The following is a 44,321-nucleotide window of genomic DNA, read 5'->3' on the forward strand; positions in this document are numbered from 1 at the left end:
GGGTGGGGGTGGGGGCGGGGCCTCCACCGGGCGGGCCGGAGGTGCAGCGGGGGACGACGACCGCGGTTGCCCGGGCCTCGGCGTGCGTGCTCCCGGTGCCCGGGATGACCGAACTGCCGACCGTGCCGCGGGACTTCACGGTGACCGCGAACGACGTCGGCCAGGAGTCGGGGGTGCAGGAGGTGAGCGCGGCGCCGTTGCGGCCGGCGTACCAACCGGCGTTGCCGCAGGCCGCGGCGGAGGGGACGCCGCGGCCGTTGAGCAGTTCCACCCAGGCCGCCGGGTCGGCGGTGCCGCCGCGCAGCCCGGCGAGGACGTCCTTGCTCAGGTCGTCGCGGTACCTCTGGGCGGCGGCGAGCGCGGCGGCGTCGGCGGCGGTCTGGGCGCCGTTGCGGACCGCCGCCGCCTGGCCGACGGCGAAGAAGGCCAGCGCGAGGAAGAGCAGGCCCGCGATCGCGACGAGGTAGATCGGCAGGGTCTGCCCGGCGTCACGCCGGCGGGGGCGCGGGGCGGGGAGGGCCGGCACGGGCGGAGCGGCGGGGGCTAGATCCCGACGACGTCGGAGATCTTGTTGGCGATGGCGTTGGCGATCTGGCTGCCGAAGTCGGTGGTCGACAGGACCAGGACGATGGCCACGACCACCGCGATGATGCCGAGGTACTCGATCGAGGTCTGGCCCCGGTCGTTCCGCACGAATCGCTTCGCCATGGTCTTCCCCTCCGTGGGACGCCGTCCCGCTCTGGTCCGGCCGGTGTGCCCCCGTGATGCGCGCGCCGGCGCGCAGGGCACGAGAAAAGTACGCCGGAACGGCCTTCCCGGAACAGGGATTCCGAACCTCGTCCCCCTCCGAAACCACCAACGAGGGAACCGCCGACGGGTTTTGGCCATCGCGCCCCACCTGCTCCACCCCCGCTCCCCCTTCGGCGTCCCCCGGTGTGCCGGCCGCCGCCGCGGCGTCCCCGGGCGGGCGGTCCGGCCGCGGCCCGCACCGGGGTGCGGGGCGGGCGGCCGGCGCCCCCACTGTGGCACAACTCGTTGCGCTTGCGAAGGAGTTGGCCGGAGGCGGATCCGCGGACCGCTGCCATCCGGCCGCCGCGGTGCGGCCGGCGGCCGCACCGGACCGCGCCGCACCGGACCGCGCCGCCGGGGCGGTGGACGGCCACCCGTCCCGGTGGTCCGGGCCGGCGGTCAGTCGCCGGTGAGGGAGCCGAAGTCGGTGCCGGAGCCCAGGAAGAACCCGGCGATGAGCAGGATCATCGTGGCCGGGACCATGAAGGTGGTGACCACCATGGTGGCCTTGGGGACCGCGTGGGCGGCGCGGCGGCGGGCGTTCTGGGCGTCGGTGCGGCGCATGTCGTTGGCGATCTGGATGAGCGTCTCGACGATCGGCGCGCCCAGCTCCTCGCCCTGCTGGAGGGCGGTGACGAACTGCGCGACCTGTTCGGAGTCATTGCGTTTGCGCAGCTCCTCGAAGGCGGCGCGGCGGCTGACGCCCATGTCCATCTGGCGCAGCGTGATGCGGAGTTCGTCCGCCCAGGGGCCCTCGTACTTCTCGGCGACCCGGTCCAGCGCCTGCCGGAAGCCCAGGCCGGCGCTGACCACGACGGCCAGCACGTCGAGAAAGTCCGGAAGAGTGCGTTCGATGGTGTCCTTGCGCTGCCGGATGGCGGCCCAGATGCCGACCTCCGTCCAGAACAGGCCGAACAGCACCATCAGCACCCCGAGCAGCGGCTGCCCCTTGAGGAACATCACCAGCGCGCCGAAGAACCCCAGGCCGCCGTAGACGGCGCGGCGGGCGGCGTAGCGGTCGACGGTGAGCCCGCCGGGGTTGCCGGCCAGGTCGATCCGGCGGCGGACCCGGGCGACCCGCTTCTCGCCCATCAGGCGCAGGACGAGCGGGGCGTAGCGCATCCCGGTGCGGTCCACGGCGGAGCCGACGGCGGTGGTGCGGGTCGCGCCGACCTCCAGGGAGAGGGCGAGGTCGGGCGGGAGCCGGGCCTCGCGGCGGTAGAGCGCGATCCCGCCGCAGATGCCGGCGACCGACAGGGCGAGGGCGAGCGCCAGCAGGATTCCGAGTGCCATCAGGCGGACCTTCTTTCGGGCCGGCGGACGCCTAGACGTCGATCTTGGAGAGCCGGCGGATCAGGAAGAAGCCGAGCGCGTACAGGACGAAGGCCGCCACCACCGCGAGCTGGCCGAGGACCGAGGAGGTCATCCGGTCGATGGCGCCCGGCGCGATGCGGTTCATCAGCAGCAGGGTGCCGACGCCCAGCAGCGGGACGACGTAGGCGGTGACCACGACCTGGGAGAGCTGGGTGCGGACCTCGCGGCGGGTCTCCTTGCGCTCCTCCAGGGTCTTGGTGAGGTTGCGCAGCGAGCCGACGACGGTGCCGCCGGCGCGGTTGGCGAGGACCAGGGTGGTGACCAGGACGACCAGTTCGCGGGAGGGCAGCCGTTCGGCCAGTTCGCCCAGGGCGTCGTCGACGGAGTGGCCGACGGCGAGTTTGTCGGAGACCTTCGCCAGCTCCTCGCCGGCCGGTGCCTCCAGCTCCTCGGCGGCCATCGCGAGCGCGGTGCGCAGGGCGAGGCCGGCCTGGGTCGCGTTGGCCAGGATCCGGGAGAGCTCCGGGAGCTGGTTGATGAACTTCTCGATCCGCTTCTGCCGCTGCCAGGAGAGGAAGGCGAACGCGGCCCACACCGCGACGACCGCGGCGATCGGCCCGAAGAACGGGGCCAGCACCGCCTGCGCCGCCACCCAGAGCACCACGACCGCGGCGACCATGCCGACGAAGAACTCGCCGGGGGTGACGTCCAGGCCGGTGGCGGCCAGCCGCAGCGCGAGCCGGCGGCCGAAGCGGGTGGTGCGTAGGGTGCGGTCGACGGAGGGGAAGCGGCGGCGCCGGCCGCTCACCGGCAGCCCCCGGTCGTCGTCGAGCCGGTCGACGACGGCCTGGCGCTGGGCGCGCCCCGCGGCGTAGGCCCGGGCCCCGGCGACGGCGAGCGCGCCGGCCAGCACGGTCGCGGCGAGGGCGAGCACGGGCAGGGTGGCGTTGCCGCCGGTCATCAGGTGGCCTTCCGGGTGGCGAGTTGGTCGTCGGTGGCCGCCACGCCGAAGGCCGGCGGGGTGGGCTCGCCGGCCATGAAGAGGCGTTCGGCCACCCGGCGGGGCAGCGGGAAGTACCGGAAGGCGCCGTGCACCACCCGGTCGGCGCCCATCGGTTCGGCGGCGAAGCGGCAGACCGTCACGATGCGGTAGTCCTCGTGGCCGCGGGAGTCCAGGAGCGCGATCTCGCTGATCCGGCGGGAGCCGTCGGCGTGCCGGGTGAGCTGGACCAGGCAGTCCACGGCGCTGTTGATCTGGTCCCGCAGCGCCTCGAAGGGGATCGTGACGTCCGCCATGGAGGCGAGCGTCTGGAGGCGCATCAGGGCGTCCTCGGCGCTGTTGGCGTGGACGGTGGCGAGCGAGCCGTCGTGACCGGTGGACATCGCCTGGAGCATGTCGAGGGTCTCGCCGCCGCGGACCTCGCCGACGATGATCCGGTCGGGGCGCATCCGCAGGGAGTTGCGGACCAGGTCGCGGATGGTGATCCGGCCCTTGCCCTCGACGTTGGGCGGGCGGGACTCCAGCCGGATGACGTGGGACTGCTGGAGCTGGAGTTCGGCGGCGTCCTCGACGGTGATGATCCGCTCGCCGTCCGGGATGAGCCCGGACAGGGCGTTCAGCAGCGTGGTCTTGCCGGCGCCGGTGGCGCCGGAGACCACCACGTTGAACTTGGCGCGGACCAGTCCGGCGAGCAGCAGCAGCATCTGCTCGTCGAGGGTGCCGATGCCGATGAGTTCGGCGAGGGTGTAGGCGCGCGGGAAGCGGCGGATGGTCAGCGTGGCGCCGTTCAGGGCCAGCGGCGGGATGATGACGTTGACGCGTTCGCCGGTGGGCAGCCGGGCGTCGACCATCGGGTGGGACTCGTCCACGCGGCGGTTGACGGTCGAGACGATCCGCTCGATGGTCTGCATCAGCTGCTCGTGCGAGGCGAAGCGGACGGGGACCAGTTCGACCCGGCCGTGCCGTTCGACGTAGACCTGGTCGGGGCCGTTGACCATGATCTCGGTGACCGAGGCGTCCTCCAGGAGCGGTTCCAGCACGCCCAGGCCGAGGGCCTCGTCGACCACCCGGCGGATGAGCTGGGCGCGTTCGGCGGTGGACAGGACCGGACCCTCGCGGCTGATGATGTGGCCCAGGACGCGTTCCAGCCGGGAGCGGCGCTCCGCGGCGGTCAGCGCGGACATCTCGGCGAGGTCGATCTCCTCCAGCAGCTTGGCGCGGTAGACGGCGACGAGGTGGCCGTCCTGGCGGCCCTCACCGGCCGGTTCGGGTGCGACGATGCGGGCTTTGAGGCTCATCGCGGGGCTCCGGGGGTTCCTGCGGGGCGGGGCATGGTGGCGCTGCGGCGCGCGGAGCCGAAGTCGGCGCCGGGGACGAGCGAGGGGATCGGCACGGTGGCGGTGGCGGTCGCGGCGGTGCCGGAACCGCCGACGGTGATGACGGCGCGCTCGGCGGCCCAGCCGCTGAGCGCGGCCCGGCCGGCGATGCCCGGGTCGGTCTCCTGGTCGGCGGCGTCCATCGCGGCGGTACGGGCCGCGGCGCGGGCGGCGGTGCCGGCCTGCTGGACGGCGTAGGCGGCCAGGCCCAGCTGGACGGCGGCGAGGGCGACCAGCAGCAGGAGCGGCAGGACTCCGAGGAACTCCAGGGAGGCGGAGCCGCGGTCGCGGGACCGGGGGCGCGGGCGGGCGGCGGGGGTGCGGCGGGTCATCGGTCGGCGGCCTCCTTCGCGGCGCCGGCGCTGCCGGTGACCGTCCACGGGAACGCGCCGGCGCCGGGGAAGAGCACCGGGACCTTGATGCGGACCGTGGCCTTCCACAGGCCGGCCTCGGTGCCGCAGGCGGTGCTGGAGCCGGGGTGCCAGGCGCGCGGGAGCTGGTCCTCGGCGGCGGTGCGGCAGGCGCCGGCGCCGCCGCCGTCGAGGGCGGCCCCGGCCCGCGCGCCCCGGTCGGCGGCGTGCGCGGCCAGCGTGTAGGTGTAGCCGACCAGCACGAACTGCCAGAGCAGCGCGAGCACGCCCAGGATCAGCGGGAGCAGCCCGAGGAACTCGACGGTGACCTGGCCGCGGTCGCGGGGGCGGTGCGGACGGTGGGGGCGGCCGTCCGGTGTCCGGCCGGTCCCGGCGGGTCGCCGCATCGCTCAGCCCTCCTCGTAGCGGCCGGACCCGTCGTACGGGGCGGGGCCGTGGGGGCCGGGCGGAGCGGCGAAGGGGCCGCCGGGGCCCGCGCCGGGCGCCGGACCCGCCGGGCCCTGCCCCTGACCCGGGCCCTGGGCCGGTCCCTGATCCGTCCCGGACCCGGGAGCCGCCCCGGTGGTGAGGGCCTTGCGCCTGCGCCCGGTGAGCATCGGGCGGGCGCGGTGGCCGGCGCGGCCGGGGCGGACGGCCGGGGCGCCGGCCAGGCCCAGTTCGCCGGCGAGCGCCCACAGCGCCTGGCGGACCGTCGAGCGGGCGTCGAGGTCCTGCATCCGGCCCGCGTCGACACAGGGCTGGAGCTCCTTGAAGGCGGCCGGGACCGGGGTCCGGGCGACCTGGGTGCCGGTGGCCCGGGCGACCAGCGCGGGCTGGATCTCGGTGTGCCGGGTGAGGCGGTTGACGACGGTGGTGGTGTCCTCGGCCTTGCGGATCCGCAGCCGGTCCCACAGCCGCACCTGCCGTTTGGCGGCGCGGACGCAGACCACGTCCGGGGTGGTCACCAGCAGGGCCAGGTCGGCGAGTTCGACGGCGGCGGCGTTGGCGGACTGCATCTGCGAGCCGCAGTCGGCGATCACCACGTCGTAGTGGGAGCGCAGCGCGGTGACGATCTGGCGGGCCGCCCGGTCGTCGACCTCCTCGCCGCGTTCGCCCTCCTCGGGCGCGAGCAGCAGCCCCAGGCCGGTGTGGTGGGCGTGCACCGCGTCCTGGAGGACCCGGGGCGAGATGTCCTGGATGCCGGCCAGGTCCACCACCGAGCGGCGGAACTGGACGTCCAGGTACGAGCCGATGTCGCCGGACTGGAGGTCGAGGTCGGCCAGCGCCACCCGGCGGCCCGCGGCCCGGGCGGCGAGCGCCAGCTGGACGGCGGTGACGGTGGTGCCGACTCCGCCCTTGGCGCCGGTGACGGTGACCAGGGTGCCGGTGGCCGCGGGCCGCGCCTCGGGGGTGCCCCCCAGGTGGACCCGCACGCCGGTGGCCCACTGGGCCGCGGCCTGGACCCGGGCGGCCAGTTCGTCGGAGGCCAGGGGGAGGCCGACGATGCCCCGGGCGCCGGCGTCCATCGCGGCGGAGAAGAGCGCGGGCCCGGCGTCGGCGGTGATCAGGACGACGCCGACCGCGGGGAAGCGGAGGGCCACCTCGCGAATCAGCTCCAGGGCCGGGAGCGGGCCGATCCCCTCATGGACCAGGACGACTTCGGGGAGCGCCTGGACGGCGGCGGGCGGTGCGCCGGGGGCGGCCCCGGCGGACGGCGGCGCGGCCCCGGCCGGTCCGGCGGCCCCGGTCAGCGCGGCCAGCAGGGCGGTGGAGTCGGCGGCGGCGGGCGCCGCTTCGGCGTCCGGCAGCCGGTCGAGCAGCGCGGCCAGGGCCCGGGCGGCGTCCGGGTCGCCGACCGCGGGCAGGATGCGGATGGTCACCTGGGCCTCCGGGTCACTTGTCGCCGTCGAGGGTGTAGGTGCGCTCGCCGGGCGGGACGGTGGCCTCGGTGCCGGGGGCGAGCAGGGCGAGCCGCACGTGCGAGGCGAAGGACTCGGCGTAGGCGACGCGCTGGGCGTCCTGGGTCTCCAGCGCGAAGGTGATCGGGACGGCCTGGCCGGGCTGCCGGCTGGTGGCGGTGGTGCTGCCGGGGTCCTTGGCCTCCAGGGGGGTGAGCTTGCCGACGTCGATGACCTGGGCGCCGGCCACGATGACCTTGGAGACCGGCTTGTCCTCGGGGCGGCGGCCGTCGAAGGTGGCGTAGATGTTCACCCGCGCCCCGGGGTTGATCTTGCCGGCCACACCGGTCGCGGCATCGATCATGATGGCGATCTCCTGCTGGCCGGGCTTGAGCGCGGGCCGGTCGACGATCATGTCGTCCTGGAGCAGCGAGCCCTTCTTCAGCGGCGTCACCGCGATCTTGCCGCTGACCTTGTCCAGGTCGGTGACGGCGGTGGGCGGCAGCCACCGCTGCGGAATCCTCACCTCTTCGAACTGCCCGGGATCCAGCGCTTTATAGGCGGTGACATCCGTCTTGAGCCGGTACGCGGTCCGTTCCGGGCCGACCTGCGACTCGACGTTCCTGATCACCGCCAGCACGCCGAGGAACGCGCCGACCGCGCACAGGACGGACAGGAGCAGCAGGATCACTCCGCGGCGCTGGCGTGAGTTCATGTGCGGGGGACCTCGATCGGGACGGGAGCGGGGCGGTCGGGGCGGGCGGCGTCAGCGCACGTGCGCCACCGTCCGCACGCCGCCGGGGACGGTGCACAGGCCGGGGTGGTCGGGGCGGCCGGGCAGCCCGCGCCCGGCGGGCGGCTGCGGACCGGCCGCGCGCGGCACCGCCCCGGTCCGCAACTCCGGGCCGCGGACGTCCGGTTGGCCGGGCAGGCCGCGGACGGGACGGGGGGCGGCCGGCCGGCCCGGTACGCCGGTGAGGCCCGCGGTCCCGGGGACGCCGGCCGGCGCCACCGGGGACAGGCCGCGCTGCCGCAGCGGTGCGCCGGCCGGGCCGGTGGCGGGCGGCGGCGCGGGGGCCGGTGCGGGGGCCGGGGCCGGGGGCAGGAGTCCGGGGGCGGCGGGCGCCGGCACCGCGGCCGACGCCCCGGCTATGGCGGCCGGTTCCCGCCCCGCGCCGCCGCCCGCCCGGTCCCTGGCCAGCGGCGCCGCGCAGAACGCGCAGCGGTCGCCGAGGACGTCCTCGCCGCACCAGCCGCACCGCTCCCGCCGGACGGAGGCCACCAGACGGCTCAGCAGCGCCGGGTCGGGGATGGCGGCGGCGAACTCGATCAGCTTCTGGGTGCCCCACCAGCGGGCGGACTCGCCCGGCAGGCGCGCCTCGTAGACACCCTGCACCTGCCAGGCGGGGGCCAGCGCGGAGGTGACCCAGTCGGCGGTGAGCTGGCCGCGGGCGACCGCGAGCTGAGTGGCGAAGCCGGGCGGGCGGAGGCCGGCGTGCGCGGTGTGCCGGTCGACGTGCAGCAGCTGCGGCTGCGGGGCGGCGAGCACCGCGAAGTGGGCGCCGGGCAGCCAGGACTTCAGGTGCGAGCGCAGGTCCACCTGGACCCGGTCCAGCCCGCTGACGCTGCCCAGCAGCGCACCGGCGTGGACGTAGTGCGCCAGCAGCCGGGCGGCGCAGGCCAGGACGCCGGGGCTGAAGCCGCACAGCGACAACTGCCGCAGCTGGCGGGCGAGTACGGCGACACCGAGCGGCGGCAGCGGGCTCGGCAGGACGGCGATCCGGTCGCTCTCCAGGACGGCGCGCAGGGTGTGCAGCCGCCGGACGTGTTCGGGCGGGCAGGCGGAGGAGTACAGGACGACGAGGTGGCCGTGGTGCTCCAGGACCGCGCTGGTCTCGGCCAGCGCCTCGTCCAGCGGCGCCCGGTGCGGGGCCGCGAGGCAGACCGCGGCGGGAGTGTGCCGGTCGGTCGCGGGCAGCGCGAGGTCCGGGCTGGTGACGGCAATCGCGGTCGGCACGTCGCTCCCCCACTCCTTCCGGCCTCCGGGGCTCCCGGGACCGCGGATCGGCACAGCTCTGCGCCATCGGCGCCATACGCTCAGCACTTTATCCACAGAGATACGTCCCGGAGAACACGTTCTGGGCTACTCGTCTCGACCACCGCCCGAACGGGAAACCCCGCCCGCCGCCCCGGCCGCCCTCCGGTGAACACCCGCTCCCGTTCGGCCCCTTGACACGGGATATTGGTCTGGACCACCTTGTAACGGCTGGCCCAGGGGCCCCTGAGCGCACCCGGCACCACTCCCCCCACTCCCCCACACGGAGGCAGTCGTGGTTCGCGCACATCCGATACGAGGGATCCGGTCCGGTCTGGCCGCCGCCCTGCTGGCGTCGGCCGCCCTGGCCGCCGCGGGTCCGGCCGGCACCGCCGCGGCGGCCGGCCCGGCACACCGCCCGCCGTCGGCGGCGGCCCGCCCCGCGGCCGTCCCCCGCCACGCCCTGACCGGCTACTGGCAGAATTTCAGCAACGGCGCCACGGTGCAGAAGCTCAGGGACGTCGACGACGCCTACGACATCATCGCGGTGGCGTTCGCCGACGCGGCCGGGAAACCGGGCGCGGTCACCTTCACCCTCGACCCGGCCCTCGGCTACGGGTCGGTGGCCGACTTCACGGCCGACATCAAGGCCAAGCAGGCGGCCGGGAAGTCGGTGGTGGTCTCGGTCGGCGGCGAGCGGGGCGCGGTGTCCGTCGGCGACGCCGCCTCCGCGCAGAACTTCGCCGAGTCGGTCGGCGCCCTCATGGACGAGTACGGCTTCGACGGCGTGGACATCGACCTGGAGAACGGCCTCAACTCCACCTACATGATCCAGGCGTTGAAGGCCCTGCACGGCACGCACCCGGACGTGGTGGTGACCATGGCGCCGCAGACCCTCGACATGCAGTCGCCGCAGAGCGAGTACTTCAGGACCGCGCTGGGCATCAAGGACTTCCTGACCGCGGTCAACACGCAGTTCTACAACAGCGGTTCGATGAACGGCTGCGACGGCAAGGTCTACGCCCAGGGCACGGTGGACTTCCTCACCGCGCTCGCCTGCACCCAGCTGGAGGGCGGGCTCGACCCGTCGCAGGTCGGCCTGGGTGTCCCGGCCTCGCCCCGCGCGGCGGGCGGCGGCTACGTCTCCCCGGCCGTGGTCGACGCGGCGCTGGACTGCCTGACCGCGGGCCGCGGCTGCGGTGCGTTCACCCCGCCCCGCACGTATCCGGGGCTGCGGGGCGCGATGACCTGGTCAACGAACTGGGACGCCGCGAACGGCGGGGCGTTCGCCCATGAGGTGGGCGGCCACGTGCACCAGCTGCCGTAGCCGCCGGTCCGGGCCGGGTCCCGCGCGGCGCCTCGCGCGGGACCCGGCCCGGGTGCTCAGCGGCGGACGCCGGACGGCTTGGGCAGGGTGCAGCCCGCGGCGTTCAGGTCGAGCTTGTTGCCGGTGCCGAAGCACTTGGGGATGGTGTAGGTCTCCTCGGCGTAGTTGGTGCCCTGGTGGACGGTGACGTTGCCGCTGTCGTCCACCTCGCAGGGGTTGTTGACGGTGCACCGCTCACCGTCCTCGTTGCCGGTGTTGTTGATCGCGGTGACCTTGCCGGTGGCGTTGTCGACGACCGGCGAGCCGGAGGTGCCGCCGATCGTCTTGCACTCCGGGGTGTAGCGGACCGAGTCCTTCCAGGTCCAGTCGCCCTCCTTGAGGGTGGGCACGAACCCGTCGATGCTGCACGTGTAGGTCTTCTTCCAGTAGCCGGAGACCACGGTGATCCCGGCGCCCTTGGCCGGGTGGTCGGTGGACAGCTCCAGCGGCTTGATGCCGTACTTCTGCTGGATCTGGGCGTAGGTCGAACCGGTCTGGTACAGCGTCACGTCGGTGTCGGTCATCGTGGCGTAGACGACCTTGGTGGCGCGGATCTGCCCGAGGCTGCCGGCGGTCCCGGACAGGACGGTGAAGCTCCGGCTGGAGGGCTGGCCGACTATCACCTCGCCCGGCGACGGCATCCCGCTCTCCAGGCAGTGGCCGTTGGTCATCACCAGCGCCGGGTCGTTCGGCTGCGAGGTGGGCATCTTGACGATCGATCCCGAGCAGTTGCTCAGCGCCACGGTGCCGGCGAAGCCGACGGCCTTGGTCCGCGGCGGCGCGGGCGTGTGCGCGGCGGCTCCGGCCGGTGCGGCGCCCGCCGGGGTGGCGGCGGTCACCAGGGCGGCGGCTCCCAGGACGGCGGTGGCCAGGGTGCCGACGAGAGGTCGGGTCATGTGGGGGGTTCCTCTCCGCTTCGAGTACGGAGCCGACGCGGCGTCAGCCTGCCGCCGTGCTCCGGATCGGTCGTGCGCATTGTTCGCCGGGACCGCGCCCGGAGGCAATGAAGTTGCCGGAAACGATGAGAAGTTGAGGCGGCGGGCGCACGGACGCGGGGCGCGGCCGCATCGGTGATCCCTACCCCGTACCGCCCCGCCGCGCACCTTGACCTGACCTCGCCTTGACCGGCCCATGCCAACGCTCGAAGACTGGCGGGGTCGCTTCGCCTCACACCCCCAGGAGACCGCATGCGACCACGTCCGCGCGGCGTCCGCACCACCGTCCTCGCCGCGGCCCTCACCCTGGCCCTCGCCGCCCCGTTCGCCGCCCGGGCGCAGGACCCGCCGGCCGGGGCCGCGGACACCGGCGAACGCCCGCACCAGTACGAGGTGTCCGGCCTCGCCACCCCCGCCGCCCGCACCGCGCTGGCCGCGACCGGCGCCTCGGTCGACGAGGTGCACGGCCGCACCGCGGTCGTCACCGCGGACCGCCGGCAACTCGCCCTGCTCCGCACGCTCGGCCACCCGGTCACCCGCCTGCCCGACCCGCCGGGGGCCGCTGCCGCCGCCCCCGGCGCCACGGGTTTCCCGGCCGGCTACACCAAGTACCACACCTACGCACAGGCGATGAGCGCCATCGACGCCCTGGTCGCCCGGTACCCGTCCCTGCTGACCAAGACAGTCATCGGGAAGTCGCACGAGGGCCGGGACCTCATCGCCCTCAAGCTCAGCGGCAACGCGGCCCGCGACAAGACCGGGCCGGAAGTCCTCTTCACCGCGCACCAGCACGCCCGGGAGCACCTCACGGTGGAGATGGCGCTCTACCTCCTGACCGAATTCACCGGGAAGTACGGCACCGACCCGCGCATCACCGAACTCCTGGACTCCCGCGAGATCTGGGTCATCCCCGACCTCAACCCGGACGGCGGCGCCTACGACATCGCCTCCGGGGCGTTCCGCAACTGGCGCAAGAACCGCCAGCCCAACGCCGGTTCGACCGCGGTCGGCACCGATCTCAACCGCAACTGGGAATACGAGTGGGGCTGCTGCGGCGGCTCGTCGGGGTCGCCGTCCGGGGAGACCTACCGCGGCCCGGCGGCGGCCTCCTCGCCCGAGGTGCGGGCGGTCGAGAACTTCGTCCGCTCCCGGGTGGTCGGCGGAAAGCAGCAGATCACGGCCGCCATCGACTTCCACACCTACGGTGAACTGGTGCTGTGGCCCTTCGGGTTCACCAACGATCCGACCGGTCCCGGCATGACCCGGGACGACCACGACGCGTTCGCCGCGGTCGGCCGGAAGATGGCCGCGAGCAACGGCTACACGCCCGAGCAGTCCAGCGAGCTGTACCTCACCGACGGGTCGATCGACGACTGGCTGTGGGGCGACCAGAAGATCTTCGCGTACACCTTCGAGATGTATCCGTCGTCGTCCGGCGCGGGCGGCTTCTACCCGAAGGACACGGTGATCCCGCGGGAAACGGCGCGCAACCGCGAGGCGGTGCTCCAGCTGCTGGAGAACGCCGACTGCATGTACCGCTCGATCGGCAAGGAAGGCACGTACTGCACGACCCGGTGAACCCGGCCGCATGCGCGGCCGGGCGGCGGGCCCCGGGGCCGGCGGCGGCCCCGGGGCGGGCCGGGTCCGCGGCGCGGCAGCGTCCTAGACGACCAGGCTGACCGCGCCCGCCACCGCGAACCCGGCGACCGAGAGCACCGATTCCAGCACCGTCCAGGACTTCAGGGTGTCCCGCTCGGAGATCCCGAAGTACTTGGCGACCATCCAGAACCCGCCGTCGTTCACATGCGACGCGAAGATCGAACCGGCCGAGATCGCCATGATGACCAGCGCCAGCTGCGCCTGGGTGAGCCCCTGCGCCTCCACCAGCGGCAGCACGATCCCGGCGGTGGTCACGATCGCCACCGTCGCCGAGCCCTGCGCCACCCGCAGCACCAGCGCGAGCAGGTAGGCCAGCACGATCACCGGCAGCCCGACGTGGTGGAAGGTGTTCGACAGCGCGGTGGCCACCCCGCTGCCCTTGAGGACCGCACCGAAGATCCCGCCCGCGCCGACCACCAGCAGGATGTTGCCGACCGGCTTGAGGGAGGCGGTGGAGACCCGCTCCAGGGACGCCCGGGACCAGCCGCGGCGCACACCCAGCAGGTAGTACGCCAGCAGCAGCGCCACCGTCAGGGCCGTGAAGGGGTGCCCGAGGAACTCGATGACCGAGCGGCCGGTGGACGGCGCCAGCGCGATCGAGGAGAAGGTGGCCAGCAGGATCAGCACCAGCGGCGTGCCGATGACGGCGAGGACGGTGCCCGGCGCGACCGGCTGCTCCGGGGCGCCCGTCCCGCCCACGGTCCGCTCGGCGGCGACCGCGGCCCGGGCCTCCTCCGCGGCCTCGGCCATGTCCTGCGGGACGGGGACGAACAGGCGCTTGCCGATCCAGGCGGCGTACCCCCAGGCGGCCAGCACCGCGGGGATCCCGCACACCGCGCCCATCAGGATGATCCAGCCGAGGTCGACGCCGAACAGCCCGGCCGCGGCCACCGGGCCCGGGTGCGGTGGCAGGAAGGCGTGGGTCATGGAGAGGCCGGCCAGCAGCGGCATGGCGTAGAGCAGCACCGACCGGCCGCTCCTGCGGGCGGCGGCGTAGACGAGCGGCGCCAGGACGAAGATGCCGACGTCGAAGAAGACCGGGATGCCGAAGAGCACGCCGGTCAGCCCCATCGCCAGCGGGGCGCGGCGCTCGCCGAAGAGGGCCAGCAGCCGGGCGCTGAGCACCTCGGCGCCGCCGGAGACCTCCAGGATCGCGCCGAGCATGGTGCCCAGTCCGATGATGATGGCGACATGGCCGAGGATGCCGCCCATCCCGCTCTCGATCAGGGAGACCGCGTCGGACTTCTGGACCGTGCCGAAGAGTTCGGTGACCGACAGGCCGGCGGCCAGCCCGACCGCGAGGGAGACGCCGAGCAGGGCGACGAAGGGCTGGAGCCTGACCTTCATGATCAGGAAGAGCAGCAGGGCGATGCCGAGGGCGGCGACGGTCAGCAGGCCGGGGGTGCCGGGTATCAGGGCGAGCAGTCCGCCGGTGTGCGGCGGCGGTGGCGCGGCGGGGGCCGCGGCGGCGGGGACCATGGGTGACTCCGTTGTCGCAGGGGTCCGGGCAAGGGGGGACCGCGGCACGGCGCCCCGGACGTGCGGGGCGCCGTGCCGTGCGGCGGGCGGTGCGCCGAGCGGCGCACCAACGACAGGTGTGGCAAGGGGAGTTGATGCCTCAGCTCAGGACGGCGAGCGCGTCGATCTCGATGAGCAGGCCCTTGGGCAGGCCGACGTAGACCGTGGTCCGGGCGGCGGGCGGCGCGGTGAGGCCCTGCTCCTCGAAGTACTGGTTGTAGATCTCGTTCATCTCGGCGAAGTGGTCGGTGTCGGTGAGGTAGACGCGCATCATCATCACGTCGTCCCAGGTCGCACCGCCCTCTTCGAGGATGGCCCGGACGTTGGCGAAGGTCTGGAGGGTCTGCTCGCGCAGCGTCGGGCCGGCGGGCGTGGGCGGCTGGCCCTCGACGGCGGGCAGGAAGCCGACCTGGCCGGCGACCTGGAGGATGTTGCCCTTCTTGACGCCGTGCGAGAACTTCGCGGGCGGGGTGGTGTGGGTGGCCGGGGTGAGGGCGGTCTTCTCGCTCATGTCTGTCCTTCGGACGGGTTTCACGGGGCCGGCTCGTGGCCGGGGCTTGCGGTGCCGGACAGCTCCCGGCTGATGGCGTCGGCGGTACGGCGCACCAGCGGAAGCAGGCCGAGGAGTTCCTCGGCGGTGACGACGACGTTGGGCGCGGAGACCGACATCGCGGCCACCACCCGCCCGTCCGCGCCCCGGACGGGGGCGGCGACGCAGTTGATGGACTCCTCGTGGCCGCCGAGGTCGGCGGCCCAGCCCTGTTCGCGCACGGTGGCCAGCTCGGCCAGGAAGGCCGCGGCGTCGGGCGTCGAACGGGAGGTGTAGCGGGGGTAGTCGAGCTTGCCGGCCAGGGCGCGGCGCTCGGGCTCGGGGAGGTCGGCCAGGAGCAGCTTGGCGACCGCGGCGACGGTGATCGCCACCGGCTTGCCGATCCGGGAGTACATCCGGACCGGATAGCGGCTGTCGACCTTGTCGATGTAGAGGACCTCGTTCTCCTCGTGGACGGCGAGGTGGACGGTGTGGCCGCACCGCTCGTTGAGCTCGACGAGGTGGGGGTGGGCGATACCGCGGACGTCGAGGTTCTCGACGGCTTCCTGGGCGAGGGCGAAGAGGCGGGCGCCGAGGCGGTAGCGCTGGTCGGGCTGGCGGTGGACCAGGCCGTGCGCGTGCAGGGTGCGCAGCAGCCGCAGCGCGGTGGACTTGTGCACACCGAGCCGGTCGGCGACCTGCCCGAGGTCGGCCGGTCCCCCGGCGAGCAGCGGCAGGATGCTCAGCGCGCGGTCGACGGTCTGGCTCATGACTGGGGTACCTCCTGGTCCGCGGCCTCCCGGGCGTCCGTCCAGCCGGGGCCGAGGTGCAGTGTCCCCCAGGCGGTGTCGTCGAGCGCGGCCAGGCGGTCGGCCAGTGCCCGGGCGGGCGGGGCGGCGAGGTCGCCGGGGACGGTGAGGGCGGCGGCGGCCCAGAGGTGGCCGTACCGGACCCGGGTGCGCAGCGGCGCGCCGCGCAGGGTGGCGGAGAGGAAGCCGGCGGCGAAGGCGTCGCCGGCACCGACCGCGGCGACCACCTCGACGGCGGGGGCGGGGACGAGCGTGCCGGCGGACTCCTCGTCCCGGCCCGGGCTGCCGGGGGCGTGCCGGAAGACCCGCGCGCCGGCCCGGCCGAGCTTGACGACCAGGGTCTCCGGCTCGGGCAGGGCGGCGCGGACGGCCCGGGGGTCGGGCAGCCCCCAGGCGGCCCGGGCCTCGTCGGCACCGACGAAGACCAGGTCGGCGGTGCGGGCCAGGTCGAGCAGGACCCGCGGGCCGCGGCCGCCGGTCCACAGGTGGGGGCGGTAGTTGACGTCGAAGGAGACCAGCGGGCGGCCGGGGCGCAGCGGGGTGCCGCCGATGGTGCCGGGGCCGGTGCCGGTGCCGGGTGCCGGGCGGGCCATGGCGGCGCGCAGCAGGCCGAGGCAGTCCTCGGAGAGCGCGGCGGTGATGCCGGAGAGGTGCAGGACCCGGCCGGTGCGCAGGGCGGCCAGGTCCACGGTGCCGGGGGCCATCGCGGAGGCGGCGGAACCGGCGCGGTAGTAGGCCACTTCGTGGGCGGCGGTGGCGCGGTCGCCGGCGGTGCGGAAGTAGATGCCGGTGGGGCGGGCGGGGTCGCGGCGGACCGCGCGGGTGTCCACGCCGTGGCCGGCGATCTCCCGGAGGAGGTGGTCGCCGAACCCGTCGGCGCCGACCCGGGAGACCCAGCGGGTGGCGTGGCCGGCCCGGGCGAGGGCGCAGGCGACGTTGGACTCCGCGCCGCCGATGGCCCGTTCGAAGGCGGGGACGTCGGCGAGCGGCCCGGGGACGGTGGGCAGGAAGGTGACCATGGACTCGCCGAGGCAGACGACATCGACGTCCGGGGCGGCGGCCGCCGGGGCGGGGGTGTCACCGGCGTTCGAGGTCGTGGTCACGATCGGGTGCGCTCCTTCGCGGTGCCGCCGGGCGGGGGCCGTACCGGACCGCGGGCGGCCGTGCCCGGCCGTCGCGGTGCCGCCGCACCGGCCGCAGCGGGGGCGTTCCCCTGCGTCGGAGCCGCCGTTTTCCGCCATTGACCGGGCGATGGCCCGGATGTTAGACAGCTCTCGGCGATATGCGCAACGAGTGTTGCAGAGAATGCAACGCGATCTTCGAGGAGGCTCCATGGCCGGCGAGCGGCTCGCGCGGGAACTCAAGAACCTCGCGGACGACACTGTCGATCACCGCTTCAAGGCACTGCCCCCGGACGCGGCCGGACACACCGTCGGCGCACTGGCCGCCGAGCGCCGCAACCTCTTCACCGGCGGCTTCACCACCCCCGTCCTGGCCCTCTCGGCCGAGTCGCTGGAACACAACCTCGCCCTCCTGGAGACCTACGCCGCCCGGCACGGCCTGGCCTTCGCCCCGCACGGCAAGACCTCGATGGCCCCGCAGCTCTTCGCCCGCCAACTGGCGCACGGCGCCTGGGGCATCACCGCGGCCGTCCCCCACCAGGCGCGCGTCTACCGGGACTTCGGCATCCAGCGGATCTTCCTGGCCAACGAGGTGGTGGACGCCGCCGCGCTGCGCTGGCTGGCCGGCGAACTCGCCGCCGACCCGGACTTCCGCTGCATCGTCTACGTCGACTCGCTGCGCGGCATCGAGCTGATGGACGCCGCGCTGCGCGCCGCCGAGGCCACCCGTCCCCTGGACGTCGTCATCGAACTGGCCGCCGGTGACAACGCCCGGACCGGCGCGCGCACCGAGGCCGAGTGCCGGGAACTGGCCGACGCCGTCGCGGGCGCGGACACCCTGCGCCTGGTGGGCGTCGCCGGCTACGAGGGCGAGGTGCCCGACGCCGACCACGGGAAGGTCACCGCGTGGCTGCGCCGGCTGGTCGCGCTCGCCACCGCCCTGGACGCCGCCGGGCGCTTCGCCGACCTGGACGAGATCGTGGTCAGCGCCGGCGGCAGCGCGTGGTTCGACGCGGTCGCCGAGGTCTTCGCGGAGCTGCCCGCGCTCTCCGCGCCGGTGCTGAAACTGCTGCGCTCGGGCGCCTACGTCTCGCACGACGACGGGCACTACCGCCGCCGCACGCCCTTCAACCGCGTCCCGGAGGAGGGGGAGCTGCGGCCCGCCTTCCGGCTGTGGGCGCAGGTCGTCTCCCGGCCCACGCCCACCCAGGCGTTCCTCAACGCCGGCAAGCGGGACGCCGCCTACGACCTCGACCTGCCGCAGGCGCTGACCGTGCGCTCCGGCCGGGACGGCACCTCGCGCCCGGCGGCCGGGATCACCGTCACCGGCCTGTCCGACCAGCACGCCTGGCTGCGCACCGAGCACGCCGGGGACGTCGAGGTCGGCGACTGGGTCGCGCTGGGGCTGTCGCATCCCTGCACCTCCTTCGACAAGTGGCAGCTGATCCCGGTGGCCGAGGAGGACGGGACGGTCGTCGACTTCCTCCGCACGTTCTTCTGATACCCGCGCCGGGGGCCCCGGCCGCCCCGTGCACCCCTGACGCCTCCCTGACCGGCCCCCGGCCCCGACCCCGACCGCCGGCCCCGGCCGGCTCCGGGACATCCCCGACCCGATCCCGTAGGGGAACGGCGGGGCCCGCGCGGCCGGGCCCGTGCCGCGGCGCCGGACCGCGCCCCGCCCGCCCTTTCGCCCCGGCCCCGCCGGGCCGGACCCGGAAAGGCCGCCCATGAGCAAGCACCCGGCCACGGACACCGTGTTCCGCGACGTTCGCGTCGTCGACGGCTCCGGCGGCCCGTCCTACCGCGCCGACGTGGCCCTGTCCGGCGGCCGGATCGCCCGCATCCACCGGCCGTCCGACGGCGGCCCGCGCCCCGGCGCCGCCCGCACCGTGGACGCCGCCGGCCTCGCCCTGGCCCCCGGCTTCATCGACATGCACGCGCACAGCGACCTGGCGCTGCTGCGCGACCCCGAGCACACCGCCAAGGCCGCCCAGGGCGTCACCCTCGAAGTCCTCGGCCAGGACGGCCTGTCCTACGCCCCGGTGGACGACCGCACCCTGGCCGCGGTCCGCACCCAGATCGCCGGCTGGAACGGCGGCGGCCCGGACGACGCCTCCGTCGACTTCACCTGGCGCACCGTCGGCGGCTACCTCGACCGCCTCGACCACGGCTTCGGCGGCGAGGGCATCGCCGTCAACGCCGCCTACCTCGTCCCCCAGGGCACCGTCCGGATGCTGGCCGCCGGCTGGGACGACCGCCCGGCCACCGGCCCCGAACTGGACCGGATGCGGCAGCTGGTCGCCGAGGGCCTCCAGCAGGGCGCGGTCGGTCTGTCCTCCGGCCTCACCTACACCCCCGGCATGTACGCCACCACCGCCGAACTCACCGCACTGTGCCGGGTGGTGGCCCGCTACGAGGGCTACTACTGCCCGCACCACCGCTCCTACGGGGCCGGCGCGCTCGCGGCCTACCAGGAGATGATCGCCGTCGCCCGCGCGGCCGGCTGCGCGCTGCACCTCGCCCACGCCACCATGAACTTCGGCGTCAACGAGGGCCGCGCCCCCGAACTGCTGGCCCTCCTGGACGCGGCCCTGGACGAGGGCGCCGACCTCACCCTGGACACCTATCCGTACACCCCGGGCTGCACCACGCTGGCGGCGATGCTGCCCAGCTGGGCGAGCGAGGGCGGCCCGGAGGCGATCCTCGCCCGGCTGGCCGACGACACCGCGGCCGAGGCGATCCGGTACGCCCTGGAGACCGAGGGCTCCGACGGCTGCCACGGCGTCCCCATCGACTGGGACACCATCGAGATCTCCGGCGTCACCGACCCCGCGCTGGCCGGCCTGGTCGGCAAGACCCTCGCCCGCAGCGCCGCCGAGCGCGGCGAGACCCCCTGGCGGACCGCCCGCGGCCTGCTGCTCGCCGACCGGCTGGGCCCGACGATCCTCCAGCACGTCGGCCACGAGGACAACGTCCGGCGGATCATGCGCCACCGGGCCCACACCGGCGGCAGCGACGGCATCCTCCAGGGCGTCAAACCCCACCCCCGGGCGTACGGGACGTTCCCCGCCTACCTGGGCACCTATGTCCGCGAGCTGGGCGTGCTCTCCCTGGAGGAGTGCGTGGCGCACCTGACCTCGCGGCCCGCGGCCCGGCTGCGGCTGCCCGACCGCGGGCTGGTCCGCGAGGGCTACCGCGCCGACCTGGTCCTCTTCGACCCGGAGACGGTCGCGCCGGGCGCCACCTTCGAGACGCCCCGCACCCTGCCCACCGGCATCCCGCACGTCCTGATCGACGGCCGCTTCGTCATCGAGGACGGCCGCCGCACCGCCGTCCTGGCGGGCGGCGCGGTCCGCCGTACCCCCGGCCGGCACGGCTGAACCCGGCCGACCACCGCGGAATCCGCACCCGCTCCATCCGTCACATACCGTGCCCAAGGCGGCACCGTCCGCCCCCCACGTGGCGAAAACCACCCGGCGGGTAGCCACCCGCGCCCGTAGAGTGGCCGTCATGCAGGTGATCCAGTCAACGAAGCTCGCCAACGTCTGCTACGAAATCCGCGGCCCGGTCCTCGAAGAGGCCATGCGGCTGGAGGCGGCGGGTCACCGTATCCTCAGGCTGAACACCGGCAACCCGGCCGCCTTCGGCTTCGAGTGCCCCCCGGAGATCCTGGAGGACATCCTCCGCTCGGTCGGCACCGCACACGGCTACGGCGATGCCAAGGGCCTGCTGTCGGCCCGCCGCGCGGTGGTGCAGCACTACGAGACCAAGGGCGTCGAGCTCACCGTGGACGACGTCTATCTGGGCAACGGCGTCTCCGAGCTCATCCAGATGTCCATGCAGGCGCTGCTGGACGACGGCGACGAGGTGCTCGTCCCCGCGCCCGACTACCCGCTGTGGACGGCGTCGGTCTCGCTCTCCGGCGGCACCGCGGTGCACTACCGCTGCGACGAGCAGGCGGACTGGATGCCGGACCTCGCCGACATCGAGCGGAAGATCACCGACCGCACCAAGGCCATCGTCGTCATCAACCCCAACAACCCCACCGGCGCGGTCTACGACGACGAGCTGCTGCGCGGTATCGCCGAGCTGGCCCGCCGGCACAACCTCATCGTCTGCGCCGACGAGATCTACGACAAGATCCTCTACGACGGGGTCACCCACACCCCGTTCGCCGCGATCGCCCCGGACCTGCTGACGCTGACCTTCAACGGCCTGTCCAAGGCGTACCGCGTGGCCGGCTACCGCAGCGGCTGGCTCGCGGTCTGCGGCCCCAAGGCGCACGCCGCCTCGTACATCGAGGGCCTGACCATCCTGGCGAACATGCGGCTGTGCGCCAACATGCCGGTGCAGCACGCCGTCGCCACCGCCCTCGGCGGCCGGCAGTCCATCAACGACCTGGTGCTCCCCGGCGGCCGGCTCCTGGAGCAGCGGGACGCCGCCTACGACCTGCTGACCCGGATACCGGGCGTCAGCTGCGTCAAGCCGAAGGGCGCGCTCTACGCCTTCCCCCGGCTGGACCCGAAGGTGTACAAGATCAAGGACGACCGGCAGATGGTGCTGGACCTGCTGCGCGCCGAGAAGATCATGATCGTCCACGGCACCGGTTTCAACTGGCCCGAGCCGGACCACTTCCGCCTGGTCACCCTGCCCAGCAAGGACGACCTCACGGACGCGGTCACCCGCATCGGCGCCTTCCTCGAAGGCTACGGACAGTACTGAACCGACCCCGCCCTATACCGACCACAACTTTAGACACGGTCTAAGCTAGGATGGCCTCCTAGACGTTTTCAGGAGGCCGTCCCATGTACGAACCGATCCGCACCAAGTCGGTCCACACCATGGCCGTCGCCCCGGGGGTTCCGCAGCGCTCCCGCGAGGAGGAGCTGGACATCCGGCTCGCCGGGCAGCTGACCGCCCTGCTCACCGTCACCGACGAGCTGCACGCCCTGACGGAGTGCGGCGCCGGCCGCGCGGCCCTGGCCGGGGCGGCCGACCGCATCGCGGCCGAGGTCGCGCGCCTCGGCGGCCACCACCCGCTCCGCGCCGAGCCCACCGGCGGCGGCGACCCGTCGCGGATACCTGCCCTCCGCCAGCGCGCCCGCACCCTGGCCGGCAACGCCCTGGCCGTCGCCACCACCCGCGACGACGCCTCGGCCATCACCCTCATCGAGGACCAGCTGGCGCTGCACGACGCAGCCGACCTCGCCACCGCCTGACGGGCCCCGGGCCCCGCGGCCCGCGCCCCCGCGCCAACGGCGAACCCCCGCGGCGGGGAGGCCGACCCCGGGGGCCGGCCTCCCCGCCGCGGGGGCACAGGAGGTCAGCCGAGCCGCCGCACCAGCGCCCGGTACTCCTCCCACAGCTCCTCCGGCGTGTGCTCCCCGAAGGTGTTCAGGTGCTCGGGGATGAGCGCCGCCTCCTCCCGCCAGATGTCCTTGTCGACGGTGAGCAGGAATTCCAGGTCGGCGTCGGAGAGTTCCAGCCCCTCCGTGTCCAGCGCCTCCTTGGTGGGCAGCACGCCGATCGGGGTCTCGACGCCCTCGGCGGTGCCGTCCAGCCGCTCGACGATCCACTTCAGGACCCGGCTGTTCTCGCCGAAGCCCGGCCACACGAAGCGGCCCGCGTCGTCCTTGCGGAACCAGTTGACGTAGTAGATCTTGGGCAGCTTGCCCTGGTCCTTGTCGGCCCCGACCTTGATCCAGTGCGCCATGTAGTCGCCCATGTTGTAGCCGCAGAACGGCAGCATGGCGAACGGGTCGCGGCGCAGCTCACCGACCTTGCCCTCGGCCGCGGCGGTCTTCTCGGACGCCACGTTGGCACCGAGGAAGACGCCGTGCTGCCAGCTCAGCGACTCGGTCACCAGCGGCACCGCGCTGGCCCGGCGGCCGCCGAAGAGGATGGCCGAGATCGGCACGCCCTTGGGGTCCTCCCACTCCGGCGCGATGGTCGGGCACTGGGCGGCGGGCACGGTGAAGCGCGCGTTGGGGTGTGCGGCCGGCACACCGGACTGCGGCGTCCAGTCGTTGCCCTTCCAGTCCGTGAGGTGCGCCGGGGTCTCCTCCGTCATGCCCTCCCACCACACGTCGCCGTCGTCGGTGAGCGCGACGTTGGTGAAGACGGAGTTGCCCCAGAGGGTCTTCATGGCGTTGGCGTTGGTGTGCTCGCCGGTGCCGGGCGCGACGCCGAAGAACCCGGCCTCGGGGTTGATCGCGTAGAGCCGGCCGTCCTCGCCGAAGCGCATCCAGGCGATGTCGTCGCCGATGGTCTCGACCGTCCAGCCCGGGATCGTCGGCTCCAGCATGGCCAGGTTGGTCTTGCCGCAGGCGCTCGGGAACGCCGCCGCGACGTACTTGGCCTCGCCCTGCGGCGGGGTCAGCTTGAGCACGAGCATGTGCTCGGCGAGCCAGCCCTCGTCGCGGGCCATGACGGAGGCGATGCGCAGCGCGTAGCACTTCTTGCCGAGCAGGGCGTTGCCGCCGTAGCCGGAGCCGAAGGACCAGATCTCCCGGGACTCGGGGAAGTGCGAGATGTACTTGGTGGAGTTGCACGGCCACGGCACGTCCTGCTCGCCCTCGGCGAGCGGGGCGCCCAGGGTGTGCACGGCCTTGACGAAGAAGCCGTCCTCGCCCAGCTCGTCGAGGACCGCCTGGCCCATCCGCGTCATGGTGCGCATCGACACCGCGACGTAGGCGGAGTCGGTGATCTCCACGCCGATCGCGGAGAGCGGGGAGCCCAGCGGGCCCATGCAGAACGGGACGACGTACATCGTCCGGCCCTTCATCGACCCCCGGAAGATGCCCTGCTCACCGGCGAAGATCTCCCGCATCTCGGCGGGGGCCTTCCAGTGGTTGGTCGGTCCGGCGTCCGCTTCCTTCTCGGAGCAGATGAAGGTGCGGTCCTCCACGCGCGCCACGTCGGAGGGGTCGGACGCGGCGTAGTACGAGTTGGGGCGCTTGATCGGGTCGAGCTTCTTGAAGGTGCCCTTTGCGACGAGCTCTTCGCACAGACGCTCGTACTCCGCCTCCGAACCGTCACACCAGACGACGCGGTCGGGCTGGGTGAGGGCCGCTATGTCGTCGACCCACGTGCGCAGGTCCTGGTGCCGGGTGGGGACGGGAGAGGGAGCCGCGTTGTCGCGCGCCACGATCGCTCCTAGTTGAGGGGTTTGGTCGGCTTTCCGCTCATAAGGCAAGAAAACCGCTTCTTTTGCTTATCTGCCCCTTGGGGGCTGCGACCCGGATGCTTCGTGACCGCTCATCCGGTGCCGACCGCACTCATTTGATCATCCGACCCCGATTCGGTTCTGTCCAGGGGGCACCGTGGTGACCGTCACCACTTCCGGACGAACCTGTAACTTACGGTTGCGTAGGTAGCATTGCGCCATGACTTCCGCGCCTGACGCCGCCGAAAGCCGCCCCCCCTCCGCGCCGTCCAGGACCGATTCCGGCTCGGGGGTGGCCGCCGCGGTCGCCGCCGCTGCCGCGCCGCTCAAACCGAAGCTGCGCGGCTGGCTGCACGCGGGGATGTTCCCCGCCGTGCTGCTCTCCGGCGTCCTGCTGACCGCGCTCGCCGACAGCCCCCGCGGCCGCCTGGCCTGTGCGATCTACACCCTCAGCGCCTGCCTGCTGTTCGGCGTCAGCGCCCTTTACCACCGCGGGAATTGGAGCCCGCGGATCGGTGGCGTGCTGCGCCGGCTCGACCACGCCAACATCTTCCTGATCATCGCGGGCACCTATACGCCGCTGACGCTGCTGCTGGTGCCGGGCACCCGCGGACAGGTGCTGCTGTGGGCGGTGTGGGCGGCCGCGCTGGCGGGCATCGCCTTCCGCGTCTTCTGGGTCGGCGCCCCGCGCTGGCTCTACACCCCGTGCTACATCGCGATGGGCTGGGCCGCCGTCTTCTTCCTGCCCGACTTCCTGCGCACCGGCGGCATCGCCGTCCTCGTCCTCGTCATCGTCGGCGGGCTGCTCTACAGCGCGGGCGCCATCGTCTACGGCATCAAGCGCCCCAATCCGTCACCGCGGTGGTTCGGCTTCCATGAGGTCTTCCACTCCTTCACCCTTGCCGCCTTCGTCGTGCACTACGTCGGCATCTCGCTGGTCGCGTATACGCATCGCTGAGCCGGGCCGGATCGGGGCGGCCGGCCCGTCCGGTCTCCCGGCCGGCCTCTCCTGCGGTCTCCCGGCCGCCGCCCGGCGCCCTGCCGGCCGCGGCCGGGAGGCGGCGGCCACCTGCCAGGCCAGCGCCGCCAGTCCGGCCAGCACCAGGGCCGTCACCAGCGGGCCGCCGCCCACCAGATAGCCGCCGACACACAGCGCGGCGGCGAGCGCGGCGTACACATGCCTCACGGGTCGCATCGCGAGCCTCCCTCCGAGCGTCACTGTCCGTAACGATGCCCGCGTACGAGCGTGACACACCCCACTGACAATCAGAGACCTGTCAAGGCGCCGCACCTCGGCCACCGGCCCCCGGGCGCCCCGCGCGGTGGCCGGGCATCGGCACCGCGGCGGATGGGGACAATGAGCCGCATGGTCTCCGCACGCACCCCCGCCGCGGCGCCGTCCGGAACCCCCCGGCCCGGACGGCGCGAGCGGAAGAAGCTCCAGACCCGGCAGGCGATCCGCCGGGCCGCCTTCCGGCTCTTCGCGGAGCGGGGCTACGAGGCGACCGGCGTCGACCGGATCGCCGAAGCCGCCGAGGTCTCCCCCAGCACGGTCTTCCGCCACTTCCCCGCCAAGGAGGACATCGTCCTCCCCGACGAGTACGACGACCTGCTGGCGGGCGGGATCCGGGCCCGGCCGGCCGGCGAGCCGATCGCCGAGACGCTGCGGCACGTCGCGGTCGGGATCCTGCACGGCACCAGCACGGCCGACCGCGGCGAACTCCTCCAGCGCATCCGGCTGGTCCGCGATGTGCCCGCCGTCCGGGGCCGCACCGCCGAACGCACCGCCCGCCACGTGGACCTCGTCAGCACCGCGCTGGCCGAGCGCACCGGGCGGCCCGCCGACGACCTGGGCCTCCGGGTCGTCAGCGCCGCCGCGCTGGCCGCGCTCCAGGAGGCGCTGCTGCGCTGGGCGGAGGACGCCCGGGCGGCGGGCCCGGAGGCGCTGATCCACCAGGCGATGGACGTCCTGGCCGGCGGCCTCACCCTCTGAGCGCGTCCTTCGCGCACCGGCGCCGCTTCCGGTGGCGCACGGCGCCCGGCGGGCGGCCGCCGCCCCGCCGCCGCCCGTAGGAGCACAGGCCCGCGGTGCCAGTCCGGCACGGCACCCCCGCCTCCCCGGTACGCGACTTTGCGGACACCCCCTAGGCCGACGCGCCCCCGTTCAGTACGCGCTCGATGCCGGCCGCCCCGTGCAGCAGCTCCTCGTCGGCCCCCCAACGGCCCACCAGCTCCAGGCCCAGCGGCAGGCCGGCGGCGGACCGTCCGGCGGGCAGGCTCAGCGACGGCAGCCCGGCGTTGCTCCAGGGCAGGCACATGACGGAATCACCGGTGGTGGCCAGGCCCGCGGGCGCCGGGCCGGTGGCCGCCGGGGCGATCCACAGGTCGATCCCGGCACCCGCCCCGTCCGCGGCGAGCCGCTCCCGGAAGGCGGCACGGCGCTCCCGGGCGGCCTCGTAGGCGGCGTCCCCGATCGTGTGGCCCTGGCGGATCGCGGCCACCGTCTGCTCCCGGTAGCGGTCGGCGTAACGGGCGAACCACCGGGCGTGGGCGCGGGCGAGCTCGTAGCGGTTCATGGTGAAGAGCTGCTCGGTGATCCGCGCGAAGTCGGCCATCACGGGCACCTCGCGGACGTCGTAGCCGGCCGCGGCCAGCACGGCCCGCTGCGCCGCGAAGGCGGACCGCGCCTCGTGGCCGGCCCGCTCCAGGTAGGGCCCGGCGGGGACGCCCAGCACCGGCCGCCGGTCCGGCCCGGCCGCGTCCCCGCCACCGGCCTCCGCCGCGGACCGCCACGCGTCGCAGAGCACCGCCGCGACCAGCGCGATCCCCGCGACGTCCGTGGCGTAGCACCCGAGGGTGTCGAAACTGACCGCGTTCGGCAGCACCCCGTCGCACGGGATCCGCCCATAGGTCGGCTTGAAACCGACCACCCCGCAGTAGGCGGCGGGCCGGATCATCGAGCCGACGGTCTGCGTCCCGAGGGCCAGCGGGACCATCCCGGCGGCGACCGCGGCCGCCGAGCCGCTGCTCGAACCGCCGGGCGTGTGGCCGGTGTGGTGCGGGTTGCGGGTCGGCCCCGGTGCGGTGACCGCGAACTCCGCGGTCACCGTCTTGCCGGCGATCAGCGCCCCGGCGGCGCGCAGCCGGTCCACCACGGCGGCCTGCGGGCCGGCCAGCTCCTTTGGCGGCAGCGCCGAACCGGCCCGCGTGGGCAGCCCGTTGACGTGCACGATGTCCTTGACGCCGACCGTGACGCCGTACAGCGCGGGGCGTCCGGCGGCGCCCGGCGGCCCGGCCGCGGCCAGCTCCCGGGCCGCTTCCCGGAGCCGGGCGCGGCGCCCCGGCTCCGGGACGAAGGCGTGGATCCGGTGGTCCACCGCGTCGATGCGGTCGCAGGTGCGGAGCACCGCGGCGAGCGGGTCGTCCGCACCGGACCGCAGCGCCGCGGCCTCCTGGACGAGGGAACGGGACCCGAGCAAGGTCGTCACCCGGGCAGGCTACCGCCGGGAACCGCAATCCCCCGGACGGATGACCCCATCCGCCACGGCCCACCGGGTACCCCAACGCCCGCCCGTACACCGGCTGTTGGTCAGAGCTCCACGAGGACGGCACCCAGGTGCGTGCCCGCGATCAGCTCCTGGAGGGCCCGCGGGGCCTGCTCGATGCCCTGGAGGCGGGCGTGCGGGAAGGTGAGGGTGCCGTCGCGCAGCCCCCGGCCGAACAGCCGGTTCCACTCCGGGATCAGGTCGAGGTGGTCGTAGAGGGCGACCCCGCGCAGCGTGATGCCGCGGGAGACCAGGGACAGCGTGTCGACGGGGGTCGCGGCCGGCCGGCCGTCCGCGAGTTGCGCGGCGAGCGCCCCGACGAGGGCGAGCCGGGCACCCCTCCTGGCGAGGGCGATCGCGGCCTGGAGCTGCTCCCCGCCGACGTTGTCGAAGAGCGCGTCGATGCCCTCGGGGGCGGCCGCGCGCAGCTGCTCCTCGATGGGCCCGGCGCCGCGCAGGACCACCGCGTCGTAACCGAACTCCGCGCGGAGCCGGTCGGCCTTCGCCGGCGAGCCGGTGCTGCCGATGACCCGGGCGGCACCGCGCAGCCGGGCGAGCTGGCCGGCCAGCGAGCCGACGCCGCCGGCCGCGCCCGTGATGAACACCGTGTCACCGGGGCGCACTTCGGCGCCGCGGTCGATGCCCATCAGGGCGGTGGGGCCCTGCGAGAGGTAGGCGGCCGGGTCGGGCAGCAGATCCGGGTCCAGGCGCTGCACCTGCCCGGCGTCCACCAGGGCGTACTCGCGCCAGCCGAGGCGGTGCGCCACCAGGTCGCCGGGGGCCAGGCCGGTCCCCGGGGCGGCGACCACCTCTCCGACGGCGGGCCCGTGGAGCGCCTCGCCGACCTGGAAGGACGGCATCGGCAGGGAGGTGTTCTCGTCCATCAGGGTGCGCATCACGGCCGCGACGGACATCAGGGTGTTGCGTACGAGGACCTGGCCCTCCACGGGCTCGGGGACGGGGACCTCGGCGATCTCGAAGAGGTCGTCGCCGACCGGACCCGCGGGGCGGGCGGCGAGGCGGACCTCGCGGTGCGTGCGGTTCGTCATGTGCGGAGGCTAGACGGTGCGGCGCCCGTCCCGGCCAACCGGGCCGCCGTGGCGCCCACTTGAGGCGCGGCGGGGCGGGGCCGGGGGGCCGCCCACCGGGGCGGGCCCCCGCCCCGGTGCCCGGACCACCGCCTCCGGCCACCCCGGGCCCGCGGCCACCGCAGCCCCCGCCCCCTCGGACCCGCGGGGCGCGCGGGGCGCGCGGGGCCTCAGCCGCGCAGCCGCCGCGCCAGCTCCTCCGGGTCGGTCGTCGGGCGCTCGCAGGTGAAGTGGCGGCACACGTAGGCGGCCGGCTGCCCGTCGACCAGCGGGCGCGCCATCAGCAGCGGCACCTCGGCGGCGTCGTCCGGCCCCGGGGCGCCCAGGGCGACCACCGTCCCGGGGGCGGTGCCGAGCAGGGCGGCGCGGTGCAGCGCGCGGGTGGCCGGGTCGTCCGGCGGGCCGACCACCGCGACCTCGCGCGGCCCGTCCAGCGCCGCCTCGGCGACCGCGAGGCCCCAGCCGATGAAGCGCGGCGCCCGCCCGCCGAGCGCGGTGACGATCCCCAGGGCGCGCTCCGCGGCGTCCCGGTGCAGCGCGCTGCCGGTCAGCGCCCCGTAGGAGAGCAGCGCCCCGGCCGCGGCGGTCCACCCGGAGGGCGTGGCGTTGTCGGTCGGGTCCTGGGGGCGGCGGATCAGCTTCTCGGCGTCGGCGGCGGTGTCGTAGAGGGTGCCGTCGGCGGCGGTGAACTGGACCAGGACGGTGTCCAGGAGGAAGCCGGCGAACTCCACCCAGACGCCCTCCCCGGTGACCGAGGCCAGCGTCAGGAAGCCCTCGGCGGCGTTGGCGTAGTCCTCCAGGACACCGGTGCTGCCGCCGGCCGTGCCGTCCCTGGAGGTGCGGTGCAGCCGCGTCTGCCCGTCCATGTGGACGCGGACCAGCAGGTCGGCGGCGTCGGTGGCGGCCTGCACGAGGTCGGGCCGGTCGAAGTAGGCGCCGGTCTCGGCGAGCGCGGCGACGGCCAGGCCGTTCCAGGAGGTGACGACCTTGTCGTCGCGCCCCGGGCGCGGCCGCTGCGCGCGCGCCGCCAGCAGCCGCTCCCGTACCGACGCGACCCGTCCGGCGTCCGCCAGCGGGCCGCCGGTGTCGGGGAGTTGCAGGACCGAGGCGCCCTCCTCGAAGGTGCCCTCCTCGGTGACGCCGAAGTACGCGGCGGCGAACGCGGCGTCGTCCTCGCCCAGGACGTCGCGCAGCTGCTCCGGCGTCCAGACGTAGTACGCGCCCTCGGCGTGCCGGCCCGTCCCGTCGTCGCTGTCCGCGTCCAGCGCGGAGGCGAAACCGCCCTGGTCGGTGCGGAGTTCGCGGACCATGAAGTCGGCGGTCTCCAGCGCGACCCGGCGGGCTTGATCCGAGCCGGTGGCCCGCCAGAGGTGGGCGTACAGGCGGCAGAGCAGGGCGTTGTCGTACAGCATCTTCTCGAAGTGCGGAACGATCCATTCCCGGTCGACGGAATAGCGCGCGAAACCGCCGCCGAGCTGGTCGTAGATGCCGCCGCGGGCCATCGCCGCACAGGTCGCCTGGACCATCTCCAGCGCGCCGGCGGAGCCGGTCCGGGCGTGGTGGCGGAGCAGGAACTCCAGCACCATCGGCGGCGGGAACTTCGGCGCGCCGCCGAACCCGCCGTGCACCGCGTCGAACTCGCGGGTCAGCCCCATCAGCGCGGTGTGCAGCTCCTCGGGGCGCGGGGGCCGCCGGCCGTCCTCGGGGAGCGACCCGGCCAGCGAGCGGCCCGCGAGGTCGGCGACGATCCGGCCCGCGACCTCGCCGACCTCCTCCCGGCGGTCCGCCCAGGCGGCTCGGACCCCTTCCAGCACCTGCCCGAAGGAGGGCATGCCGTGGCGGGGCTCGGGCGGGAAGTACGTCCCGAAGTAGAAGGGCTCGGCGGCGGGCGTGAGGAAGACGGTCATCGGCCAGCCGCCCTGACCGGTGGCCGCCTGGACGGCCTCCATGTAGACCGCGTCGACGTCCGGACGCTCCTCGCGGTCGACCTTGACGGCCACGAAGTGGTCATTGATCAGCCCGGCGAGCCCGGGATCCGCAAAGCTCTCGTCGGCCATCACATGGCACCAGTGGCACGAGCTGTACCCGACGCTGAGCAGCACCGGGACGCCGCGTCGGCGGGCCTCCTCGAATGCTTCGGGGGACCACGGCCACCAGTCGACGGGGTTGTCGGCGTGCTGGAGCAGGTACGGGGACGTCTCTTGGGCCAGGCGGTTCGGCATGGGGCCATCCTCTCCCAACGGGGCGGCGGTTGCCGGGTGTGTCGGGAGTTATCCACAGCCCTGCCGGGAAGGGCGTGGAGGCGGAACACTGTGCGTACGGCGGTGATCACGCCGGGGCGGGCCGCGGTGGCGGGTGACCGGTGCGCCGCCGGGGCGGCGGTGATCCGCAGGGGAGTGCTGGACGCGCCACGACCGTGGCGACTGCTGGAGGGGGACGGACATGCCGGGCGAACGGGCCGGACTGCGCGAGGGCCACCGCAAGGAAGCGGAGGCGCTGCTGAAACGGAGCGTCGAGGAGGAGGAGCGCCGCGCGGGCGGCCGGCTGGACGGGGCGGCGCTGCTGGCCAGAGCGTCCGCGGCGCTGGACGAGCTGGCCGCCCCCGCGTCGGAGGAGTACGCCGCGTACGTCCGGGCGCTGGACGAGGCGTCAGCCGGCCGGCGGCCGCTGGCGGCGCGGCTGACGCGCAAGGAGCTGGGCACGGGGGCGGTGGCGGCACTGGCGGCCGCGGTGGCCGCGTGCGGGGCCGGCCTGGCGTACGGCACGGGTGGCGGCCCGGCGCTGGGCGCGGGCGGGGCGGCGCTGGTGGCGGGCGCGGCGGCGGCGGTGGTGAAGCTGGCCGCGGGGCACTTCCCGGCGGCGCACCGCCAGGCCGGGCTGCGCGGCCGGCCCGGCGGCCCCGAGCAGCTGCGGCTGGCGTGGCTGACGGCGCTGGAGGTGCGCGGCGTCCGCCCGTTCCTGGACCAGCAGCGGATGCTGGCGGGGACCCGGAGCGGTGGCGCGCCGCCCGCGGCGTCCGCGGGGAAGGGCTCCCGGGGGCCGCAGCTGCGCGGCGCGGACCGCAGCGCGGCGGCCCGACGGCGATCGGTGCTGGAGCGGTCGTTCGCCCAACTCCCGGAGCCCGGCGGCCCGTTCGCCGGGCGCCGGGCGGAGCTGGGGCAGATCGCCCGGTGGGTGCAGGCCGGCCGGGCGAGCACCGGGACGCAGCCGACGGTGGTGGTGCTGCACGGCGAGCCCGGCTCCGGGCGGACGGCGCTGGCGGTGCGGGCCGCCCACCAGCTGCGCGACCAGTTCCGCGGCGCCTGCGTGGTGGACCTGCGCGGCGACACCCCCGGTGAGGTGCCGCTGCCCGTCCGGGACGCGCTGCTGCACCTGCTCAACCGCCTGGGCGCGCCGCGTGAGCAGCTGCTGTTCCGCGAGCGGCCCTCCCAGGAGCAGCACGTCACCCGGCTCACCGAGATCTACCACCGGCACCTGGCCGGGCTGCCGGTGACGGTCCTGCTGGACGACGCCGCGGACGCCGAGCAGGTGCGCGCCCTGGTGCCGGACGGCTCCGACAGCCTGGTGCTGGTCACCTCCCGTACGCCGCTGCGGTTCCCGGCGGACCTGGCGGCGCGGGTGCACCAGCTGCCGGTGACCGGGCTGGACACGGCGGGCGCCGAGGAGCTGCTGCGCTCGGCGGCCGCCGCCGGGGAGCCGCCGGCGCGCGCCGCGGAAGCGTACGACGCGCCGGCCGCCGAGCGGATCGCGGAGCTGTGCGGCGGTCTGCCGCTGGCCCTGCGGGTGGCCGGCTCCGCCCTGGGCGACCGCTCCCCCGCCGCACTGGCCCGGGAGCTGGCGGCGGCCGACGGGGCGGCCCCGGTGGAGCGGGCGCTGGCGCTGCGGTACGCCGACCAGCCGCCGCAGGCCAGGCAGCTGCTGCGGCGGCTGGCGCTGGTGGGCCGGGCCAGTCTGGGCACGGCCGCCGCGGCCGCGCTGCTCGGCGTGGCCGACGCGGAGGCCGGGCGGCAGCTGACCGCGCTGGCCGGGGCCGGGCTGGTCGAGCACGTCCGCGGGACGCGCTACCGCCTGCACCCCCTGGTGCACCGCTTCGCGCACGCCCGGCTGACGGCCGAGGAGGAGCCGGCCGAGCGCGCCGCGGCCCAGGAGCGGCTGATCCGCGGCTACGCCGAGCTGGCCGACGCGGTGATCCGCCTGGTCGACGGCAACACCTCCACCCGCGCCGACCGCTTCGGCCCGCACGGCTTCCCGTCCCTGGACGCGGCGTTGCAGTGGCTGGACGACGAGACCAGCTTCATCACCGCCGCGCTGCGCCACGCCGACCAGGACATCGACCAGGCCGCGGTGTCCCACCTGCTGGGCGCGCTGTGCGACTACTGCCTGCTGCGCGGCGACCTCTACCGCCTCGGGGAGCTGAGCGAGCTGACCCGGGCGGCCGGCCAGGGGCTGCTGGTGCGCTCGGTGCAGTGGCGGACCGGCGTCGCGGCCCGCCAGCTCGGCGAGCTGGACCGCGCCCGGACGACCCTGTCGTCGGTGGTCGATCTCTACTTCGAGGCGCAGCATCCGGTGGGCGCGGCCCGCGCGCTGCGCGATCTGGGCATCACCCTCCAGCAGCAGGGGCAGCTCTCCGAGGCCGCGGCCCGGCTGCGGGAGGCGCTGGAGGTCCAGTCCGGTCCGGAGATGCGCGGCGACCGGGCCTGGACGCTGCACGCCCTGGCGGCGGTCGAGCGGGACCGGGCGCGGCTCGCCGAGGCCGAGGGGATGCTGCGGGAGTCGCTGGCGCTGCACGAGGAGAGCGAGAGCCTGCACGGCCAGGCGTGGGCACACTTCCAGCTCGGCCAGGTGCACCTGCGGCGGGGCGAGGTAGCGGCCGCCGAGTCCGCCCTGCACGCCGCGCTGGAGCTGTACGGCCGCACCCGCGACGACCGCGGTACGGCCTGGGCGATGACGCAGCTGGCCCGGGCCCGGCTGGTGGCGGGCGACGCCGGCCCGGCCGTGGACGGGCTCCAGCAGGCGCTGCCGCTGCACCGGCAGCACGAGGACGCCCGCGGCGAGGCGTGGACGATGTACTACCTCGGCCAGGCCCTGGAGGAGCGCGGCGAGCGGGACGCCGCGCTGCGCCAGCTGGAGCGCTCGCGGAACATGTTCAGCCGCATGCAGGACGGCTACGGCCTGGCCTGCGCGCGGCACCACGCGGGGCGGGTGACCCGCGATCTGCGGGCCGAGCAGACCGGTTCGCTGCGCAACAGCGGTTTCGCCCGGCAGCTGCTCCAGGACGCCCGGAAGGACTTCCAGCGGATCGGGGTGGCACACGGCGAGGCGTGGTCGCTGCTGGAGCTGGTGGTCATCGACGCCGGCAACGGGCGGTTCGCCCAGGCGCTGGAGCTGGCCGGCGAGGCCGCGGCGCTGTTCGCCGGGTACGGCGACCGGCGCGGCGAGGACTGGGCGCGGTTCCTGCGGTGCACGCTGCTGCCGTTCGCCTCGCCGGGCGGCTCGGTGGTCGGCACGGCGGTGGCGCAGGAGGAGCTGGCGCAGCTGGTCGCGGAGCGGCACGGGGGCCGGGACGCCAAGCTGACGGAGTACGCGCAGACGCTCGGGCTGCTGCTGGAGCGCGGGGTGGAGCCGGAGACGGGCTGGCAGGCGTGGCGGCTGGGCATGGTGCCGGACCGGCAGGCCAGAGAGGTCATGGGCGTACCGGCGGCGCCGGCGGCCGCGGAGTGAGGCCGCCGTGTGCCCGTACGCGGCAACGCGCGGCAGGGCGGTACGGCTCGCTGACCGCGTGGGTCAGCGAGCCGCCGGGGCGGTCTGCCGGCCGCTGCCGGGCGGCCGGGTCATGGACCGCTGCCCGGTCCTGGTGCCCGCGCGCCGTGCCCCGCTCCCGCGGTCCGGCGCCGGGCGGTCAGCTGGTCTTCGGCTTCGGGGCCGCGGCGGCCGGAGCGGGGGTGCCCGCCCGGCCGTCCTCGGGGATCTCCTCGAAGTCCACCTTGCGCATGTGCTTGTTCATGGACTTCATCAGCAGCCACACGGCACCGCCGATGACCGCGAAGACGATGAAGCCGAGGACGCCCGGGGTCACCTTGTCCTTGTCGAAGCTGTCGGCAAGGGTGACGAAGTGCGTCAGGGCGAGGGTGCTGGTCGCGCTCATCATGGGCTCAATTGTTGCGGATGCCCGCGAAGAGGTCGTCCTCGGGGAGCGAAGTGTCCACGAGCGACTTCGCGAGCTCGTATTCCTCGGTCGGCCAGACCTCGCGCTGGATGTCCATCGGCACCCGGAACCACCCGCCGTCGGGGTCGATCTGGGTGGCGTGGGCGATCAGTGCCTTGTCGCGGATCTCGAAGAAGTCGGCGCAGGGGATGTAGGTGGTCAGCGTGCGCTCGCGGCGCTCGAAGGACTTCCACCGCTCCAGCCACTCGCCGTAGGGCGACTCCATGCCGCGCTCCAGCAGCGCCTCGTGCAGGGCGAGGGTGCGCGGCTTGTTGAAGCCCTGGTTGTAGTAGAGCTTCTGCGGCTGCCAGGGCTCGCCCGCCTCGGGGTACTTCTCCGGGTCGCCGGCCGCTTCGAAGGCCACCATCGTGATCTTGTGGGTCATGATGTGGTCCGGGTGCGGGTAGCCGCCGTTCTCGTCGTAGGTCGTGATGACCTGCGGCTTGAATTCCCGGATCAGCTTCACCAGGCGCCCGGCCGCTTCCTCGACGTCCTGGAGGGCGAAGCAGCCCTCGGGCAGCGGCGGCAGCGGGTCGCCCTCGGGCAGCCCGGAGTCCACGAAGCCCAGCCACTCCTGCTTGACGCCCAGGATCTCCCGGGCCTCGTCCATTTCCTTCCGGCGGACTTCGTGGATGTGCTCCTCGATGTACGGGTCCCCCTGGAGCTTGGGGTTGAGGATGGAGCCCCGCTCGCCCCCCGTGCAGGTGACGACCAGCACGTCCACCCCCTCGGACACGTACTTGGCCATGGTGGCCGCACCCTTGCTCGACTCGTCGTCGGGGTGGGCGTGGACCGCCATCAATCGCAGCTGCTCAGTCAAGACTCGATCCTCAGTGAAGGGCCGGAGAAGATGCCTCCTATAGTGACCGAAGCGAGGGGGCGCTGTATTCCCCGGGGCGGGGACCCCCCGGGGCCCGTACGTTCCCGGTCCCCTACCAGGAGGATGGATCATGGCCGCGGTGCGCGAAGGGCTCCCCGAGGGACGCTACGGCCGCTCTGCGGACCAGCGCGCGGACCGCACGCTCAAGATCGTCGGCGCGGTGCTGGGCGCGGTGCTGCTCGGCGTCGTCGGCTGGCTCGGCGTCTCCTACATCTCCGGGCAGGACCTCAGCGGCCGGATCATCACCTGGGACGCGGTCTCGGACCACGCGGTCACGGTCCATCTGGAAGTGGTCAAGGGCAAGGACGACCGGGGCGTGTGCACGCTCCGTTCGCAGGCCACCGACGGTTCCGAGGTGGGCCGCAAGGACGTCGCCATCGACCAGCGCTCGGGACAGGTCGACACCGAGGTGACGCTGCGGACCACGAAGCGGGCGACCAACGCGGTCCTGGTCGGCTGCACGGCGGCCTCCGGCAGCACCGGCTGACGGCGCGCGCCCTGCGCGGCAGCGACCGCCGGGCCGGCCACGCCGCGCAGCGCCCGGTGACGCGAACGGCCCATCCGCCGCGCCCCGCCCCACCGCCCTGAGCTGCGGTGATGCGTCCCGGCCCGGCCACTGTGAAATTCCTCTTCCCCGTTTTGTGCCGGAATTGTTAGGCTCGTGGTTTCGCCCACCTGTGAAGGCGCAAACCTTCCTGGTAGGGCGTTTGATTTATCCCCAGTACCGACGAGGAGCACCTGTGACCCAGACCAGCGAGAACGTCACCTGGCTGACCCAGGAGGCGTATGACCAGCTCAAGGCCGAGCTGGAGTACCTGTCTGGTCCCGCACGCGCCGAGATCACCGAGAAGATCCAGGCGGCCCGCGAGGAAGGTGACCTGAAGGAGAACGCCGGGTACCACGCGGCCAAGGAAGAGCAGGGCAAGCAGGAGCTGCGCGTCCGCCAGCTCAAGCAGCTGCTGGAGTCCGCGAAGGTGGGCGAAGCCCCCGAGGCCAACGGCACGGTCGCCCCCGGCATGGTCGTCACCATCGCGTTCGACGGGGACCCGGACGACACCCTTTCCTTCCTCCTGGCCTCGCGGGAGTACGCGAGCGGGGACATCGAGACCTACTCCCCGCAGTCGCCGCTGGGGTCCGGGGTGAACGGCAAGAAGATCGGCGCCGACGCGGAGTACGAGCTCCCCAACGGCAAGACGGCGTCCGTGAAGATCCTCGACGCCAAGCCGTACACCGGCTGAGCCGGACACCGGCCGAGCGGCGGATCTGCCCCCGGGACGCATACCCGTGAAGCGGCCCGGAGCCCTGTGCTCCGGGCCGCTTCCGTGCGTCCGCGGACGGGGTGGCCGGCGCGGGCGGCGGCTCAGGCGGTCGCCGACCGGTACTTCCGCACCGCCAGCGTCCGGAAGACCGCGATGATCAGTACGGACCACAGTGCCGACGCGAGCACCGGGTGCTCCATGGGCCAGGCCCCGGTCACCGAGCGGGGCACGCCCGCGATGGTGTTGCCGAACAGCTCCCGCGCGCCGGCGACCGTGGCGCTGAACGGGTTCCACTCCGCGACGTGCTGGAGGAACGCCGGCATCCCGTTGACCGGCACGAACGCGTTGGAGACGAACGTCAGCGGGAAGAGCCAGATCAGCCCGCCGGAGGTGGCCGCTTCCGGCGTCCGGACCGAGAGGCCGATCAGCGCGCCGATCCAGGAGAAGGCGTAGCCGAGCAGGAGCAGCAGCCCGAAACCGGCCAGTACGCTCAGCGGGTTGTGGTGGCTGCGCCAGCCGATCAGCAGCGCGACGACGGCCAGCACCACCAGGGTCAGCGCGGTCTGCACCAGGTCGGCGAGGGTGCGGCCGGTGAGCACCGCGCCGCGCGACATCGGCAGCGACCGGAACCGGTCGATCAGCCCCTTGTGCATGTCGTCCGCGATGCCCGCCCCCGCGCCGGCGGTGGCGAACGTGACGGTCTGCGCGAAGATGCCCGCCATCAGGAATTCCCGGTACGCCTGGGCGTCGCCCGACGGGGCGCCCGGGACGGCGATGGACCCGCCGAACACGTAGGTGAAGAGCACCACGAACATGATCGGCTGGATCAGGGCGAAAATGACCACCTCGGGGATCCGCACCATGCGGATCAGGTTGCGCTGGGCCACCACCAGCGCATCGCGCACCGACCGGGCGAGGCCGCCGCGCGGCCGTCCGGTGCCCAGGGCGGGGGCCGGGCCGCCCGCGTGTCCGACCGCGCTCATCGCACGCCCTCCTTGGTGGTCGTCGCGCCGGACCGGCCGCCGTCCGCGCGTCCGGTCCCGTCTCCGGTGCCCTGGCCGGGCCCGTTCCGCCGCCCCGTCCGGGGCCCGCCCCCGCCGCCGTCGCCCGCGCCGTCCCCCTCCGCGGCGCCGGGCTCCGCACCGGTCTCGGCCGCGTGGCCGGTCAGCGCGATGAAGACGTCGTCGAGGGTCGGGCGGCGCAGCCCGATGTCGTCGATCTCCACGCCCCGGCCGTCCAGTTCCCGGATGACCTCGGCGAGCAGCCTGGCGCCGCCGGTCACCGGGACGGTCAGCCGGCGGGTGTGCGGGTCGGCGGTGCCCTCCCCCTTGGCGACCGCGTCCAGCACCTGGCCGGCGACCGCGAGCTGCCCGGGGTCGTGCACCACGACCTCGATCCGCTCGCCGCCGGTACGGGCCTTGAGCTGGTCGGAGGTGCCGCGGGCGATGACCCGGCCGTGGTCGACCACGCAGATGTCGTGGGCGAGCCGGTCGGCCTCCTCCAGGTACTGGGTGGTGAGGAGCAGCGTGGTGCCGCCGGCGACCAGTTCCTGGATGACGTCCCACAGCGCCTGGCGGTTGCGCGGGTCCAGGCCGGTGGTCGGCTCGTCCATGAACATCACGGGCGGGCTGACGACCAGCGCGGCGGCGAGGTCGAGGCGGCGGCGCATCCCGCCGGAGTAGGTCTTGGCGGGCCGGTCCGCGGCGTCCGCGAGGCCGAACCGCTCCAGCAGTTCGGCGGCCCGCCGCTTGGCGTCGCGGCCGCCCATCTGGTAGAGCCGCCCGACCATGACCAGATTCTCCCGGCCGGTCAAGTACTCGTCCACGGCGGCGAATTGGCCGGAGAGGCCGATGGCCCGGCGGACCGCGTCGGGCTGCGCGAGGACGTCGATACCGGCGACGTGCGCACTCCCCCGGTCGGGCCGGAGCAGGGTCGTCAGGACCCGGACGGTGGTGGTCTTGCCGGCACCGTTCGGGCCGAGCAGTCCGAGGACGGTGCCTTCGGGTACGTCGAGATCGACGCCGTCCAGTGCCCTCACCTCGCCGAAGGTCTTCACCAGACCTTCGGCGTAAATGGCGCCTGGCATGTGGGTACCCCCATGGATTCGGTCGTTCCGGCCGGTTCGTTCGGCCGGGGCCGCCGGCCGGCGGATGCCGGGCCGCTGGATGTTCGTGCCGGTGGGTTCAGGGCGCGCGTCCGCGAGGGGCGCCGCCGCCCGCGGACGGGACGGGCGCACGACCTCACGGCCGCGCCGATGCTACACCCGGAACGCGATACATCGCGATATAAATTTTACGACGAACTGACGTCGCCACGTTTCCATGCCCGCCCGCCCTCCGCGACCCGAAACACCCAAGAGGCAGGGCGCGTTCCTACGGACGGCGCGCGGGCGTAGGGAGGGTGGGGCCTTGCGGGGGCGCGAAGGCGTACGAACGGCGGGGGCCGTACGGCTGGTGGGGGGCTTACGGGTGGCGTGCGGGCCTCCAGGCGGTGGCCGCTCATGGGGAAGGGGCGGTGGCCGGTGCCACCGCCCCTTTGCCGCCGGCGCCCCGCCGGGCCGGCGGGGCCGCTCCGGTCGGCGCGCCCCCGGGTGCCCCTCAGGCCACGACCACGTCGTACCCGGCCTCGCGCAGCGCCGCGCACACCTCCGCGCAGTGCTCGGGCCCCTTGGTCTCCAGGTGGAGTTCGACCTCCGCCTCGGTGAGTCCCAGCCGGGGGTCGGTGCGGACGTGCCCGACGTCCAGCACATTGGCGTCCACCACGGTCAGCACGCCGAGGAGGGTGGCCAGCGCCCCGGGCCGGTCGGTGAGCCGCAGCCGCAGCGAGAGGTAGCGGCCGGCGGCGGCCATACCGTGCCGCAGGATCCGCTGCATCAGCAGCGGATCGACGTTGCCGCCCGAGAGCACCGCGACCACCGGCCCCTGGAAGGAGCCGGGCGCGGACAGCAGCGCCGCCACCGGGCTGGCCCCGGCCGGCTCCACGACCAGCTTCGCCCGCTCCAGGCACAGCAGCAGCGCGCTGGACAGCTCGTCCTCGGTGACCGTGCGGACCTCGTCCACCAGCGCGTGCACGATGCCGAACGGCACCTCGCCCGGCCGCCCGACCTTGATCCCGTCCGCCATCGTGGTCAGCGGCTCGATGGCCACCGGGCGGCCCGCCGCGAGCGACGGCGGGTAGCAGGCCGCGGCCGCCGCCTGCACCCCCACCACCCGCACGTCCGGGCGCAGCGCCTTGACCGCGAGCGCGACACCGGCCGCGAGCCCGCCGCCGCCCACGCCGACCACGACGGTCCGCACCTCCGGGCACTGTTCGAGGATCTCCAGGCCGACCGTGCCCTGGCCCGCGATGATGTCGCGGTGGTCGAAGGGGTGGATGAAGACCGCGCCGGTTTGCCGGGCGTACTCCTGGGCGGCGGCCAGCGTCTCGTCCACCACCTGGCCGTGCAGCCGCACCTCGGCACCGTACTCGCGGGTCGCGGCGACCTTGGGCAGCGGGGCGCCGGCCGGCATGAAGACCGTCGATGCGACCCCCAGCAGGGACGCCGCCAGGGCCACGCCCTGCGCGTGGTTGCCGGCGCTCGCCGCCACCACGCCGGCCGCGCGCTCCTGCGCCGAGAGGCCGGCGATCCGCACGTAGGCGCCGCGGATCTTGAACGAGCCGGTGCGCTGGAGGTTCTCGCACTTGAGGTGGACGGGCGCGCCCACCAGCGCCGACAGATAGCGGCTGCCCTCCATCGCGGTCGTCCGGGACACGCCGGAGAGCAGCTTCTGGGCCTCGCGGATGTCGTCGACGGTCAGGGCGGCGAGGTCGGCGGGGGCGGGGCGGGGGGCTTCGGCCGGGCGGGGGGCTTCGGCCGGGCCGGAGGTGGTCGGGCGGGAGGCGGGGAGCGGCGCGGACGGCCTGCCCGGCGCGGCGGGGCCGCCCGGAGCGGGGAGCCCGCCGGGAGCGGAGGATCCGCCCGGAGCGGGGAATCTGTCGGGCCCGTGCGGTACATGCGACACGTGCGATACGTGCGGCTCTTCCGGCCCGTGCGGCCCGTCCGGCCCGTGTGGCGTACGCGGCGGCGTGTGATCGGCCATGCGGCCAGTCTTGCAGTTCGGCCACGATCCGGGCTTTTCCGGCCGGATGCCGGACACCGGCGGGTCCGCGCGCCCTTCCCGCCAGGCGCGGCGCGGCCCGACACGGCAGCGCCGGTACGGGCCGCGCCGCCGCCGCGTACGCTGTCTTCCCCAGCCATCCGTGCCCACCCCGATGAAGCGAGCCCCGGCCATGCCCACCCCTCCGGACATGACGACCCACACCGACACCGCTCTTCTCGACGCGCTCCAGCACCAAGTGGCGGTCTTCGCCCGCCGCGCCGAACAGAGCCGGCTCGGCGGTGTCGGGCAGGCGCGCAACTCCATGGACCGCGCCGCCTACCTGCTGCTCAACCGCCTGGACCAGGAAGGCCCGATGGGCGTCAAGGCCCTGGCCTGCGGGATGGGGATCGACTCCTCGACGGTCACCCGGCAGGTCGCGCCGCTGGTCGACGCCGGGCTGGTCAACCGTGCCACCCACCCCGAGGACGGCCGCGCCGTGGTCCTGGAGCTCTCCGAGCGCGGCCACGCCCGCCTGGACGAGGTCCGCGCCTCGCGGCGGGCGCTGATGGCGCTGGTGACGGAGGAGTGGAGCGAGGACGAGCGCGAGGCGTTCACCACGCTGCTGACGCGCTTCAACACCTCGCTGGCCGAGATCACCGCCCTGGCCCCGGGCGGCGGCCCGGGGACACCGTCCTGAAACAGCCGGTGGGAAACCACCGGTCCGAAGAGGCCGGTCCGAAACGGCTGGTCGGACGGGCTGCTCGAAAGGGCCGGTCGGAAGGGCTGGGGCGAACGGCTGGGACGGACGGCCGGGACGACGGTCGGACCGGGGGCTTGGTGAAGGGGCCGGGCCGCCGAGGCGGGCCCCTGGTCTGATCCGCACCGTTGCCGTGGCCGCCCGCCGAGATGAACGCTCGCGCCCGGCCGCACCACTCGGCCGGCCCGGGCGGGCGCGTGGAACGGGCCCCGGCCACGCGGGAAGTCTCCGCCGCCGCACCCCTTGACCCCTGTACCCGGACTGCCGTGCCATAGGGGCCACAGGGCTGTCCGGTGGTTCCCGGGGCGTCGCCGACAGGGGCCGGGGCGCCGGGCGGCCGCCATCGGGGGAGGCGCGGTGGGAGAGCGGCGGCTGGTGCGGGACCGGTGCCGGGCCCGGGAGTTCGAGGCGTTCACCGCGGGCGCGGCCGGGCGGCTGCTGCACGCCGCGGCCCTGCTGACCGGCGAGCCCGCCGACCGGCCGGCCCCCGCCGCCGAGGAACTGCTGGTCCGCGCGCTGGCCCGGACGTACGCCGGGTGGGACCGGCTGCGCGGCGAGGACCCGTACGAGCGGGCCCGCCGCGAACTGGCCGGGCTGTTCGCCCAGTCCGCCCGGCGGCACCGGCGGCCGCGCGGCGGACTGCTGGACCGGCTGAGCCCGCGCGAGCGCCTGGTCCTGGTGCTCCGCCTCCACGAGGACGTCGCCGAGGAGCAGACCGCGGCCCAACTGGGCCTGCCCGCCGAACGGGTCCACGCGCTGTACCGGCACGCCCTGGCCGAACTCCGCAGCCACCGCCCCGAGCCGGCCGGCCCGCGGCCGTGAGCACACCGGAGCCGCCGTGAGACCGGGCGAGGACCTGCCATGAGAGGGGGCGACGACTTCGCCGGCCCCCAGGGCGCCGCGCCCGACCCCGGGTGGCGGCCGCCGCCGGACCGCAAGGAGACCGAGGCGCGGCGGATGCTGTGGGCCGGGCCGTGGCCGCCGGTGCCGCCGGACCTGGCGGTACGGGCCGCCGCGCGGGGCCGCCGGCTGCGGCTCCGGCGCCGGCTGCTGCACCGGGCCGGGTCCCTGCTCGCACTGCTGGCGCTGCTGGCGCTCGCCCTGTGGGCGGCGGTCGAGCAGCCCTGGCACCCGCCGCCGGCCCGTACCACCCCCGCCGTGGAGGGGTACTGAACGGGCCGGGGCGGGCCGCACGCGGGCCCGCCGGGGCTCAGCCCGGCGCGGGGCTCAGCCCAGCGCCTGGGTGAGGTCGGCCAGCAGGTCGTCGGCGGACTCGATGCCCACCGAGAGGCGCACCAGATCGGCGGGGACCTCCAGCGCCGAACCGGCCGTCGAGGCGTGCGTCATCCGCCCCGGGTGCTCGATCAGCGACTCCACGCCGCCCAGCGACTCCCCGAGCGTGAACAGCTTGGCGCGGTTGCAGACCTCCACCGCCGCCTCCTCGCCGCCCGCCACCTGGAACGACACCATCCCGCCGAAGGACCGCATCTGCTTGGCGGCGACCTCGTGGCCCGGGTGCTCGGCCAGCCCCGGGTAGTAGACCCGGGTCACCTTCTTGTGGGAGGCCAGCAGCTCGGCGACGCGCGCCGCGTTCGCGCTGTGCCGGTCCATCCGGACGGCCAGCGTCTTGATGCCCCGCATCACCAGCCAGGCGTCGAACGGCCCGGCGATCGCGCCCATGGCGTTCTGGTGGTAGGCCAGTTCCTCGCCGAGGGTGTCGTCGTTGACGACCAGCGCGCCGCCGACCACGTCCGAGTGGCCGCCCATGTACTTGGTGGTGGAGTAGACCACGACATCCGCGCCGAGGGCGAGCGGCTGCTGGAGGTAGGGGCTGGCGAAGGTGTTGTCGACCACCAGGCGGGCCCCGGCGTCCCGGGCGACCGCGGCCAGCGCCGCGATGTCGCTGATGCCGAGCAGCGGGTTGCTGGGCGTCTCCACCCAGATGGCCTTCGTACGGGGCCTGACCGCGGCCCGGACCGCCTGCGGGTCGGAGGTGTCGGCCACCGACCACTCCACGCCCCACCGCTCGACGACCTTGGCGAACAGGCGGAAGGTGCCGCCGTAGGCGTCGTTGGGGATCACCACGTGGTCACCGGGGGTGAGCAGGGTGCGCAGCAGGCAGTCCTCGGCGGCGAGGCCGGAGGCGAAGGCGAGGCCCCGGCGGCCGCCGTCCAGGGCGGCGAGGTTCTCCTCCAGGGCGGTGCGGGTCGGATTGGCGCTGCGGCTGTACTCGTAGCCGCCGCGGAGCCCGCCCACGCCGTCCTGCTTGTAAGTGGACACCTGGTAGATGGGCGGTACCACCGCGCCGGTCGCCTGGTCGGGCTCCTGACCTGCGTGGATGGCAAGGGTTTCGAAGTGCTGGTGGCGCTTGTCGCGCGGATCGCTCATGCCTGCCGAGGGTAGTCGGCCGCGCGGCCGAACTTTCCGGAACTTTCCCGTTCCCTGGATAGTGGATACATAGGGAGCCCCTGAACACCTCAGGAAAGCCCCTAAGGAGGCCCCAAGAAGGTCCCAAGCAAGCCCGAAGACAACTACGGGAATCCCGAAGGAGCCCAAAGGGGCCCAAAGGAGCCCGAGAAACCACGACGAGACCGCACTCGACCGCCGGGACCGCCCCGGCCGGAGCCCCCACCCCACCTCCCCC

39 protein-coding genes are annotated in these 44,321 nt (G+C 74.6%); 14 read left to right on the forward strand and 25 right to left on the reverse strand.

All coding sequences use genetic code 11. The features are described from left to right. The 10 genes from MUU72_RS30700 to MUU72_RS30745 all read right to left on the reverse strand — a co-directional run. Window positions 1-526 (reverse strand): pilus assembly protein TadG-related protein (locus MUU72_RS30700; protein ID WP_248016702.1); only part of this gene is annotated, 526 nt, incomplete at its 3' end. Window positions 527-543: 17 nt separating this feature from the next. Continuing rightward, window positions 544-708: a Flp family type IVb pilin gene (locus MUU72_RS30705; RefSeq protein WP_248016703.1), complete on the reverse strand. Its 165-nt coding sequence runs from the start codon at window positions 706-708 to the stop codon at window positions 544-546. Window positions 709-1,188: 480 nt separating this feature from the next. Beyond that, the gene (locus MUU72_RS30710; protein WP_248016704.1) at window positions 1,189-2,082 is read right to left on the reverse strand and encodes a DUF5936 domain-containing protein; all 894 of its coding nucleotides are present in this window, start codon (window positions 2,080-2,082) and stop codon (window positions 1,189-1,191) included. A 31-nt stretch (window positions 2,083-2,113) separates the two neighbouring features. Further along, window positions 2,114-3,064 carry a type II secretion system F family protein gene (locus MUU72_RS30715; RefSeq protein ID WP_248016705.1) on the reverse strand — a complete coding sequence of 317 codons (951 nt, stop codon included), beginning with the start codon at window positions 3,062-3,064 and terminating at the stop codon, window positions 2,114-2,116. Further along, a complete protein-coding gene (locus MUU72_RS30720; RefSeq protein WP_248016706.1) occupies window positions 3,064-4,401 on the reverse strand; it encodes a TadA family conjugal transfer-associated ATPase in 1,338 nt (445 codons plus the stop codon). The genes MUU72_RS30715 and MUU72_RS30720 overlap by 1 nt, the downstream gene beginning before the upstream one ends. Beyond that, window positions 4,398-4,811, reverse strand: coding sequence for a TadE/TadG family type IV pilus assembly protein (locus MUU72_RS30725; RefSeq protein WP_248016707.1), 414 nt, complete (start codon window positions 4,809-4,811; stop codon window positions 4,398-4,400). The genes MUU72_RS30720 and MUU72_RS30725 overlap by 4 nt, the downstream gene beginning before the upstream one ends. Continuing rightward, on the reverse strand, window positions 4,808-5,236 hold the full coding sequence (locus tag MUU72_RS30730) for a TadE/TadG family type IV pilus assembly protein (RefSeq protein ID WP_248016708.1): 429 nt from the start codon (window positions 5,234-5,236) through the stop codon (window positions 4,808-4,810). Before MUU72_RS30730 ends, MUU72_RS30725 begins: the two co-directional genes overlap by 4 nt. 3 nt (window positions 5,237-5,239) lie before the next feature. Continuing rightward, window positions 5,240-6,709, reverse strand: a complete 1,470-nt coding sequence (locus MUU72_RS30735) for a CpaE/TadZ family protein (protein ID WP_248016709.1) — start codon at window positions 6,707-6,709, stop codon at window positions 5,240-5,242. A 13-nt stretch (window positions 6,710-6,722) separates the two neighbouring features. Continuing rightward, on the reverse strand, window positions 6,723-7,442 hold the full coding sequence (gene cpaB / locus MUU72_RS30740) for a Flp pilus assembly protein CpaB (protein ID WP_248016710.1): 720 nt from the start codon (window positions 7,440-7,442) through the stop codon (window positions 6,723-6,725). Between the two features lie 51 nt (window positions 7,443-7,493). Continuing rightward, on the reverse strand, window positions 7,494-8,744 hold the full coding sequence (locus MUU72_RS30745; protein ID WP_248016711.1) for a hypothetical protein: 1,251 nt from the start codon (window positions 8,742-8,744) through the stop codon (window positions 7,494-7,496). Between the two features lie 313 nt (window positions 8,745-9,057). On the opposite strand from MUU72_RS30745, the gene MUU72_RS30750 reads away from it, so the two are divergent. Beyond that, window positions 9,058-10,089, forward strand: a complete 1,032-nt coding sequence (locus MUU72_RS30750; RefSeq protein WP_248016712.1) for a chitinase — start codon at window positions 9,058-9,060, stop codon at window positions 10,087-10,089. 56 nt (window positions 10,090-10,145) lie between these two features. On the opposite strand, the gene MUU72_RS30755 is transcribed toward MUU72_RS30750, so the two are convergent. Further along, window positions 10,146-11,024, reverse strand: a complete 879-nt coding sequence (locus tag MUU72_RS30755) for a S1 family peptidase (RefSeq protein ID WP_248016713.1) — start codon at window positions 11,022-11,024, stop codon at window positions 10,146-10,148. A gap of 291 nt (window positions 11,025-11,315) precedes the next feature. Here MUU72_RS30755 and MUU72_RS30760 point away from each other — a divergent pair, with 291 nt between their 5' ends. Then, window positions 11,316-12,641, forward strand: coding sequence for a M14 family metallopeptidase (locus MUU72_RS30760; RefSeq protein ID WP_248016714.1), 1,326 nt, complete (start codon window positions 11,316-11,318; stop codon window positions 12,639-12,641). An 84-nt stretch (window positions 12,642-12,725) separates the two neighbouring features. Here MUU72_RS30760 and MUU72_RS30765 read toward each other — a convergent pair whose 3' ends face one another. The 4 genes from MUU72_RS30765 to MUU72_RS30780 form a co-directional block, all read right to left on the reverse strand. Beyond that, entirely contained in the window at window positions 12,726-14,201 is a 1,476-nt protein-coding gene (locus MUU72_RS30765) for a GntP family permease (RefSeq protein ID WP_248016715.1), read from the reverse strand. A gap of 139 nt (window positions 14,202-14,340) precedes the next feature. Beyond that, entirely contained in the window at window positions 14,341-14,751 is a 411-nt protein-coding gene (locus MUU72_RS30770; RefSeq protein WP_248016716.1) for a RidA family protein, read from the reverse strand. Between the two features lie 20 nt (window positions 14,752-14,771). Then, a complete protein-coding gene (locus MUU72_RS30775; protein ID WP_248016717.1) occupies window positions 14,772-15,539 on the reverse strand; it encodes an IclR family transcriptional regulator in 768 nt (255 codons plus the stop codon). Continuing rightward, the gene (locus MUU72_RS30780) at window positions 15,536-16,681 is read right to left on the reverse strand and encodes a sugar kinase (protein ID WP_308403899.1); all 1,146 of its coding nucleotides are present in this window, start codon (window positions 16,679-16,681) and stop codon (window positions 15,536-15,538) included. Before MUU72_RS30780 ends, MUU72_RS30775 begins: the two co-directional genes overlap by 4 nt. Window positions 16,682-16,910: 229 nt before the next feature. Between MUU72_RS30780 and MUU72_RS30785 the strand changes: the two genes are divergently transcribed. The 4 genes from MUU72_RS30785 (at window position 16,911) to MUU72_RS30800 (ending at window position 21,918) form a co-directional block, all read left to right on the forward strand. Then, window positions 16,911-18,200 carry an amino acid deaminase gene (locus tag MUU72_RS30785; protein ID WP_248016718.1) on the forward strand — a complete coding sequence of 430 codons (1,290 nt, stop codon included), beginning with the start codon at window positions 16,911-16,913 and terminating at the stop codon, window positions 18,198-18,200. 226 nt (window positions 18,201-18,426) lie between these two features. Next, complete coding sequence (locus tag MUU72_RS30790) at window positions 18,427-20,079, forward strand: N-acyl-D-amino-acid deacylase family protein (RefSeq protein WP_248016719.1); 1,653 nt, start codon at window positions 18,427-18,429, stop codon at window positions 20,077-20,079. A gap of 130 nt (window positions 20,080-20,209) precedes the next feature. After that, a complete protein-coding gene (locus MUU72_RS30795; RefSeq protein ID WP_248016720.1) occupies window positions 20,210-21,421 on the forward strand; it encodes a pyridoxal phosphate-dependent aminotransferase in 1,212 nt (403 codons plus the stop codon). An 83-nt stretch (window positions 21,422-21,504) separates the two neighbouring features. Next, window positions 21,505-21,918, forward strand: a complete 414-nt coding sequence (locus MUU72_RS30800) for an SCO4983 family protein (RefSeq protein ID WP_248016721.1) — start codon at window positions 21,505-21,507, stop codon at window positions 21,916-21,918. A gap of 104 nt (window positions 21,919-22,022) precedes the next feature. Here the strand turns inward: MUU72_RS30800 and MUU72_RS30805 are convergent, their stop codons facing one another. Next, on the reverse strand, window positions 22,023-23,846 hold the full coding sequence (locus MUU72_RS30805; RefSeq protein ID WP_248016722.1) for a phosphoenolpyruvate carboxykinase (GTP): 1,824 nt from the start codon (window positions 23,844-23,846) through the stop codon (window positions 22,023-22,025). 238 nt (window positions 23,847-24,084) lie between these two features. Between MUU72_RS30805 and trhA the strand changes: the two genes are divergently transcribed. Together trhA and MUU72_RS30815 are read left to right on the forward strand one after the other, a co-directional pair. Continuing rightward, window positions 24,085-24,822: a PAQR family membrane homeostasis protein TrhA gene (gene trhA, locus MUU72_RS30810; RefSeq protein ID WP_248016723.1), complete on the forward strand. Its 738-nt coding sequence runs from the start codon at window positions 24,085-24,087 to the stop codon at window positions 24,820-24,822. 408 nt (window positions 24,823-25,230) lie between these two features. After that, complete coding sequence (locus MUU72_RS30815) at window positions 25,231-25,857, forward strand: TetR/AcrR family transcriptional regulator (protein WP_248016724.1); 627 nt, start codon at window positions 25,231-25,233, stop codon at window positions 25,855-25,857. Window positions 25,858-26,008: 151 nt separating this feature from the next. Here MUU72_RS30815 and MUU72_RS30820 read toward each other — a convergent pair whose 3' ends face one another. The 3 genes from MUU72_RS30820 to MUU72_RS30830 all read right to left on the reverse strand — a co-directional run bounded on the left by MUU72_RS30820 (window position 26,009) and on the right by MUU72_RS30830 (window position 30,719). After that, complete coding sequence (locus MUU72_RS30820) at window positions 26,009-27,352, reverse strand: amidase (RefSeq protein WP_248016725.1); 1,344 nt, start codon at window positions 27,350-27,352, stop codon at window positions 26,009-26,011. A 101-nt stretch (window positions 27,353-27,453) separates the two neighbouring features. Beyond that, a complete protein-coding gene (locus MUU72_RS30825; protein WP_248016726.1) occupies window positions 27,454-28,458 on the reverse strand; it encodes an MDR family NADP-dependent oxidoreductase in 1,005 nt (334 codons plus the stop codon). A 209-nt stretch (window positions 28,459-28,667) separates the two neighbouring features. Continuing rightward, window positions 28,668-30,719 carry a thioredoxin domain-containing protein gene (locus MUU72_RS30830; RefSeq protein ID WP_248016727.1) on the reverse strand — a complete coding sequence of 684 codons (2,052 nt, stop codon included), beginning with the start codon at window positions 30,717-30,719 and terminating at the stop codon, window positions 28,668-28,670. A 220-nt stretch (window positions 30,720-30,939) separates the two neighbouring features. On the opposite strand from MUU72_RS30830, the gene MUU72_RS30835 reads away from it, so the two are divergent. After that, a complete protein-coding gene (locus tag MUU72_RS30835; protein ID WP_248016728.1) occupies window positions 30,940-34,218 on the forward strand; it encodes a tetratricopeptide repeat protein in 3,279 nt (1,092 codons plus the stop codon). A 178-nt stretch (window positions 34,219-34,396) separates the two neighbouring features. Here MUU72_RS30835 and MUU72_RS30840 read toward each other — a convergent pair whose 3' ends face one another. Then, a complete protein-coding gene (locus MUU72_RS30840; protein ID WP_248016729.1) occupies window positions 34,397-34,645 on the reverse strand; it encodes an RAMP4 family protein in 249 nt (82 codons plus the stop codon). Between the two features lie 4 nt (window positions 34,646-34,649). Continuing rightward, window positions 34,650-35,522, reverse strand: coding sequence for a mycothiol conjugate amidase Mca (gene mca, locus MUU72_RS30845; protein WP_079064222.1), 873 nt, complete (start codon window positions 35,520-35,522; stop codon window positions 34,650-34,652). 130 nt (window positions 35,523-35,652) lie between these two features. Here mca and MUU72_RS30850 point away from each other — a divergent pair, with 130 nt between their 5' ends. Together MUU72_RS30850 and greA are read left to right on the forward strand one after the other, a co-directional pair. After that, window positions 35,653-36,069, forward strand: coding sequence for a DUF4307 domain-containing protein (locus tag MUU72_RS30850; RefSeq protein ID WP_248016730.1), 417 nt, complete (start codon window positions 35,653-35,655; stop codon window positions 36,067-36,069). A gap of 253 nt (window positions 36,070-36,322) precedes the next feature. Continuing rightward, window positions 36,323-36,820, forward strand: coding sequence for a transcription elongation factor GreA (gene greA / locus MUU72_RS30855; RefSeq protein ID WP_248016731.1), 498 nt, complete (start codon window positions 36,323-36,325; stop codon window positions 36,818-36,820). Between the two features lie 122 nt (window positions 36,821-36,942). Here the strand turns inward: greA and MUU72_RS30860 are convergent, their stop codons facing one another. The 3 genes from MUU72_RS30860 to ilvA all read right to left on the reverse strand — a co-directional run bounded on the left by MUU72_RS30860 (window position 36,943) and on the right by ilvA (window position 40,638). After that, on the reverse strand, window positions 36,943-37,824 hold the full coding sequence (locus MUU72_RS30860; RefSeq protein ID WP_248016732.1) for an ABC transporter permease: 882 nt from the start codon (window positions 37,822-37,824) through the stop codon (window positions 36,943-36,945). Then, window positions 37,821-38,927 (reverse strand): ATP-binding cassette domain-containing protein, encoded by a 1,107-nt coding sequence (locus tag MUU72_RS30865; RefSeq protein ID WP_248016733.1) that lies wholly within the window; start codon window positions 38,925-38,927, stop codon window positions 37,821-37,823. The genes MUU72_RS30860 and MUU72_RS30865 overlap by 4 nt, the downstream gene beginning before the upstream one ends. A gap of 511 nt (window positions 38,928-39,438) precedes the next feature. After that, window positions 39,439-40,638 carry a threonine ammonia-lyase gene (gene ilvA / locus MUU72_RS30870; RefSeq protein ID WP_248016739.1) on the reverse strand — a complete coding sequence of 400 codons (1,200 nt, stop codon included), beginning with the start codon at window positions 40,636-40,638 and terminating at the stop codon, window positions 39,439-39,441. Window positions 40,639-41,110: 472 nt separating this feature from the next. On the opposite strand from ilvA, the gene MUU72_RS30875 reads away from it, so the two are divergent. The 3 genes from MUU72_RS30875 to MUU72_RS30885 all read left to right on the forward strand — a co-directional run bounded on the left by MUU72_RS30875 (window position 41,111) and on the right by MUU72_RS30885 (window position 42,850). Continuing rightward, window positions 41,111-41,617 (forward strand): MarR family winged helix-turn-helix transcriptional regulator, encoded by a 507-nt coding sequence (locus MUU72_RS30875; protein WP_248016734.1) that lies wholly within the window; start codon window positions 41,111-41,113, stop codon window positions 41,615-41,617. Window positions 41,618-42,034: 417 nt separating this feature from the next. After that, on the forward strand, window positions 42,035-42,499 hold the full coding sequence (locus tag MUU72_RS30880; protein ID WP_248016735.1) for a sigma factor-like helix-turn-helix DNA-binding protein: 465 nt from the start codon (window positions 42,035-42,037) through the stop codon (window positions 42,497-42,499). A gap of 39 nt (window positions 42,500-42,538) precedes the next feature. Then, a complete protein-coding gene (locus MUU72_RS30885; RefSeq protein WP_248016736.1) occupies window positions 42,539-42,850 on the forward strand; it encodes a hypothetical protein in 312 nt (103 codons plus the stop codon). 54 nt (window positions 42,851-42,904) lie between these two features. Here the strand turns inward: MUU72_RS30885 and MUU72_RS30890 are convergent, their stop codons facing one another. Continuing rightward, window positions 42,905-44,065, reverse strand: coding sequence for a cystathionine gamma-synthase (locus MUU72_RS30890; RefSeq protein WP_248016737.1), 1,161 nt, complete (start codon window positions 44,063-44,065; stop codon window positions 42,905-42,907). Between the last annotated feature and the right edge of the window lie 256 nt (window positions 44,066-44,321).

Origin of the sequence: Streptomyces rhizoryzae (genome assembly GCF_023155275.1) — a bacterium.
In the GTDB taxonomy this organism is placed as follows: Bacteria; Actinomycetota; Actinomycetes; order Streptomycetales; family Streptomycetaceae; genus Streptomyces; species Streptomyces rhizoryzae.

Bases quoted from the DNA above. Each gene is read 5' to 3' on its own strand.
- MUU72_RS30705 (WP_248016703.1), bottom strand. From the start codon at position 708: ATGGCGAAGCGATTCGTGCGGAACGACCGGGGCCAGACCTCGATCGAG.
- MUU72_RS30710 (WP_248016704.1), bottom strand. From the start codon at position 2,082: ATGGCACTCGGAATCCTGCTGGCGCTCGCCCTCGCCCTGTCGGTCGCC.
- MUU72_RS30715 (WP_248016705.1), bottom strand. From the start codon at position 3,064: ATGACCGGCGGCAACGCCACCCTGCCCGTGCTCGCCCTCGCCGCGACC.
- MUU72_RS30720 (WP_248016706.1), bottom strand. From the start codon at position 4,401: ATGAGCCTCAAAGCCCGCATCGTCGCACCCGAACCGGCCGGTGAGGGC.
- MUU72_RS30725 (WP_248016707.1), bottom strand. From the start codon at position 4,811: ATGACCCGCCGCACCCCCGCCGCCCGCCCGCGCCCCCGGTCCCGCGAC.
- MUU72_RS30730 (WP_248016708.1), bottom strand. From the start codon at position 5,236: ATGCGGCGACCCGCCGGGACCGGCCGGACACCGGACGGCCGCCCCCAC.
- cpaB (WP_248016710.1), bottom strand. From the start codon at position 7,442: ATGAACTCACGCCAGCGCCGCGGAGTGATCCTGCTGCTCCTGTCCGTC.
- MUU72_RS30755 (WP_248016713.1), bottom strand. From the start codon at position 11,024: ATGACCCGACCTCTCGTCGGCACCCTGGCCACCGCCGTCCTGGGAGCC.
- MUU72_RS30760 (WP_248016714.1), top strand. From the start codon at position 11,316: ATGCGACCACGTCCGCGCGGCGTCCGCACCACCGTCCTCGCCGCGGCC.
- MUU72_RS30765 (WP_248016715.1), bottom strand. From the start codon at position 14,201: ATGGTCCCCGCCGCCGCGGCCCCCGCCGCGCCACCGCCGCCGCACACC.
- MUU72_RS30770 (WP_248016716.1), bottom strand. From the start codon at position 14,751: ATGAGCGAGAAGACCGCCCTCACCCCGGCCACCCACACCACCCCGCCC.
- MUU72_RS30775 (WP_248016717.1), bottom strand. From the start codon at position 15,539: ATGAGCCAGACCGTCGACCGCGCGCTGAGCATCCTGCCGCTGCTCGCC.
- MUU72_RS30785 (WP_248016718.1), top strand. From the start codon at position 16,911: ATGGCCGGCGAGCGGCTCGCGCGGGAACTCAAGAACCTCGCGGACGAC.
- MUU72_RS30790 (WP_248016719.1), top strand. From the start codon at position 18,427: ATGAGCAAGCACCCGGCCACGGACACCGTGTTCCGCGACGTTCGCGTC.
- MUU72_RS30795 (WP_248016720.1), top strand. From the start codon at position 20,210: ATGCAGGTGATCCAGTCAACGAAGCTCGCCAACGTCTGCTACGAAATC.
- MUU72_RS30800 (WP_248016721.1), top strand. From the start codon at position 21,505: ATGTACGAACCGATCCGCACCAAGTCGGTCCACACCATGGCCGTCGCC.
- trhA (WP_248016723.1), top strand. From the start codon at position 24,085: ATGACTTCCGCGCCTGACGCCGCCGAAAGCCGCCCCCCCTCCGCGCCG.
- MUU72_RS30815 (WP_248016724.1), top strand. From the start codon at position 25,231: ATGGTCTCCGCACGCACCCCCGCCGCGGCGCCGTCCGGAACCCCCCGG.
- MUU72_RS30825 (WP_248016726.1), bottom strand. From the start codon at position 28,458: ATGACGAACCGCACGCACCGCGAGGTCCGCCTCGCCGCCCGCCCCGCG.
- MUU72_RS30830 (WP_248016727.1), bottom strand. From the start codon at position 30,719: ATGCCGAACCGCCTGGCCCAAGAGACGTCCCCGTACCTGCTCCAGCAC.
- MUU72_RS30835 (WP_248016728.1), top strand. From the start codon at position 30,940: ATGCCGGGCGAACGGGCCGGACTGCGCGAGGGCCACCGCAAGGAAGCG.
- MUU72_RS30840 (WP_248016729.1), bottom strand. From the start codon at position 34,645: ATGATGAGCGCGACCAGCACCCTCGCCCTGACGCACTTCGTCACCCTT.
- MUU72_RS30850 (WP_248016730.1), top strand. From the start codon at position 35,653: ATGGCCGCGGTGCGCGAAGGGCTCCCCGAGGGACGCTACGGCCGCTCT.
- MUU72_RS30860 (WP_248016732.1), bottom strand. From the start codon at position 37,824: ATGAGCGCGGTCGGACACGCGGGCGGCCCGGCCCCCGCCCTGGGCACC.
- MUU72_RS30865 (WP_248016733.1), bottom strand. From the start codon at position 38,927: ATGCCAGGCGCCATTTACGCCGAAGGTCTGGTGAAGACCTTCGGCGAG.
- MUU72_RS30875 (WP_248016734.1), top strand. From the start codon at position 41,111: ATGCCCACCCCTCCGGACATGACGACCCACACCGACACCGCTCTTCTC.
- MUU72_RS30885 (WP_248016736.1), top strand. From the start codon at position 42,539: ATGAGAGGGGGCGACGACTTCGCCGGCCCCCAGGGCGCCGCGCCCGAC.
- MUU72_RS30890 (WP_248016737.1), bottom strand. From the start codon at position 44,065: ATGAGCGATCCGCGCGACAAGCGCCACCAGCACTTCGAAACCCTTGCC.